The following is a 57,671-nucleotide window of genomic DNA, read 5'->3' as shown; positions in this document are numbered from 1 at the left end:
TTTCTCGCGCAAACTGTTTTTTTGGGAAATTTAGATGCGTTTGCCCTGTAAGGGTTAAATCCTTAGTTAAGAACGTTTGATATTTTTTGTACCTTTGTGAAAGATAAATGCAATTAAATAATGAAAATCGCAGATATAAATATGAACTTGGTTGACAGCTACTATACGTTGCTGAAAAGCCTAAGCCCCAACAATAAATTGGAACTTATTGCCCGACTTTCAAAGTCAATGAAAACCACGAAAGCGAAAAAAGACACTTCTTGGGAGGCATTATTTGGTTCGTGGGAACTTGACCAATCCGCCGATGAATTTGTAGAAGATTTGAAAAAAGACAGAAATTTCAGTCGTAAATCTATTGACTTGTGAAAAAGTATCTGTTAGACACAAATATTTGTGCTTGCTTCTTCAACGGTCAATTTAATCTTAGGGCAAAAATCCGTGAAATTGGATTTGAAAACTGCGTTGTATCCGAAATTACAATAGCTGAATTGAAATATGGAATAGCAAAAAGCACAAGAAAAGAAAAAAACTAACAAGCACTCGACATATTTCAAAAAAAAATAGAGATTTTTCCGATTTTTCCTGCACTTGACATCTATGCAACTGAAAAAGCACGGCTGAAAACAAAAGGCAAAATATTAGACGATTTTGATTTACTAATCGGTTCAACAGCTATTTTCAATAATCTGATTTTAGTAACAAAAAACGTAAGCGACTTTGACCGATTAGACAGAATTGTTATCGAAGATTGGACTACACTCTGACAACAACACAGCAGGTAATCGGTTTGACAATATGGCGGCTGAAGTGGTTCGATGAAACATTTGTGCAAGGTTCAATATTTGGAATTCTATTGAACTTTTGTGCTAAAAACCCGTCACATCGCCAAGCCGTAAGCCGTTACCTTCTATTAATATGCGACCAGTAAAAACTATAAAGCTCGTTTTGACCTTTTACAGAAGCTTTTTTATTGCGACAACCGCAATCACGGTTTGCTGCATTTGGATTTTTCAAAAGAATGTCATTTCGACTTACTTTCCGCTATTTTGGTTTAAACTTGCAGTAGACACTCCTGTTGCTTAATTGGACTTCGCTCTGATCTTGCCCCAAAATTTACTTCATTTCTATTGATAAACGTTTATTTGTATAATAAACATAGTATGTATGTTATGCATTGTATTGTTTATTCAATTAATAATGAACAAATTAGTAGAATATATTGATGAAGTATTGGGTGTCAAATTTTGCCTGTACCACTTACCGGCGATCGTTTGGGCAATTTACCGCTATGCCTTGGCCAACAATATCAATTTTCTTCAACTGAATTGAAAGGACGATCTGTTTTATTGGCCGAACTAAGGCAAGAAAATGAACCAGGGATTTTGCAGACAAGCAAACGCAAAGAGCTTATTGAAAACATCATCGGACTAAAAGTTATATTTGTAATTGCTCAACTGGCAACATTCAATCGCAAAAGATTAATTAAAAAGCATATCAATTTTATTGTTCCGGGAAAACAACTATATATTCCGGATATGATGATGGATTTAAGGGAATCTTTCATTCCTGGTAAAGCTCGACAGAAGAAAGAAAAGCTCCTGCCCACGGAGGCAATATTTTTAGAATATTCGTCTTTTTTGACAAAGGAAATTTAGTTGTATTGGGCAATGGCTTTCAGAAGAAGACACAAAAGACTCCGAAAATAGAAATTGAAAAAGCATTAAAAATTAAAGCAGCGTATGAAAACGAGAAAAGAAAATAACATCACCACTCTTGACGAAATCCTTGAGAATAAATATGGCAAACGAAGAGCTAAAAAGAGGGAACAATGGGAACAAGAATTTGAAACTTTCCAACTTGGTGTTTTGCTCGAAGAAGCAAGACTAAAACTTGGTTTAACCCAAGAACAACTTGCCGAAAAAGTTGGTACGAACAAATCTTACATTTCAAGAATTGAAAATAACGCAAGCGACATCAGGCTATCCACCTTAATGAAAATTATTCAGACAGGACTTGGTGGGCACTTAAAGTTTACTTTGCAACTTTGACGAATAGAATATGGATGCGTGAGACTCAACACAATGTTGGTGGTAAAGTTGTTTTTACCGGGCATCAATAAATGATTTTTCTTAAGCAGAATGCGCCAAACAGACCGATAACAACGGTAAGTTTCTACCAAACAGCCGGCCATCACTTGCCGGCTGTTTGATATTGATTGGATATTTTTAATTCTTGTGCTATTGCATGCCACCCTGCATGCCGCCACCCATATCGGCTCCCTGGTCGGCTTTCATGTTCTTGCGTTTCAGCAGGGATGCATCAAATTTCCCAAACCGGTAGGCGAAGTTGATGGAGAAAAACTGCTGGTCCCGGACCCTATACTGATGCTGGTTGAAAAAGCCGGAAGTTGTATAGACATCACTAGCGCGGGTTTTGAAGATATCCCGCGCATTCAGGGTAATGGAAGCCGCATTGTTTTTCAGGAACTCATATTTCAGGGCCATATCAACGCCATAAGAAGGCATGCTGTAGCCCTGGGCATTGCCGCTTACCTGACCACCCCAGCCACGGCGGCCACCACCGCTGCTGCCGGAACCACCCGGCGCCAGTACGGTTTTTGAATTATAATCAGCCGACAACTGCAGGCTGAAGTTCTTTGGCAGCTTAAAGGTATTGTTCACTTTGGCAAACCAGCTGTAGAGCTGATCGGCGGTAGGGATCTCGGGATCATCCACGGTGATCTTGGATGTATACAGGTTCAGGTTGCTGGTGAGTTCCCACCATTTCGTAATAGAATTTTTCCCAATAGCCTCAAAACCACCGACATAGCTGTTATTAGCATTCAGGTAGGTATTGACGATAACCGGATCACCGGTCAGCGCATTTTCTTCCTGGGCCTGGTAACGGGTGATCAGGTCACTGGTACTCTTATAATAAATCGACAGGATCAGGTTATTGGCCCGGTCGAAGTTTTTAGAGTAGGAGAGCTCAAATGAGTTCACGAATTCCGGTTTCAGCTCTGGATTACCACGGCTCAGGTCCAGGGAGTCGGAATAATCCACAAAGGGAAACAGCTGGAAGAAATTAGGTCGGTTGATCCGGCGGCTGTAATTCAGCTGCAGGGTCTGATCATTCGGTAATTGCTGGGAAAGAAAGATGCTGGGAAACAGGCTCACCGGATAGGAGATACTGAAATTACTGACCGTATCTTTGAGGCCGCCCATTCCGTCCCGGGTAGTACTATACACGGTTCCGGTATATTCCGAGCTTTCCAGCCGGAGACCGATCTGGTAGCCAAAATTTTCCCCGATCTTACTGGCAAAGTTCACATAGCCGGCATAGACCCGGTCGGTATAATCAAATTTGGACGAAAGCAGGGGCTGGGCCAGCAGACTGCCGTCTGCCTGCACGTCGGAATAATTATTTTCACTGAAGGTTTTCGATTGGTTCACCCTAACACCGGTTTCGAATTTCGAGTTTTCACTCAGGGGGTTGGTATAATCGATTTGTGCATTCAGGCGTTCATTGGTACCATTTCCTTCCTGCTGCTGGCGGTAAGTGTTGGTCGCCACTCCCGTGTTGTTTTCAAAATTCTGATTGGTGATCCGGGTAAGGCTGTTATTGGTTCCCTTGTCATACCGGGCGTCAGCTGTTAGCTGGTGGTCCTTTTTCGGGAAATTATGTACATAGCCCAGGCTGCCGCCCATCATCTTGAACTGGAATTCGGCATCTGAGAGCCGGTCGGTGCGTGACTGCAGGTCGTTGAGACCGGAAGCCAGCGAATCGATTCCGATATTACTGTTGGAGAGATTATGAAACTTGCCATTTACGCCCATCCCGGAAATCGTGATCGTATTGCGGTTGTCGGGGAAATAGTCAAATCCCGCGCGGCCAAACATAAACCGGCCATTATTGGTCGAATGATCGGTCTGCAGCATATGGATCGTGGTATCACCTAAAAATGTATTCCTTTCGGTGGTTCCGTCAGACATCGATTTACGCTGGTGGAGGGCGGCATTGGCAAATACATTGAATTTGCCCTGGCGGACATTAATATTGCCCCCCAGGTTGAATTTACCCCGCTCATCAATACCGGCTCTTACCGAACCGTTATAACCCACCGTCCGAGTTTTCTTCAGAACGATATTCAGGATGCCTGCCGTACCACCGGAAGCATCATATTTGGCTGAGGGGTTGGTGATCACCTCTACGCTGGCGATCTGGTCTGCCGGAATCTGATCCAGGGTCAGTTCGGTAGGCCGGCCATCGATAAAAAGCTGGGGGCTGGCATTACGGACGCTCACGTTGCCGTCAATATCCACATTGACGGAGGGTACGGTACGCAGCACATCGGTTGCCGTACCACCGGCCGATACCAGGTTGTTTTCTACATTATATATCTTTCTGTCGATACCCAGTTGCACTGTAGGCTTGGAGGCATTGACAGTAACCCCTTCCAGGGTTTCAGCATCGGCTTTCAGTTTGATATTGCCCAGGTCCCGGTCCAGGCCTCCCATGGGGGCGCCTGGTTTTTGCGCGGAAAAGGCAAAATTTTGGGATTCTGTTTTATGACCCAGCCCGGAAATTTCCAGGATAAACTTACCCATGGCCGGGATCCCTTCGATTTTGAAATCTCCGCTGGCAGAAGCCAGTGCACCAGATACCAGCACTTTTTGGGTCTCTTTTGTCACGGAGTCTTTACGGTTCTGAAACAATTGCACCGTGGCGGCATCAATACCTTTACCGTTGGAGGCATCCACTACCCGGCCATAAATCGTACCCGTAGGACGGCCACCATTGGTTTGAGAAAATGCGATAGTGCTAAAGGTTAGCGCAGCGAGGATCGAGAGAAAAATTTTCATGTATTATAGAGTTATCAGCTTTAGACGTAAAAAAAAATCTAAACTTGTTATGCAACCGGATATTTGTTGTTAATACATATATAAGTTTTGCGCTGCCGGGCCTCGTAATGGATTTTAACAAATCTTTGCCCTTTTTAAGCGGATAGAAGCCCGAACAGCAGCAGGCTGACCCCGCCGATGATCAATCCGGTGAGTGCAAAAAACAACTGGTGGCGCCGCAGAACAGGTGCCAACTGGCGGCGGACAACTGTTGGAAGATCCACCTCAGCCAGTTTGGTCTTAATGGCAGCAGATAATTTGTCTGAGTGGCGAAGACCGCCCAGCATATCTGTCATAACCTGGGGAAACAGGGTCTTTAGTTGATTGATAAAGACTTCTTTTACCTTATCGGTGGTTTTATTGCCGACGAACATCGCCAGCATGGGGATTTCCTGTGCCAGCTTAACATTCAGAAATTCATCTATATGGGCTTCTATGGAAGGCATGGCCTTTTCTATCAGGGCAGGGTCAGCTACTGCAGCGGACAGTTCTTCGACCGGCAGCCTGGAAGCAATGGACAAGGCCAGCTTTTCGATAAGCGGCTCCTGGCGGCGCTTCAGGTATCGGGGGATCATATAATGACCAAAGAAATAACCGGCCAGCCAGCCAATAAATGCCGAAATCAGCGGAATCAGAATGAATAGGGTTTGCATATGCTCCAAAAATAAAAAACCCTGAATATCATATTCAGGGTTACCGGGTTAGGGTGGCTAACCGGGCTCGAACCGGCGACCCTCAGAACCACAATCTGATGCTCTAACCAACTGAGCTACAGCCACCATTTAGGGCGGCAAAGTTATGGAAAATTTACAAATACAGTTAAATATTTTCCCTGAATATTTTATTTTTTTGAAGGCGGTTGCTCCCAATGGTCGGGGTAGCAGACCAGGCTGTTGGGTAGCGGTCATAATATTTTCATATCCATATAGATAACCTTCGAAACTTTTCGTAAATCTTTGTGAAATCTAAACTGAACATGCATATTTAATGTTATTTTTGATTAGATATGCGTGTTATAAAATATCTGTTCAATATGAAGCGATTACCCTTTGTGCTGTTGTTAGTTGTAATGGCGGGCGCCTTTGTTGCCTTTAAAAACACCCTGGCAAGCAATCCCCCTCCCGGTAAATATGAAGCGATTATGCGACTGGTGGCAGGTCTCCTGAGTCAGGGGCATTATGCGCCTAAGGAAATTAATGACAATTTTTCCCAAAAAGTATTTGACAAGTTCCTCGAAGACCTGGATCCGAGTAAGAATATTTTCTTACAGAAAGACGTGGATTCTCTGGGCGCACTTTATGGTAAAACGATTGATGATGAGCTCAATGGGGCGCAGGTGGCTTCGATTATGGGGATTTCCCAGGTTTTTGATCAACGGGTGGCTGAAAGCGAAGCCTGGAGTGACCAGATTCTGGCCAAACCCTTTGATTATAAGATAGATGAATCCGTACAGTTTGACGGCAAACAGCTGCAGTTCCCGACTACCCAGAAGGAAAGGGAAGACCGCTGGAGAAAGAAGTTGAAGTACTATGCCCTGGAACATTACCTGGCACTGGAAGACGATAAGGATAAAGACAAAGAAGGCAAGACCAAGGCAGAAATCGAAAAGATTGCCCGGCAGAAAACCGATACCGTCATCAGCCGCCTGTTCGACCGCTATCGCGCAAAATTTACCGAGGAAGACAAATTCAATCTTTTGGTGGATGCCGTTACCACAACCATGGATCCCCATACCGAGTTTTTTCCACCGGCAGACAAAAATTATTTTGACGAAGAATTGAGCGGGAGTTTTTTTGGTATCGGAGCAGCACTCCAGTATACCGAAGGGCTGATCAAAATTACCAGCCTGAATGCCGGTAGTCCGGCCGCTAAATCGGGGCAACTGGATCCAGGCGATATTATTACCAAGGTAGCTCAGGGAGTAGAAGGAGAGTGGGTAGATATGCTGGGTTATGACGTCCAGGATGCGGTAAAGATCATCCGGGGTAAGGAAGGCACCACTGTCCGCCTGACAGTCAAGAAAGCTGACGGGAATGTAGAAGAAGTGAGTCTGGTAAGAGCCAAGATCGAAACCGACCTGGATACCTATGCCCGTAGCGCCATTGTCAGGGATAGTGTGCGTAACGCTAAAATCGGAGTGATTCTTTTACCCGAGTTCTATGCGCCCATGCAAAATGATCCCAATGGACGGCGGAGTTCCACCGATGTAGCCCGGGAAGTACAGAAGCTTAAAGACGAGAATGTAGATGGTATTATTATAGATCTCAGAAGAAACGGGGGCGGATCCCTTTGGGATGTCGTACAAATGGTGGGTCTTTTTATCAAACAGGGGCCGATCGTACAAGTCAAGGATCGTACCTCCAAGCCCATGGTCTTAAATGATGAGGATGCTTCGGTATTGTATACGGGTCCGCTGGCAGTAATGGTGGACGAGTTCAGCGCTTCGGCCTCAGAAATCTTTGCGGCAGCTATCCAGGATTATAAGCGGGGAGTAGTCATCGGAAGCACATCTACTTATGGGAAAGGTACCGTACAGCAGAATGTAGGCATTGACCATACTGGTTTTAAAAGGGACGGAAATGGGGATCTGGGCGCAGTCAAACTGACTTTACGCAAATTCTATCGGATCAGTGGCGGTTCCACCCAATTAAAAGGTGTGACGTCAGATATTGTGCTGCCTAGTCAGATGGAACCCCTGAAATTAAGAGAGAAAGACAACGAGTATGCCCTGAAATATGATGAAATTGAAAAATCTGATTATCAGCCCTGGCAATCAGCCTATAATATTAGTAATCTGAAAGCACTCAGTGACCAGCGTTTACAGAGCGACAGCTCTTTTCAGATCATTAAAAGGAACAGCCAGTGGCTGGCAGATGAGAATGATCGCAGTTATTCCCTGAATATTGATAAATACAAGGCAGAGAGAAAGCTGGTAAGGCAGAAAGCGGATCAGATCATTGCAGCACAGAAGCTTAAAAATCATATGAATGTATCACTTCTGCCCATGGAGGTCAATAAATTTGACAACGATAAAACCAAACAGGAGCGTTTAAATCTCTGGATCAAAGGACTGAGTGGTGATATTTATCTGAACCAGGCCGTGCAGGTCGTTGACGATATGATCAATGCCCGCAAAAACCTGGCCCAGGCGGAGTAATATAATATAAGAGAGAAAATAGGGATATAGGAGGAATAGGTAACTTCGGTAAATATATTAAAATATTGATAATCAAATAATTAAAATCTGTCAGCGACGAACTGGCAGATTTTTTTACTTGGTTTTTCAGTTTAGCTGGACTCATGGCCCTAAATTTGCAAACTATTTGCCGACCGGTCAAACACGGAAAACAACTTATTCGAATGAAAATGAAAACATATCCTCTAGTATGCGGACTTTTTATTTTATACCTTTTTGGAACGCTTATATCCTGTACTCCGCAGCGTAACCTGGTGTATTTCAGTAATTTGCCTCCGGAGGGGGACTCCGTTCAGATCGTCAATAACACTTCCGCAAAAATCCAGACAGGGGATATTCTGGGTATCAGCATTGTGACCCTCAATCCTGAATACAACCAACTGTTTAACTCCGGGGCCATTCCGTCAGCCCAAACTACCACGCCGGTTACCAGTACGAATAATAATGAATTGACTCGCAATGGGTTCCAGGTAGATGGAAATGGACAGGTCAATTTGCCACTCTTAGGGAAAATTACGTTGGCAGGACTAACGCGAGAGCAGGCTCAGGAGAAAATCACTGCCGAAGTGGCCAAAACTACCAAAGATCCTATTGTAAATGTCAAGTTTCTGAATTTCAAAATCACTGTAATTGGCGAAGTCGCCCAGTCTGGTTCCTTTAATATACCTGTCGATAAAGTAAATGTATTAGAGGCGTTGGGCATGGCAGGAGATATGACACCTTATGCGGTAAGAGACAGTGTACTAGTCATACGAGAGGAAGACGGCGTGCGTACCCGTCAGCGTATTAATCTGAATGATAAGGATGTATTTAACTCCCCTTATTTCTACTTAAAGCAAAACGATATCGTGTATGTACAGCCGGAGAATAAACTGAAAGCAAGACAGGCAAATGCGAATAACTATAGGTGGGTCCCGATTGTAACAGCGGGTATATCGGCGCTTGCAATTGTATTATCCAGGGTGTTTATAAATTAAATCTAATAATTGTTTTCATGAGCGAATTCGAAAGTAAAACAACTGGGGGAGAACTCAATTTACGAGCGGAAATAACACGTTACACAAGAAACTGGTATTGGTTTGTGTTAGGTGTATTGGTATGCCTTTTGATCGCATTTTTATACTTAAGGTATACGACACCCATTTATCAAACTTCTGCTGAAATTTTGGTAAAAGACGATAAGAAAGGAGGAGCTACAGATGCAATGGCAACGGCGTTCCAAGATTTAGATATTTTTGGGAGCGCCAAAAACGTCGACAATGAAATACGTATTCTTAAGAGTAAAAGTCTTTTACAACGAGTATTTAGAAGTCTACCGGAATTACAACCTACACAATACGTTGAGGGGAATATTCGGACGTCCGAAGCTTATGGAGATCAAACTCCATTTATCGTTTTAATTGACACTCTTTTTGAAGATTCACTTTCAGGAAAAGATGTTGGGACATTTAAAATTTCAGTTAGCAAAAAGGAAAATAGTTTCAAGTTGGTTGAGAATTCTGGCAAAAGTTATGTGTTTAACTATGGTCAGAAAATTAAGATGAGATTTGGAGAGTTTAGAATCTCACCTAATCCAAAATACAAATTTTCGGGCGACGATTTTATAATACGATTTAATAGCCTAAAGGACTACGCGGCAGCTTATAGTTCAAATATTTCTATTAATGTAAGTGATCAACAAACAAGTACTATTATTATATCGGTAAAAGATCCTGTACCACAAAAAGCAGTGGATATAATAAATAAAATTATTGAAGTCTATAATCAAGATGCTATAAATGACAAGAATCAAGTATCTCGTAATACGATTGCATTTATTGATGCCAGGCTGCTTACTTTAGTTACTGAGCTTTCGGGCGTAGAAAGAAAGGTGTCAGATTTTAAAGAGAAAAACACAATCACAGACGTTACATCTGATTTGAGCCTATATTTTAATCAAACTCAAGAGCTATACCAAAAACTTGAAGAGGCGAAGTTAAAATCGTCTATTTTGACATCGTTGCAACAATATATGACTTCAGATGGTAACCAACATCGGCTGGTACCAACATCATTAGGAATTGAAGATCCTACTTTAAATGGATTAATCGAATCATTTAACGAACTGCAGTTGAAACGGCAACAAACTCTTACTACTGTTGAGCCCGGAAATATATTGGTAAAAAACTTGGATCATAGTATCGATGACATTCGAAAGAGTATAAATGAGAACATTAAGACGTTAAAAAAAGGCGTCGCTGTTACTCAAAGCCAGGTAAATGCTGACTACGCACAATTTCAGTCTAAAATAAAAACTGTACCGGCAGTTGAAAGGCAGTTGCTTGAAATCCAAAGAGAACAAGGTATTAAGCAAAGTATCTATCAGTACTTACTGCAGAAGAAAGAAGAGTCTTTAATATCGTTAGCAGCCACTGTTTCAAATTCACGTATAATCGATGAAGCGGATTCCGCAGATACTCCAGTCTCTCCAAAGAAATCTTTAATTTATTTAGGTGCTTTTGTTTTAGGATTACTCGTTCCATTTGGAGTATTGTATGTTCTGGATTTATTAAATGATAAAGTTAGATTGCAGAAAGATATTTTGTCTCGCACCAAAATACCAATTTTGGGCGAGATAATGCATGCAAGATCAGACGAAGAACTAGTGGTAAAGGAAAACACCAGAAGCCCAATTTCGGAAATGTTTAGGCTTATCAGGAGCAATTTAAAGTTTGCAGTCGCTGGTAAAGATGATAAGATAATTCTCGCAACTTCAAGTATGAGTGGCGAGGGAAAAACGTTTTTCTGTACTAATTTAGGAGCTAGCTTAGCCTTAAGTGGAAAGAAGGTCGTGATGCTTGAATTTGATCTTCGAAAACCCAAACTGCTGAAAGGCTTAAATATAAAGGTGAAAGCAGGGATTTCTAATTTTGTAGTCAATAGAGACTTGACGGTGCAGGATCTGATAAGCCCTGTTAAAGAATTAGATGGACTTTATGTGATTGGTGCAGGTCCCACACCACCAAATCCATCCGAGCTGTTATTGAGCGAAAGAATTAAATTTATGATGGAAGAATTGAAATCAAGCTTTGATCATATAATCATTGATTCCCCGCCGGTTGGACAAGTTTCAGATGCCTTTACATTGGGGATATTTGCAAACTTAAGTGCATATGTAGTGCGTTATAACTATACATTCAAAGAACAGCTTAATATTGTTCAGGATATTTATGAGCATGGGAAATTGAATAACTTGATGATTGTTCTTAACGATGCCAAACCTAAAAATTCTTATGGCTATGGGTATGGTTACGGATACGGTTATGGATATGGTTCTGACCAAATTGCTAAAAAAACGTTCTTTGACAAGGTCAAAGAAATATTCAGAAAGTGAATTAGGCATTTTAATATCATTATATAATTACAGAATAGAAGGTAGGGCGGCGCTGCCGATTAGTTTTTCGTATTTAAGTAAATTTAAGAATAGTGAAAAAACATAAGTTATTAATTACAGGAGGTGCTGGCTTTATTGGATCTAATTTGACCGAGCATTTTCTAGGGAAGGATTTTTTTGTGAATGTTCTGGATAATTTTTCCACAGGGTACCGACATAATATAGAGCCGTTTTTGTCTCATCCGAAATTTAAATTAATAGAAGGCGATATCAGAGATTTGGATGTTTGTATAAGTGCGGTTGAAGGTTGCGATTTTGTATTACATCAAGCAGCATTAGGATCTGTTCCCCGATCTATTAAGGATCCTATAACCACAAATGAAGTGAATATATCAGGATTTTTGAATATGCTTGTTGCTTCAAGAGATTCCGGTGTAAAACGTTTTGTATATGCCGCATCATCTTCGACTTACGGGGATTCTAAAGCCCTCCCTAAAGTAGAAGAAGAGATTGGTAAACCTTTATCTCCGTATGCAATTACAAAATTTGTTAACGAATTATATGCCGATATATTCAGTCGTACTTATGGGTTGGAAACAATTGGACTTCGTTATTTTAATGTTTTCGGAAGAAGGCAAAATCCGAATGGTGCATATGCTGCAGTGATTCCGTTATTTGTTAAGCAACTAATTAATCACGAAAGCCCCATTATAAATGGTACTGGTGAATATTCTCGAGATTTTACTTATATCGATAATGTTATACAGATGAATGAATTAGCTATGACAGCTAGTGATTCAAACGCCGTAAACACCGTCTATAACACAGCAACTGGTGATCGAACAACTTTAAACGAGTTGTGCGTTCTTTTAAAGGAATATTTGAGTTACTATGATTCAGCAATTGCACAAGTTCCTATTAAATATGGACCTGAAAGAACAGGTGATATACCACATTCTCATGCAAGTATAAATAAAGCAAATAAATTATTGGATTACAATCCCCAATTTACTTTTCCCAAAGGTTTAAGAATAGCTGTAGATTGGTATTGGAATAATTTGCAGAATCTGAGCTAAGTATAATAATACCATTTTATATTGAGACTTTTAGATTAATAATTGATATCATAACCCAAAATGCGATTCAATTATTTGATTATTTGAAGCCAATTTATTGTAGACTATCACGTTGCATTTTCGCCCACAATAAAGGTAAACATCAATTGAGTTTAAAAAAGCAAATAGCAAGCGGAGCAATTTGGACTATCATTGGGCAAATTGGATATATGGCAATTTCTTTAATTACTAATATTTTATTAGCAAGATTGCTTACACCTTTCGAATTTGGCGAGATGGGAATCTTAATGTTTTTCGTTTTGATTGCGAATATTTTAACTCAAAGCGGATTTGGTGGGGCTTTATTAAGGAGAGTGACTGTTTCGGAAAAGGAATACTCAACGGTTTTCGTTTTTAACCTTATCATGAGTATTATATGTTATATAATTTTAATACTTTTTTCTAATCAAATTTCACAATATTACAGAGATCCCAAACTTAAAGAATTGTTATTTGGCGTAGGACTAATTTTTGTCATAAATGCGTTAAGCATGGTACAAAATACCAAGTTGACAATAGAGATGAAGTTTAAACAAAAATCTATTATTTTATTTACTTCGAATTTCTTTGCGGCAATCATCAGTCTTTATATGGCATATACTGGATGGGGGGTATGGGCATTAGTCGCATTTCAACTATTAACCTCTGTTTTTAATTCTCTACTTTTAATCGTTTATACTCGAATGAAATTATCATTTAGGTTCAGTTTTCCGATTTTTAAGGACTTATATGGTTTTGGTATAAATACTACAATGACTTCGATATTATCAACTGCCTTTGATAACATATACCAATTGATTTTAGGGCGTTTTTTTTCTATCGGTCAGGTCGGATATTTTTATCAAGCGAAAAAGTTGCAAATTATTCCTTTTACCGTTTTGAACAGCGTAATACAAAGTGTCATGTTCTCTTCTTTGGCGAAATTGCAAAATGAAAAGGAAGCATTTCTACGTGCGTATAATAGACTAATGTTGATTTTCGCCATTGTAATGGTGGCTATTACTTGTTTTATTGTTGTATATGCAGAGGGAATTATTTTATTGCTTTTTGGAGAACAATGGCTTGGGGCAGCCTTTTTTATGCAATTATTGTCTATTGCCTCTTTTTTCTACTTTCAAGAATTGATAAATAACATAATTTTTAAAGTATTTGACAAGACTAAACAGATACTTTATTTGGAAATTTTAAAGAAAGCAATTCAAAGTATTTCGATATTAATAGGTATAGCTACTCTAAATATGTCTGTTTTGTTAGTTGGCTTCATCCTAAGCTCTGTAATTAGTTACGGGTTAAATTTTTATTATTCCCGAAAAATACTTGGAAAGGATAGTTTTTATGAAATCTTTACGATTTTAAAATTAATAAGTGTTTCAGCATTTTGTGTTCTTTTTTGTAAATATTCAATTGATATTTTAAAATTCTCTCCGTTAGGATCTTTACTTACCCTTCCTTTTGCAATTTTTATTTTTTATTTCTTTTTAAAAATCACGAAAGTGGCTGATTTGGCTAAGGAAATTAAATCAATAAGTTCATTAGCAGGAATTACAAAGTAAACTGTCAGATATGATACAGAAGATTTTTCGGCTTTTTAAAAAACAGTTCGATACTTCACTGAAGTACGCTAGATCTTTGGGAGTAAAGGTTGGCAATAATTGTTGGATTGGGGATGTCAGTTTTGGTTCTGAGCCATACTTAGTAACATTGGGGAACCATGTGCAAATTACGAGTGGTGTGAGATTTTTTACACATGGCGGTGGCTGGGTACTGCGTTTGCAGCAGCCAGATTTTGATAGTTTTGGTAAAATAATTGTTGGAAATAACGTATATATTGGAAGCTGCTCATTGATAATGCCGGGAGTTTCTATTGGTGACAATGTTATAATAGCGGCAGGGTCAGTAGTTACAAAAAGTGTACCCGATAATTGTATTATAGGAGGGAATCCCGCAGTGATAATTGGGGACTTCGACAATTATCGGGAAAAGATGCAGAAGTATAATTTAAAAACAAAAGGATTAAACCCGGCTCAGAAGAGGAAGAAAATAGTTGAAACTGATGACAGTGTGTTTATAAAGAAGGATTATTTGACGCATTAAGCGCCTTCAATTTAGTATTTCAGAGATTGAAATACATTAAATTATTTTATGGAAAATGTCATTCAAATAGGAAGAATTGCTAAAAAAATATTGGTAAAATGTCTGCTGTCCTTAGCGACTTTGCAAATTTTTGCTGCAAGTTGTTATTCAAATAATGCCTATGTTAGAAAAACTTCTAGAACATTTATATTTTCCCAGGCTCAACTAATTTATAGTTTAGGCAGGAGAGATTATCTTGATAAATGGGTTGACAGGCCTTTATATTTAAACCCAGAATTAGATAAAGGACTACGAGAAAATGATCTGATGTCTGATGCTTCATTTCAGAGAATGCGGGATGTAGTCGTTTCATATGGACTTGATGGCTTAGCATTTTTTCCTCAGACCGCTAAACGTTTTGATTTTTTTGATATATCTGATAGAAATAGTAAAAAAGGATTTTTTATGCTGCCACAATTTTATAGTGGTGGGGACCTAAAGTCGAAAGAGGATCTTTTAAAACGTGCTTTGCAAAGTCATACGGTGTTCAAAATCGATGATAAAATTGTATTAACCTCCTACAACGTTGATGTAAATTCAAATGATTTTAAACAATGGAGTAAGGATATAAGATATCTCAAAGATAAGTATGGCGAGAGTTTTTATTTTCTACCAGCGATTGCTAAACCCGCGGGAAAGGGGTGGGGCACATGGCTTCGATTATATAAAAAAAATCAAGTTTCCTCCAAGGATGAAATCCAAATAAAGAATTATCTACGAAATTGGTTAAGAATATCTGATGGCTTATATTTTGGAAACGTAGCAGTTTTAATTGATGAAGATCGAAATTTCGATGTGGATGGTTATAGGAATTTTATTTTGAAATTGTATAGTGAAGTTATGAATGAGGAAGAGTTTGGAAATAAATTGTTAGCTCTTTCTGCTACGCTAGGTCACGAAAATTGCACTAGATTCGGTTTCACGTTGAACAGTAACGGGACTTTGACCTTTAGACAATCTTTGGAAGCCTCAATTAACTTCAATCCTGATTTAATCATTATTCCGGAATGGGACGAACAAAACGAAAATACTAGTTTACGTCCAACTGTATATAATGGGCTTACGTCCTTGAGGTTAATGCGCTTTTATTCTTCGGTGTTAAAAGGGGAAGATCAGCGTCCTTTTCAAAGCGAAGAATCTGATTTACCAAATCTCAATATTTCTTATAGAAAGATATTGACCTTAGGAGAAGATTTGAAATTTGAACTTCTTAATATTCCTGATGGAACAATTAGAAGAAATTATAGTGTAATTGTCTCATTTTTAGATTCCAAAGGCAAAGTTGTGTTTAGAGGTGAAAAAATGTCATTCACCTCAACTAAATTGAGTAGTAATTTAGTCGAATTGCCAACAGAAAACTATTCGAGTTATCAAATTTTAAAGCCGATCATTACAATTTATTATGGTAATGTGATAAAGGAGGAGATAGAAAAGGGGCTTCAACCGATTTATCTTAATGCAACGACGAACTGGGATTACAAATGGGTGAAGCAAAATATTAGAGATATATTAGTATGCAAAATATCAAATTTTAAAATTGAAAAAAATTTAGAATGGAACAACGAATATGAAGTAAATGCTGAACTAGACGCCAATGAAAAATTGGCATTTGTTGAATTGTTAGAGAATAATCAAGTCGTTTATTCTTATTCCGCTGAATATGATACGACATCGCTTGTTGTGAAATTAGCTTGGAGTTCTTTAAATACATCATCATTGAGGGTTCCTTTGGCAGGATCAATTACAGTTCAAGGCATAAATAAAATTGAACCACGTATTGGGAATAATGTTTTGGGAAAAGGTAGTTTGACTTTTTTGGAGAACAAATTAAGTTTTAATCGTCAAGGAGCTTCAATCTGGCCACAATGGACTTACTTTCGAATTCCGAAAAAGCAGGCTTTAAATGCTATTTTTAAGATCAAGTTACCTGGCATTTATACAGGGGAACTATCAGTTCGTCAGCTTTTACAGAACGAAATATATGGAATAGAAGGGAAAGGCGGATTTAATCTTGTCTTTAGTTTATGCAACAGTGAAGACGTTGTTCCGGAAGAACTTATCAATAAGGATTACTCCAAGTTCCGAGTTAAGATTCGAGCTAAGGGAAAGTTTCCTATATATCAGTTACAAGCTATTGGAATCAGCGGAAAAATGTACAGATCGAATGTTATTATACCTAATTCCAATTCGTTGGAGAGGCAAAAAATAATAGTCTACTCTGAATCCAAACGTAAACCAGTAGTTCTTGATATTTGTAAAGATTGGGTGCCTGAAATTAATTATCAGTTTGAAAATAATTCGGGATCTATTTTAAAATCTAGCTACAGCAGGTCAAGTTGGGGCATTTTAGGTGGACATAGTTCTTTGGCTACGGGTTTTGGAGGGGGGAGAGCTGGGGACGATTCACCTTTTTTTAATGAAATTGGAAACATGGGTCGTCTTCGACAAAATGATTTATATCCTGAATGGGTTAAGTCGGCATCATCCTATTATTTAAGGTTTAATGGTAAGGGCGAGCATATTTCTCTGCCTCAAGGCGTAATTCCACGATTGTCAGGTTTTACCGTGGAATTTGATATTAGGCCAAAACAAAAACAGGGTAATCAGACTGTACTTGCGAATCGTTCTGGACAATTTGGTTCTCTAGATATTGGGTTACATGATGGTCAAGTTGTTTTATCCAGTTTTACGAAGAAGTCAGGCTTAAAGAGCTTCAATACCAACGTTTATATTCATCCAGATAGATGGCAACATATCAAGATTGAATATGATTTGACTTATTTTGAAATAACGATTGATGGGAAGAGCCCTGCCAAGTTTAGGGTAGATGGCCCTGGTGTATATGATGTTGCTACTTCTGTCGGCGGCTTTCCAGATGATTGGTTTAGTGGAGATCTGAAAAATTTATCAATTTATCATTTTTTAAGGTAGTCTCATAACGGTGATTAGGAAAGTTTACTATATATCTGTTATCTCAATATTAGTAGTGTTATATACAATTAATATTGATAGTGCTATGGACAGGCAACATTTAATTATATTATTATCCGTTGCTTTAACATCGCTTTTAATATATAGTACAGATAGAGAGAGAGATTTTAGGTTGAAAGGAAATTTTTTTCGGCCAACGATATTCGCTATTTTAGGTTTGTGCATAGTATCATTCCAAGTTATTATTGATTATTTGTTGGGTAATGTTTCGTATAATGATAAATTTTTATGGGCTGACAATACTGTGGTTACGAAAGGAGTTATTTTATCCGTAATTGGTCTTAACTCTTTTTTATTAGGCGCCACTATTATTAAGTCAAAGAATGTGGTGAGTTTAGAAGCGAAGAAAACCCATAATATATTGGAAACTTATAGAAATACGAATATCATGAAGATTTTGGCTTTGATTTCGTTACTAGTGTTTTTTCTAACTGTTAATCCGCTTTATCTTGCTGGTGCTTACGGTAGGGTTGAAATGGGTGCCACTGCGACATATGCTATTCTTTTTTTTACTCTGCTTCTTACTTCAGTTGTCATTCAGAACTGTATAAATATTAAGGTAGAAAATGTAGTCATAGGATCATTTTGGAAGTTCATTAAGTATCAAGGGACTTGGTTTTCTTTGATGGTTGCGATTTATTTGATAAGTGTTTTGTTGAGCGGCGACAGAGGCCCCCTCATAACTGTCATGTTGACCTTTTTGACGGGATTTTTTTATATTACTAAATCGAAGCTCCGTATAATTATGGCGCTAATAATGATCGGCGGTGCAGCTATTGCAATTACTACTTTAGGCGCAATTCGAAGCATTAAAGATCCGTCACATTCATTTTTAGAAAAGCTTGAAATTAGTTTGAATGGTTCGAACCGATATTATCGTCAGGAAAGTTTTTTGCCTCCCACTCTTGAATTGGCAAATTCAGTGCGTACCCTCAATATAGCAGTTTCATACATTCCCGATAATCATGATTATTTTTATGGGAGGTTTCAATTTACATACGTACTTGCATCGATACCGTTTATAAGTACTTTTTTCCCGATTCTTTTTAGTGACAATAGTCCTAAATATGCTGGATCGGCTTCTCTTGTTACATGGATACGACAAGGGGATTATCCGAAATCCGGAGATGGTACGTCTGTAATAGGCGATTTTTATTGTGATTTTGGAGTTCTTGGAGTCATTGTTGGAATGTTTTTGTTTGGTTTAACAATGGGAAAGCTGGATAAGCAGTTATACGCAAAAGCCTCTGGTTCCCTTTTCCTATTGATTTTTATGTTTGTGTATGTGCCAATAGCTATTTATATATCTCGATCGGCTTTTTTGTTTTCTCTTAAATCAGTCGTTTGGATTTACTTGATATTGAGATGTAATTTTTTATTGCAAAGACAAACAGTTTTAAGAGGATAGCAACTAATTTAAAGATAGATGAGTAAACTTAAGATTTGTTTTGTTGTTACCGGCTTAAATTCAGGTGGAATAGAGAATTATTTATTACGTTTTTTGGAATTTGAAAGCGATAAGTTTCAGCCTGTTGTGATATGTAAAAGCGGTAAATTTGGGGAGCTTGAATCAAAATATAGAACTATTAAGGACATTGAATTAATAGCTCTGAAAGTTGGATATTTGAACATTTTTTCGCTACTGCGATTATATAAAACTTTTAAAGTTTTCCAATTTCATACTGTTTGTGACTTTACTGGAAATTTTAGCGGAATTATATTGTTGATCGCTGCTATAGCTAAGATAAAAAGGAGAATTGCCTTTTACCGGGGAGCCGGGGTGAGGTTCAAAAATAGTCTACCTAAATTGACTTACAATAAGTTTTTGAATTTTTTGGTTAAACGATTTGCCACTAAAATTTTATCAAACTCAAAAGCGGCATTAAATTTATTTCATTCCGAATGGAGAGGAAATGGTAGAAAATTTAAGGTGATTTACAACGGGTTGAATGCTAAGCCATTTTTGGAAATTAGAAATAAAGCTGAAGTAAGGAGAGCGTTGAAACTTCCCGAAAATGGGTTTATAATTGGAAACGTAGGTAGATATGATCATTCTAAAAACCATGAATTAATAGCAAAAGTTGCATCAATTATTTGCCGTAAGAATAATAATGTAATATTTGTTCTTTGCGGAAAAAATACAGAGTCATTTAAGGATATAGTTCTACAAAAGTGGCCCTATTTAGGAGATAATTTTTTTTCGTTGGGATATAGGTCCGATGTCCCTTATGTATTGAAAGCGTTTGATTTATTTTTATTTCCCTCGAGAATCGAAGGTCAGCCGAATGCCTTAATCGAGGCTATGGTTTCGGATCTTCCTATTTTGGCATCCAATATCGATCCTATTTTGGAAACAACCCCTAATGAGATTCATGAGCATTTGCTTGATATTCGGGATGTAAAGGGGTTTGTAGCTACCATTGAAAAATGTTTGAAAAGTCCGGGATTCGTCGAGAAATTTAAATATAGAGATTGGGCGATACAAAAATTTGATAATAAAATCTTATTTGGTCAATTTGAAAGTGAACTATTTTAAACTATAATTTATAAACATGAAAAGATTTAATATTCATAACTTGATAATTGTTGAAATAGATGATGAACTAGAAGATACTAATCGAATTTACGATTTTTTAAATTCAATTAATACTACACGCTCAGTTAGTACTTCACCTTTTAAGATTTCGGTTAATAAGGTTAACTCTATCGATAAAAGCCTTCATAGGGAATATTCAAATGGAATTTACACAAATGAAAAATCAATAATCGATTCTAGATATGGTATTGAAGTAGTAATTAAGGATAAAGAGATTTTATTAAATACTAAGTTTAGATTTATTGAATGGTTAGTGTATTGCTTTCAGCTTGCATTGTTAAAGCAAGATGCGGTTTTAGTCCATGGCGCCGCAGTAAGCTATGAAGGAAAGGCTTTATTGTTCCCATCTTGGGGTGGCGTAGGCAAAACTGCAATTTTAAATGATTTTGTCAAAAAGTACAATTTTAAAGTTATTGGCGATGACTTGTTTATATTAACTAAAGAGGGCAATGTTTTATCTTTTCCCAAAACGATGGTTTTGTATCCTTATCATAAAAAATTGTTCCCAGAGGTGTTTTCCAAATCACCGAATTTGGTACCCGCTTTTTTTACAAAACAATTGTCTAGAATTGTACCTAAGATTAAAAAGTTGTTAAGCCCATTTCCTGTATTAATGAACTATTTTAGAAATCGCAATCCTCAAATTAAATGGGCGCTTCCCTATGAGGTTTTCGGCGACAAAAGCATATGTCAGGAATCGATAGCTAGTGAGGTTTATTGGCTCGAGAGAAGTAGTAATAGAAGTAATATTACTAATGAAAATAATGCGATATATTCTCAAATTCTTGGAAGTACAATTAACGAGTTCGACCAAAGAATTATTTACAGTGTTAACGCTATTATGGGCGTTGGTGTTCTCTCCTATGAAGACTATCTAGGACGATGGTACTCAGTGCTTAAGGCAGGGTTGAATAACTGCAAAAAGGGCCGTATAGAAGTAAATCATTCTGTCAGTATTGACGAGATTGGCGATTTTATGTATAATATTTTAAAAGGACAAATCAATGAGTAGAAGGATTTTGGTGGTGTCTACTGAGAAGCGATTTGACATCAATAGTGAAGGGAGAATCGTGAATATAGATAATACTCGGGCCTCAAAATTTTGGAGTCGCTATCTTGATGTGTTTGATGAAGTTGTTGTAGCTGGGCGTGTTAATACAGCTGCGATAGTCGAATCAAAAAACTATGTGGAAAGCGATAGAATTAGTGTATTTAAATTGCCTTATTATCATGGCTTATTAGAAGGTGTATTTTGCTATTTGAAATTATTAAGAAGTCTAAAGCAACTTATCGGTGATTTTTCCAGTTCGAGTTTTCTTCTTAGACTTCCTGGAGCAATCGGAAATATGTTAGCGAAGGTTTTACAAAGTGCAGAAGTTTCTTATTCAGTTGAGTTGGTGGGTGACCCATTTGAAGTTTTTAATACCCAGCAGACTTATATTTCTAAATTTCTTGCGGTCAAAACTAGGTGGGAATTACGGAAAGTAGTTAAGAATGCTCACAGCATCGCTTATGTTACAGAACGATATTTGCAACGACAATATCCCTTTGAGAATGGGTTTACTATTAATTATTCAAGCATTGAATTAAGCAGCAAATTTTTAAGGAATGAACAAAAAATATTTTGTTCACCTGTCCTTTCTTTAATTGGGGTTGGCAGCCTTGAGTTTCCTTACAAAGGGGTCTCATTTTTGTTGGAAGCTTTGTCCGTTTTGAACAAGGATCAAATAGATTTTTCACTTACTTGGATTGGCGGTGGCAAATTGCTGGAAAAGTATATTCAGGATACGCGTGAACTTGGTATTACCGACAAGATTAATTTTCTAGGAACAGTCCCAAATGAAGAAATATGTACATTTTTTGAATTGAATAATATTTTTGTCATGCCTTCATTGACCGAGGGACTTCCACGTGCAATGATCGAAGCAATGGCGAGCCGTTTAATTTGTGTAGGTTCTAATGTGGGGGGGATCCCGGAACTATTAAATGAAAATTGCTTGTTTGAAAGCGGTGACGTTAATGCAATTGTAGAAAAACTATATGAGATTATAGACAAATTTGAAGAGTTTAAGAAATATTCTGACATAAATTATATGAAATCTAAAAACTTTTTACCTGAACTTTTAAGGGAAAGGCGAAATACATTTTACAGTTCAATTATAAATTCATAGATGGAATTGCGGGTGTTACATGTTGTTACGGTCTCCTTCTCGTTGCCTTATTTCGTTGGCGATCAATTTGATTTTTTCAGAAACAAAGGTGTTAAATTTTACGTTGCTTCAAGCTTATCGACTCATCTTAACCAATATTCCCAAGAGAAAAAGTTTGAAATCATAACGATAGATATAAAAAGAAAAATTGATTTATGGGGGGACATAATTGCTATTTTAAAATTGTATAAAGCAATAAAAAAGAATCGAATAGATGTAGTTGTAGGTCATACACCTAAGGGCGGATTAATTGCGATGCTAGCAGCATTTCTTGCTAGAAATAAAAGACGTGTATATTTCCGACATGGTTTGGTCTATCAAACAGCGACTGGTTTTAATCGATCTATTTTGAAATTTATCGAGCGTGTCACTGGTTTTTTTGCGCAAAAAGTAGTTTGTGTGAGTAAATCCATTGAAGAAATATCTAAAAAGGATAAATTAAATGATAATCGAAAAAATTTGGTTTTGGGGAGGGGGACCTGTAACGGAGTTAATTTATCTAGATTTTCTAGAAATTCAGTATCTGCTGTGCATTTGAATGAGATTAGAGTTAAATTGGGGTTACATCCGGGTGATTACGTTGTCGGTTTTGTGGGGAGATTAGTTAACGATAAAGGTATTCCAGAGCTTATAAAAGCTTGGACTTTAATTCAAAAGACGCAACCCCTTAAGTTGCTTTTAATAGGGCCGTTGGAAGAAAGGGATGGCCTTTCAAATGAAATACAACATACAATTTTTAATGACAACTCAATAATTTGTACCGGATTGATTGAGGATGTGAGAGATTACTATGCTTTAATGGACATGTTTATCCTCCCATCCCATCGAGAGGGGTTTCCTACAGTTATCTTAGAAGCATCAGCAATGGAGTTGCCGGTTTTAACCACCAAAGTGACCGGCTGTATTGACTCCATTGTGGAGAATGAAACTGGAATTTTTTGTACTCATCAGCCAATTGATATTGCAAACAAAATCTCGTTTTTATTAAAAAATCGTGAAAGGGCCGAGGAAATGGGGCGGAAAGGAAAAGAGTTTATATCCAAAAATTATGACGAAAAAGTTATATGGTCTGAGATAGAAACAAAAATAATACAATTGTAATGACTATATTATTAACTGGGACTTCCGGTTTTCTAGGCTCGATATTTTTAGAATCTCTAAGGAATGATGGATTTAAAGTATTCCTATTAAATGAAATGATGGACGAACACTCGGATAGAGTGGATATTGTATCCCCATTTAGTTTTAATAATAAGGTACCTATTGACATGGTGATACATATTGCAGGAAAGGCGCATAGTATTCCGAGGACGAAGGAAGATGCCCAGTTGTTCTTCGATGTCAATTTTAATGGGACTAAAAATCTTTGTTCAGCCCTAGAAGGATTAGATCAGAAGCCAACTGCGTTCGTTTTTGTGAGTACCGTTGCGGTTTACGGGTTAGAATCTGGGGACTTGATTCACGAGGAAACTCCACTTAATGGTTCTACGCCCTATGCCAAAAGTAAAATATTAGCTGAATCATTTTTAACAAAGTGGGCTATCGAAAATCGAGTAAAGGTGAGTATTTTGCGATTGCCATTGATTGCAGGGCCAAAGCCACCAGGAAATTTAGGACAGATGATACTTGGCATTCAAAAAGGAAGATATTTAAATATAGGCGGGTCTCCTGCAAGAAAAAGTATAGTTTGGGGTGGGGACGTTGCCAAATTAGCACCAAAATTGTTATATACTAGTGGAATATTTAATTTAACAGATAGGAGACATCCGAATTTTGATGAGTTAAGCAGAAAAATTGCACTAGCCTTAGGCAAGAAGAAACCCAAGACTGTTCCAACCATTGTTGGCTATCTAATGGGAAAAATTGGTGACCTAGTCGGAGAGAGGTTTCCAATTAACAGTTTAAAAATTAGGAAACTAACATCAAGTTTGACATTCAATGATGATAAGGCGGTGAAAGAACTTGGTTGGGAACCTAGTTCGGTTCTTGATAAGGTTTACGAAATGATTTAACAATTTAAAATTTAGTACATTAATGAATAGTATATTATTTAACATCGATGAGTTTGTAGGATCCCAAATTACGAAACGTAAAGAAAGTTTATTTGCTCAGGACATTTTGTTTTATGAAGATCGCTTCAAGGAAGAAATTGGGGGAAAAACCGTTCTTGTGATTGGAGGTGCTGGTACAATCGGCTCATCATTCATAAGGTCAGTGGTCAAATATCGACCAGCTAAAATCATTGTTGTAGATATAAATGAGAATGGGTTGACGGAACTAGTCCGTGATTTGCGAAGCCGAAAAGAAGTAGATTTGAACGGAGTTTTTAAAACATACCCTGTTAACTTTAATGATTCGGTCTTCAACAAAATTTATGAACGAGAAGGGCCATTTGAGATTGTTGCAAATTTTGCTGCTCACAAACACGTAAGATCAGAAAAGGATATTTACTCAATAGAAGCGATGATTGAGAACAATGTTATTCGAGCAAAAACACTATTGGATACTCTATTAATTTCTCCCCCAAAACATTTTTTTTGCGTATCTACTGATAAAGCAGCGAATCCAGTAAATGTCATGGGCGCGAGCAAAAAGTTAATGGAAGAATTGATTTTATCTTATTCAAAAAAGATTAAAATTACTACTGCGCGGTTTGCTAATGTAGCGTTCTCTAATGGAAGCCTTTTAGCTGGGTTTGTTGAAAGAGTATTAAAGCAACAGCCTCTTTCATGTCCATCTGACGTAAAGCGTTTTTTTGTTTCTCCAGAAGAGGCGGGTCAGATTTGCTTATGTGCGTGCTTATTAGGAAAAACCGGGGAGATTTTTTTCCCTAAGTTGAAAGATGCTGATTTAGTGACATTTGCAAGCGCCGTAAGCCCATTTTTAAAAAAGATTGGTTTCGATGTTTTGGTTTGTGGTTCCGAAGATGAAGCAAAAAACAACGTTTATCAAATAAGGAATGGTAAATATCCGGTCTATTTTTTCCCAAGCAGTACAAGTGGAGAGAAACTTTATGAAGAGTTTTATACTGAAGATGAGAAAATTGACTTGGAAACGTTTGAATCTCTTGGAATTGTAACTAATGGAAAATTTAGGAGTGTAGATGAGCTTGAGGATATCATCAAAAATTTGAAGGCAGTTTTTGAGAACAAGGGATCAACTAAGAGTGACATAGTTTCAGCATTAAATGCCATGATACCGGATTTCAATCATATTGAGACGGGGACTAATCTTGACCAAAAAATGTAGAAGTCGAATTATTGCTTACTTTCTGAGTTTTCATTACTAGTTAATATTATTGATATGTACCCGCTCTTTAAACGATTTATTGATTTAATTGTATCAGTTATAGTATTCTTGATTTTATTTCCTTTTATGCTACCGATAGTTATTCTTTTATTATTAACTGGAGAGCATTATGTATTCTATCGTCAAGAACGAATTGGACACAAAAATCGAAAATTCAATATTTTTAAGTTTGCAACTATGCTAAAAGATAGTCCCAATTTAGGAACAGGATTAATTACAGTCCGAAAAGACCCGCGGTTATTACCTATCGGAGGGTTTTTACGAATGACAAAAGTAAATGAGCTGCCGCAAATTTTAAACGTGATAAATGGTGATATGAGTCTTGTCGGCCCGCGACCATTAGTTGATAAAACTTTTGATGTTTATCCCGAAGAAGTTAGGAAACATATTTATGAGTCGGTTCCAGGGATTACAGGAATTGGTTCAGTTATTTTCAGAGATGAAGAGGAATTGTTGAGCGCGACTAAAATGGAAAGGTTTGAGTATTATTCAAAGGTTATTGCACCTTATAAAGGAGAGCTAGAAATGTGGTACAATAAGAATAAAAGCCTCAATGTGGATGCATGGATTGTTTTTTTAACTGCATGGGCTATTTTCAATCCTAAAACCACATTACCGCACAGAGTATTTAAGGGACTTCCTAAGAGAGAATTAGGCGATATATAAAGCATTATTAACATTTCAGCTACTCGAACCACTGGAATTATCAATATATTTGATCGCTCCTAGAAAATATTTTGGATATAATATTTTGCACGCCTTCTATACAATTTTCATGTGCATATATTTAAAGATGGCGGTGCAATTGAGAATGTCCATCGGCAGCTTCTAGTTGAATGAAAGGTAGTTAAGTTTTTATTTAACACATTTTATATCACTTATTGAAATTACTATACTCAAAGTGCCTCTATGAAAGTAACGTTTTTGAACAGGAACGGAAAAACTATGAAGTTTTCATCTAATAAAGATTTGACCGAATGGATGATGAAGACTGACTATGCATTGTCCCGCGAAAAGGACATATTCGAGTTTTTAAGGGAATACGCAGAGCGCAAAAAGCTATTCGATAAGATTCACCTTCGTACAAACAGTATCGACGTTTTTGTCGATGATTTAGTAAAAAATAAAATAATCGAAATCTCTTAGTGATCGATCTGAATTGATCCTAATGCTTCCACAATATCTCCGGCAAGCATAGCGTTCATCCCAAGTCTTTTTGAAGCCCTATCTCCAGCCAACCCATGCAAATAAACACCGGCTATTGCCGTGTTTATAGGGGAATATCCTTGAGCTAATAATCCAGTTAATATTCCAGTCAAAACGTCGCCGCTTCCTCCGGTGGCCATTCCAGGATTCCCAGTTGTGTTAAAGTACCCTAATCCGCCTGGAGTAGCGATGAAGCTGTGATGGCCTTTTAAGATAATTACTATTTTCAACTCTTTGGCTTTCTGCAGTGCAGTTTCTATTTTTTGGAAGTCATTCAGTCCATCGCCAAATAACCGGGAAAATTCCTTAGGGTGGGGGGTGAGGATCGTATTTTCAGGTAAATCGGTTAGCCAGTCCTTGTTCTCGGCAAGAATATTCAATCCGTCTGCATCAATTACTAAAGGCCTGTGATAGCTTGAAATTAACGCCTTAAGTCCATTTGCGGTTTCCGGTAATTTATCAATGCCCGGACCGATCCCAATTGCGGAATAAGGTTGCAAATCATAATCCACACCACTGAAGTAGCGTGACTGCTTATCGACTTTACACATGGCTTCCGGAGCCGAAATCTGCATGATTTCCAGGCCACACTCAGGTACATGGGCAGTTACCAGACCAGCCCCGCTTTTGAGACAGGCTTTGGTACTAAGTATTGCGGCGCCCATTTTACCATAACTCCCGGCTATAATCAGGGCATGACCAAAATTCCCTTTATGAGCGAAAGCCTTTCGGGGGTGGTAAATCGATTGATAGAGGGCTTCAGATATGAGTTGGAGCTTGCAGTCTACTTGTTCCAGGAATTCGGGATGCAAATTAATATCCAGCAGGTGCAGCTGGCCGATAAAAGGTTCGTTTTCGGCTACCAGGAAAGCTAGTTTCATGCACTGGAAGCTGAACGTATAATCAGCCCGGATAATGGGAAATCCGATAGAACTGTGGTCGCATAGCATCCCGCTGGGTATATCGATTGAAACAACCGTTTGTTGACTTGCATTAATATTTTGCACCAACATCGCGGCCTGATCTTCCAAAGGCCTGTTGAGCCCGGTGCCAAATAGCGCATCGATGAGTACGGTACCAGTAGGAATTTCAGGAAACTCATTCTCACTATCAATTATGTTTACAGGAACGGTGGTTGCCGCCTTTAAATGTTCCAGATTGGCCTGAAAATCTTCACTTCCCGGGGCATTTCCCAATATATAGACACTGACATGGCAATGTGCCTGATGTAATTGCCGGGCAATGGCCAGCCCATCGCCACCGTTATTGCCATTACCACAGAAAATATAGTACTGTCGGGCCAGCATTTTCTCCAACAGCCATTTGCTGCAGGCAGCCGCAGCCCGTTCCATCAGGTCCAGTGAACTGACGGGTTCTGTTTTGATGGTAAAAGCATCCCATTGCTTTATTTGTGCGGCCGATAAGACTTTCATAATGAGCTACTAGCCACCTAAAGGTAAAAAACCTGCTGTTAAAAGGGCCCGAAATAAAAGGAGGGAGAATATTTCGCTCTGGTTAGCCGGGCTTTCCGATGGTGGGCTAGCCCCATTGTAATCCAGGAATGCTCAAAATAGGCCAGGTGTTGACGTTTAATGAAACATCTTTTGACTCCCGGACTTTTCTATTTATTGCGTTGAACTGGGCAGTCTTCCTGAAATCTCTACCGGCTTTTTTTTCTGTCCGGAGCTTTTTTTACCTGGCTTGACGTTTTTTTGTTGTTCTTGACTTTTGCTGGGATTTTAGTCGATGTCCTTTTGGCTGCGGGTGCCACTTTGGAACGCGATTGGGTGTTGTCGGCTTCAGCTTTCGTTCCTGCTGCAGCTTCTTCATCGTCGCCAGGGCCATCTTTCATATAATCGCCAAAAAGATTATAGGCTTGGCGGGCTGCTTTGTATATTCCGTAATTCATCCGGTTACCGACAATGATAATGACCACTTTTTCATCTGTTAAACGGGCGAAAGCCGGTGTAAAGCCATGCCATTTACCATTGTGGTAAATAACTTTTTTCCCGTTGGGCAACATCAGCAGGCGCCAGGCCAGTCCATAATTATGGATGGAGGGTCTTTCGTTACTGTAAGGCGTATATGCTGAATCCTTCCATGCTGCACTCAGGAAATTATCATTGTACATCATCGCGTCCCATTTCATCAGATCCCGGGGTGTACTGTAGATATTCTTATCCCCATAGGTGTCATCAAAGATATCCTGCTCCCAGAGCGCACCTGAGGGGCGGTAGGACAGGATCACCTGACCGGATTTTTCCGGGGTATATACAAAGGTATGGTGCATCCCCAAGGGTGTGAAAATAGAATCTTTCATGTATTGAGGATACGGTTGTTTCGTAACCTTTTCCAGTAATAGTGCCAATAAGGCAAAATTGGTATTGCAATAGCTGAACCTTGTTCCGGCACGATAGGATCTGTCTGGCTGGAAATTGATCAAAAAGTCCAAAACATCCTGATTTTGAACGGATTGATGCTCCGGCCACTTCTTTTTATCCTCCATAAAATAGAGGTAATTGGGCAGGCCACTACGGTGGGTCAGCAGGGTTTTGACTGTTACACCGGGATAAGGGAAGCCGGGAAAATAGGTGTTAAGGCTATCATTGAGCCCGATTTTTCCCTGTTGAACCAGCCGAAGTACAGCCATACCGGTGAAAGGTTTACTGGTCGATGCCAGGTGAAAGGCCGTGCTGTCGGTAATCGGAAATTCCGGCTTATTGGGGTTTTCGAAGCCTACATATTTTTCGTAAAGGATATTGCCCCCCTTGGCGACCAGGATGCCACCATTAAAGCTCCCTTTTAAAAGCATGCTGTCGAAAAGATCACTAAGCTGGGTGTTATAACTCGCAATATCAGCTTCCGACATTTTCTCCACTTCAGTAAGGCCAAAGGGATGGTCGGGATCAGATAACAGTTTGTCTTTTTTATTCTTGGAAGAGCCGGATTGGCAGGAAACAAAAGTCAAAACAATTACCAAAGGGACCAGAAATCTTCTCACTATCAATGCTTTTTAGGGGGCAAATTTATGGGTTCTGACTGAGCCAACCGGCATTATGGGGATTTTAACAATAGTTTTTATGGGTTCCATAGAAAGGTTTTGTTTCGGCAATTCGGGATTAAAAATGGTATGGTTTATTGGGACAGTGATTTTCTGATTTTCCGGGCCCTGGACCGGAACGCTGCCGTGGATTTTTCAAAATGGGTATCGATTATAAGTACCAGTTCGGGCGCGATTTCCGGGTAGATAGTGGTTAACCTATATAGAATCCCCAGGGAAAATGCTTTTACCGCGATGGGAGCGTTGGGATCTTCGATAAAATAAAAGCATTTGTCCATTAGCGTCCCATGAAACGTTTTTGGAGGCAAAGGTCCCTGGTCCAGCAAACGGAGGATATTTCTGGGAACTGCGCTGGGTTGGCCTGGAGCATTTAACCGTTTCAGTAAAGAACCGTAATGTTTTTTAATCAATTCAGGGTGCTGAATGGCGCAATAACTTAGCGGCCAAGCCGCTCTTTGCACCATCCTATTCTCCCCATTCAAAAAAAGCTCCATCAACTGGTCAAATCTTTGCTGGTGATCGCCAATCCAGCTGACGATTCTTTCAGTTGCGCTTTTGGAATGTTCCTGTTCTAACAAGACTGCAATGTTCATGCGGTGAAATTACCGTCTTCTTTCGGGAAATTTAGGCGACATGGGAGCTTATATTTTGTGTAGCTTTGAAAGGAGCAACGACAATCACAGTACATTGAATCAGCCCTGAATAAACTGTACAAAGAGGATTATTTATTTTAATACTAGATATATAATATCAAGCAATGGAAAGTTCCTGGTTAGAAATGTGTGGCGCCTTATTGGCGGAAAAGAAATTATCTATTGCTTTTGCGGAGAGTGCTACAGCAGGAGCCGCATCTGCCAGGTTTTCGCTGCTGCCGGATGCGGGAGAGATACTGAAAGGTGGATTTGTCTGCAATGATGCCGGCCTGAAATCATCCGTACTGCAAGTTTCGCCCGAACTGATACAGAAATACACCCCTGAATCCCAGAAGGTCACTGAAGCTATTGCCCGGGGCTTGAAAACACTGATTCCGGCTTCGATTCATATTGGAATCACTGGTTTAACAAAACCCGGAGGAAGTGAAACGGCTGAGAAGCGGGTTGGAACAATGTTTGTTACTGCGCTAAAGGGTGAAGATTTACTATTTTCAGAAAGGTTGGGTCTTCTCGGTTCACCTTCCGCTGTTATTACTCAAACCGTAGAAAAAGTTGCTCAGTTACTATATTGGGTTTTAAAAAATTAACGTTATCCGAATACTTCTATTTAGATAAAGTTTATTTTAACCGTTACGATTTATCCAAAATGTGCTCCAAATACGCTGGAATCCATGGATTAAGCTTGACGGAAGATTATGCTGCAGAGAAGCTGGTTCCTACTACACATAAATCTCGGGATGATATTAAAGCAACCAAGAATTTGAAGAAAAATGGATTCGACAGCGATGAATCCATTGGTATGTAAAGAAGTATATGTTATTAATAGCTTAGTTTATTTCCCGCCTTTTTAATTTTCCCTCTAATTCGGCAATTAGCTTCCGTTGCGTTTCAACGAGTTCGGTTTTAGTAAGAAGCAATGCTTCCTTTTCCTTTAAAAAATTTTCTATTGTGTCAATTTTAGAGGTCCAACCTGCAATTTCAGCCTTTTTAAATTTTGACATTCCGGATGTGTTGTACAAATCAGCAAAAAAATCATAGTCCAATTTTTCGGATAATTGCATTAATAGATCCACCTCAATAGTCGACCGTTTATAAATGCTTGCCACTGCCTGTTTAGTTCTATTGATAAGTTTCCCAACCTTAACTTGGCTCAACCCTCTGCTTTCTGCTATTTCTTTTATTTTTTTTCCGATCATTGTAATTGTGAGAAGCAAATATTTGCACAACTAAGGTCTTTTACGATACTATAAGAATGTATATATTGTACTTTTGGATGTAAATATTTGGCTGTTTAGAATTCTTTTTTTAAATTTACATCTAAGATGAACTAATACTTTAATGTAATGAATTGTTAATCAATTATTTAAATTAAATCCCAGGAGCTTCGACATCCTAAGTAAGACAGCCGAGAATTCGAAGCAGTAAGTTTTAAAGCCCATATCACCTTAATCTTGCATAGTTTGCAATCATTCAGGGGTATGGGCCCTTACTGAATATCTATATTCTCGGCTGTCAACCAGGATGGTAGGTAGGAGGTGGGGCCCATACCCCGCTTTATAATGAAGCTCGCTTGATAGAAAATTAATGAAAGCGAGGCATACTCATACCATCTTACACCTAATAATATCAATTGCTGTTTGGCATTTTTGGTCTGTTTTCTATGGGCAGAATGTTTCACAATTTGTTTTGTTTGCCTGTAAACCAAAAAAGCCGGTATAACAACAGTTAACCGATGAAGAAATATGCCTTTTCTTTCAGGGGATTTGACCAATTCCCTCGATAGCTGCTAATTCCATTTCTTAATTTATAACGATTTGCTTTATGACTAAGCTTGCGCTGGTTTGCGTATTGGCAATGATATGCCATTATATGCAGGCCCAAAATTATATAAAACCACTAACCGTTGGAGATACGGTACCGGACATTACAATAAATAACCTCGCCAATTATCCTACTCGAAGTGCTAAGCTATCGGATTTTAAGGATAAGGTAGTGATTTTGGACTTTTGGACAACTTTCTGCAGACCATGTATTGAGGCAATGCCGAAGCTGGACAGTTTTCAAAGAAAATTTTCATCACAACTGAAGGTGTTGTCAGTGACACCCCAACCATTTAAAGACTTTACAAAACATTATTTAAACCGTTTCCCCGCACTAGCCAAACTTCCCATAACTTATATATATGAGGATACCCTGCTTAAGCAATATTTTCCATATGCAACTGTGCCTCATGTTGTGTGGATTGACGAGCACAGGGTAGTGAAAGCTATTACAGACGGCGGCGCACTCAATGAAAAGAACATCATTGCGGTGATTAAAAGGCAAACGCTCCATGTTCCGGTAAAGCAGGAAGATATTACGTACAACTCACATGAGCCATTGTTAGTAAATAATAATGGTGGTGCTGCTGGAGAATTTCTCTATCGAAGTCTGTTCACCACTCATAAGCCCGGCATTATTGCATCACAAATAAATTATAGGATTCCAGATCAGCAAATCCGGAGAGTTGCCCTCGTAAATCAACCTCTTAAAGTGTTTTTGAATAGAGCATACCCCGGTATGCTGAACTTTCAAACCAACAATTTTCGGTTGGCGGGTAATGTAGATTCCCTGCAAGGTTTATTGGATAGGAACCGCAATTTACTTTTTTGCTATGAGCTGATATTGCCGGAATCGCATGCCATGGATTTTGCAAAATACCTGCGACAGGATCTGGAACGATACTGGAACATTACGGTGCGACGTGATACTTCGGTGGCTAATAAAAGCAACATTGTGATTACAATGAAATAACGGTCAATTTTTTTAACCAAATTTCTTTTGCATTATGAAACCAACTAAAATATTTAATCATGCGATACTGTTTTGGTTTGCACTATTCTCGGCTATTTGTTTGCCCGATAGTGTCGGAGCAACCGTGGGGGTCCAGATTATTCAGGATACTTTACCGCGAGGCCTCATTCATGGGAAACTAATGTCTGGCGAAATGGAGTTTATACCAGAGGCCATGTCCGTCATAAATAATACAAGCGGGGCGGGTACTTATACCAATGCAGCTTCGGAATTTTCCATAGAAGCGCGTGTCGGAGATAAAATTTCAGTGAGCGGGCTCAGTATAATCAGGACTACGGTAACGGTTCAAAGTTTGACAGATACTTTACTGATAACAGTATTCTCAAGTGATAATACTGAGGAGGAAGTGATGGTGAGCACAGGTTATCAAAAAATTAATAAAGAGCGGGCCACCGGTTCCTTTGAGTTAATTGATAATAAGACGCTCAATTTGAACACGTCCCAAAATATTCTGGAGCGATTGAAGGGGACCAGTGCGACTATACTCTTTTCGATCAAGAATGATAATCGGAACGATATTATGGTTAGGGGGGTGAGTACACTTAATGCATCAAAAAATGTCCTGATTATACTGGACGGGTTTCCTTTTGAGGGCGATCTGAATTCAATCAACCCCAATGATATTGAAAACATAACTGTATTAAAGGATGCCGCAGCTGCGTCTATTTGGGGGGCACGTGCAGGTAATGGCGTAGTGGTTATTACAACTAAAAAGGCATCTTTTAACCGAAAGATCCGTATTAGTGCGAACGCTACTGTTACTACGAGCAAACGGCCTGATTTGCATAGTCTGCCGGACATGACAATAGAAGATTATATCAGGACGGAGCAGTTTTTATTTGATAATGGCTTCTTCAACTCGAAAATAAGAAGCCGGTCGCGCCCTGCATTAACACCAGCTGTAGAAGTGTTCCTGGCACGTAGAGAAGGACTAATTTCTGCTCAGGATTCCGCATTAAAAATTAATTACTTACTGCAGAGGGACAGTAAGGATGAGTACCTGAAGTATTTTTATGATAATCCCTTACTACAACAGTATGCGCTTTCGGTTGATGGTGGAAGCGATCAGATGAACTATTTATTGGCGATCAATTTCGACAGAAACATCAGTGCTGTGGGAAGTAAAGCAGACCGCTTTAACATAAGGGTGGCAAATAACTATAAGCCATTCAAGAAAATGCAATTAGGATTCCAGGTGAACTACGGCCAGAACAGGACAAAAAGCGGCCGCCCTACTTATAATAGTATCAAAATAGACGGTAGGATGGTGCCCTATCTTAGTTTCACAGATGCATCAGGTAATCCTATTGCGGTGGATATCGGATTACGGGGTGCATATACTGATACGGCGGGGAGCGGACTATTATTAGACTGGAAATACTATCCCTTAGAAGACTATAAACATTCTCTTAATAAGACAAAAATGCAGGAGATAATAGCTATTGCAAATCTTGACTATCAAATCGCCTCATTTCTTGATCTCGCCATCAACTACCAGTATCAGCGACAGGAAAATGAAGACGTGCTTCTTCAAGATGAACTGAGCTATAGTGCGAGAAGTACAATTAATTCTTTTACGCAAATAAACTACGAGACCGGACAGGTAGTTCGGCCGGTTCCACTAGGTGGAATCTATATTTTTGACGACGCAGATATAACCTCTCAAAATCTCAGGGGACAGCTTAATGTAAACCATACCTGGGGCGTGCATGAAGTTAATGGAATTGTAGGTGGAGATATAAGAGAGGTAGTATCAAGAACCGACGGTCAAAATTTTCGTTATGGTTATTCGGAAGACCCACTTCTGTATTCGCTGATTGATCCCCTCACGCGGTATCCTAAATTGCCATCAGGCTCGAAAACTGAAATTTTATCTGGTAGCGCCATAACTAAAAAGACGAATCGATTTCTTTCCTTTTACGCGAATGCATCCTATGTATTTAAAAAGAGGTATACGATTTCAGGCAGCGCACGTAGGGATGGCTCGAATATATTCGGGCTGAACACGAATGATAAGTGGCGGCCACTATGGTCTGTAGGGGCGTTATGGGATATCGCAGGTGAGCCATTCTGGAATAAGGCCAAAATGCCGGTTTTCAAGTTCAGAACTACTTTTGGATATAGCGGCAATATCGATCCTTCGAAGACGGCCGTTCCCCTGATTCTATATTCTGATGCGGAAGATAGGGGATATCCATATGATTATGCCCGGATCAGTTCAATTAATAATCCTGATCTCAGATGGGAGAAAGTGGCCACTTTTAACGCCGCCCTGGAATTTGCCGGTCCTGCAAGTCGAATCAGCGGTAGTGTAGAATACTATCAAAAGAAAGCCACTGATTTATACGGATCTGCTCCACTGGATTATTCCACAGTAGGAATCCAAAATGTAATTGTCAAGAATATAGCTTCATTGAAGGGCTCGGGGTTTGAGTTCGTATTAAAAACACGTATCTTAAATCGCAAATTTAAGTGGTCAAACCGTCTGGCCTTCAACTACTTTCGCAATACGGTTACCGATTATTATTATACAACCGGGCAAAATTTTAGCCCCATCAGTGGAAATCAGGTTACACCTTTATTGGGCTACCCTGCCTATGGCATCCTGAGTTATCGTTGGGGCGGACTGGATACGGAAGGCAGTCCGCAGGGATACAGCGATGGCGTATTAAGTACTGATTATTCCGCGATGACCAGGATAAAAAGCCCGGATAGTCTGATATTTTCGGGTCGTGCTACACCGAAATTTTTTGGCAATTTTATTAATACTATTTCGTGGAAGGGTTTTTCGCTCGCTGCTTCGATTGTTTACAACCTGGGATATTATTTTCGACGACCAACCATAAGTTACACTAATTTATTTCAACGGGGTGATGGTCATAGTGATTTTGCACAAAGGTGGCAAAAGCCGGGCGATGAGCTGTTTACCAATATACCGGCCCTCAGATATCCAAACGATGACCGGGCCGAGGCATTTTACTCCCTGTCGGAAGCTACGGTATCCCGGGCAGATCATATCCGATTTCAGTTCATTAATCTTTCTTATAACTTTTCCAGAATCGGCAGAAGAATACAGGCTCCTGTAAATGTATACCTGAGTATTTCTAACCCGGGCATAATATGGCGCGCCGAGAAGAAAGTAAAAGATCCTGAATTTCCGGATACGTTACCACCATCCACCAAATATGCGGTAGGCCTAAAAGTCAATTTATAACTATAAACCAGTAATCATGCGAATTTATATAATTATAGTGCTTGGCGTAAGCATTTTTCTAAGCTCTTGTAAGAAATTTCTTGATTTTAAAGCAGATGCGAAGCAGGCTATTCCTTCAACCTTACAGGATGTTCAGGCCTTACTGGATAATGCAGGAATTATGAACCATCAGGGTATTTCCCTGCCTGAGGCTTCTGCAGACGATTATTATGTGAGTGATGACTCTTATAATAAGTCTACAGTACAGACAAAGGATAGAGAAGCCTATATATGGCATTTAGGTGATTACTACTTTACTAACGATTGGGCGGTGTGTTATAAACCGGTTTATATAAGTAACCTGTGTCTGGAGGTATTAGGCAATATTAATAGAGACCAAGATCCCGAACAATGGGACAGACTCAAAGCCAGCGCGCTTTTTTATCGTTCCTATTCATTTTTACAGTTAGTTACGACTTTCGCCAAGGCGTACGACCCAGCAACTGCCGAGCAGGATCCGGGGATCCCGGCAAGACTTAGTTCAGATTTTAACGTCAGGTCCGTAAGAAATTCTGTCGCGGAGGTATATAACCAAATTTTATCTGATCTTAAAATGGCTTCACGAATGTTGCCCAACCTGACGGACCACAGTTTTCGCCCGAGCAAAGCGGCCACTTATGCCTTACTGGCAAGAACCTTTCTTTTCATGAACGAGTATGATAGCGTCTATAAGTACAGTAAACTATCATATGATATATACCATGATTTGTTGGATTTTAATCTGGACATTCCGGATTATAACGCGAGTCTTCCTTTTCCACAGTTTAATAAGGAGATATTGTTCTATAGTGCTAATAATACGGCCGCCGTTTATTTTTCCCGTCCTGATATCGCCATTATAGACAGTAATTTATATAAAATGTATGCTGAAGATGATTTGAGGAAGAAAGGGTTTTTCTACGCTGATCTGGATGGTTACCTACACTACAAGGGGATGTACACTGATAACATATATAGCCCGTTTACCGGAATCACGACGGCAGAAGTATATTTAATGTTGGCGGAAAGTATGGCCCGGATTGGCATGGGGGACGATGCATTGACGTTGATTTATGCAATGCAGCAATTTAGATATTCAACGCCTTCTCCACCACTGGTTAATCCAGATACCAGTGAAATAATTTCGTTGATTTTAGCTGAAAGGAGAAAGGAACTGATTTTTAGAGCACTTCGATGGCCTGATATTAAGCGGCTAAATAAATTGACTCCATCAATTGTACTGAAAAGATTTGTTAACAATCAGTATTACGAGCTTCCGGCCAATGATCCAAGGTATGCATTGCCGTTGCCAAAGGATATTATCGACTTAACGGGTATGCCACAGAATTGATTAATACAATAAGTCCCACACCCAATTGCGTGGGACTTATTCTAATTTAAAGATCCCGGTTTATGATATCATCATAAAAAGCGGAATAGGTCGGATCGGGATCCGGGACATTGTAAGTTCCTGTTCCGGCTATTACGGGCATGTCTGGAGAATTGAAAGCGTCGTCCAGTGCCTGGGGATCAATTTGAAGTTCATTGTTTTCGTCAAGATAGGTAAATTCATCATTGACCTTTACGGCGCAGCTTCTGTCTGTTCCTAACGGACATAAAGGCAGGGTTACGACATGCACCCATTTTGAGGGATCGGACTCCTGGCCCGCTGTACCAGTAAATTGAAATGTCGAAGTGGCAAATTTGGCAGATTCTGTTTTGTGCGAACTAAATGCCAGTATAGTTACAGAGATTAATGCCAGTAAAGGCAATACGAATTTTATAGTCCGAAGACTTTTAGATGTACTCATGATAATAATATTTTAAAAAATGAAAATTGGTTTGATCTAATATTATTGCGCAATAAATAATAGTGAAGCAGTCCCCATTTACTTTTTATGTTGGCTGCATGTTAGAGGTTCTTGCCTACTATTTTCTGCAGGTATTCGGCTTCTCCTGTATTTTTAAGCGGATGCTTATTTTATTTTATCTGAAATAACAGCATTTTGAATTTATTGAGATGATTAATTGGTTCAGTTGACACTGCTGTTCGATCCTGCTATAAAGATACTGGTGTATAGTCCAGAATCAATTGACCAAAAAGTAGAAATAGGGCTCAGGAGGATTACCTGCGGTTAAGATTAAGGCTGATTACCCACGATCAGTATTTGGTGTTATTTCAAAATGTTTTTTATAGGCGCGTATAAATCCTTCGCTTGTCTGAAAGCCGGTAGTTAAAGCAACATCGAGTATTGATTTTGAAGTATTTCGCAGTAGTCTTTGTGCTTTTTTTAATCTTAGTTCGAGGCGCATTTGGTAAGGAGTAGTCCCGAATTTCTTTGGGAATCCGAATTTTAATTGCGCCAGAGATATATAGACTTTTTTAGCCAGTTGGAGTTCAGTGGAAAATTGATCTTCGCTATCGTAATTTTCGGCTTCATAAGCTATAATATCCCGCACTTCTAACAGGGCTTCTATGTTTCTATGATGCTTTCTTAATGGCGTCAGATTAGTGATTTGAGACCTGAGCAGGAATAATACCAGGAGTTCCGATCCCAATGCGTCAATAAGCATTTTTGGGCAATTAGGAAGCTGCGTATTTTTGAGGATTCTACTAACCAGAATTTGCATTTCGGGGCCTATAAAGCATTTTTGTCCGTATAAATGAATGGCTTCTGTACTCGTTTCTCTTTTTTCCAGGAATTGATCCAGGACATTAAAGTCTTCCGCCAGACTCAATAATATCGGCTCCGAGGGATGGATATCGAAAGTAGCATATTCGCCTCCTTTAGGAAATAGTGTCCGGTTCTCCATATAAGGAGCGTAAGTCATATTGAATTCTCCTTTTTCAAAAATGGTATTTTGCGAGCGTCCTAATGATTGAACCATACGGTTTTGGAGTGTAATATGCGCTTCAAGAATAGAATGAGGAACCTCGGCCATGAAGACGGTTTCATAGTTTGTTTTATAAAAACTGGGCCAAAACTCTAAGAGACGGGAGCTGATTTTGGTAAATCTCATTTCACCATATTGGCCGACACTGGCAAATTTCTCTACAAACCTGGCATTGGATTCAGGTTGTACCGGAGTTTTAATTATTTCTACCTCCTCATTTATGGAGTTTTTTATTTTAAAGGAAACACTCATGGTCCTTAAGAGCGGCTTATTTCTACTTTTTGGTCAATAAAACCAGCTTTTCGGTCAATAGGTTTGGGGCAATGTATTAATAGCTTGCACTTAATAAGCAATGATCGCTGTGCCAAATTTAATAAAAATCCTGTAATGACCCATCTACAGCCCTTTGATCAATTAAAAAGGAAAATTATTCTTTACCGAAAAAGTTTCGATGAATACAGTTTGGAGGTCAGGCCTTTATCGCTCACAAGAGATATCAAGTTTATTCATAAATGGGTGAATATGGACTACACCCAGGCTTTTTGGCAAATGGGAGGTTCTTTCGAAAAAGTCCGCCAACACTATGAATCGCTACTCGAAACAGGAGAGGGGTATTCCATCGTATTTTTTATCCAGGGTAGAAAAGTGCCGGTAGCATTGATGGATATCTACTTTCCTTATACTGATGAAATTGGTACTATGTATGATGTCGACGCAGAAGATACCGGCGTTCATTTACTAATGGGTCCTGCGGATGCCCCAATTGGAGGCCTAACAACGAATGTGATGAAAACAGGCTTGTCCTTTATATTTTCATTAGGTCCATCTCGTGTCATCGGTGAGCCTGATGCACGCAATAAGAAGGCCAATGATTTGGTTAAAAGGGTAGGGTTCAAGTTTATAAAGCCCGTTACTATGTCCTATAAAACGGCAAACCTTTATATTTTGGAAAGAGATGACTTTTTAAACCTGAGCCAATTAAGTTCTAAGTTTTAAAACCATTATCATGTTTAACGCTAATGAAAACCAGGGCCTTGCTCTTGCAAGGGGTTTTATCGTCCTGATCATGCCAGCAGTTCACACGGTATTGATTTATAGTAGCGATTCCGTCAAAGCCGGATGGTTGGGATCTCTTTTAGGATTCTTTGCGGAGCAGCCGGGTGCGCAGTTATTTATGATGCAAATGGGACTGTTCATAGGTATTGGGAGACCAAAATCTTTCACTCGTGTCTTTAGGCGATTTTTGCTGCTTTTTTTGGCCGGGTATATACTTAATTTTCTACGGCTGGTACTACCTTATTGGTGGGGCGGCTTACCGGAATCCTTTTTAATACATAATCATATTGCCGGTGATCACAAGGCCAGCTTTTCACTATTAGCTGTCGGAGATATTTTACAATTCGCTGCATTGGGATATGTTACCACGCACCTGATCCTGCGATTTTTTAAGCCTCTGATGTTGAAAATAACGCTGTTAATATTGCTTTTGATGCTTTCTCCCTATTTATGGACTTTTGAAGTACCCACTTCTATCTTTCACTATTTTTCAGGCCTGTTTGTAGGACTTCCTCCTGTAGCTTTTTTCCCCTATTTCCCTTGGATTTGCTATCCCGTTTTCGGATTGATCTTTGCCCAGGTGATAAAACAGTATCATTACAAGATTAAGTATTTGTTTTGGGGGCCGGTTGCTCTTTCATTGATTTTGCTCAGTTTGCCTTTGATGCGGATGGAACCGGCTGATTGGGGGCGTAATTTCTATCGCCTGGGGCCCGGGGGAACAATATTTCATATAGGCGTTGCATTATTATGGATATTATTGTTTCTGGTGTTTGCAGAAATAATCCGTTGGAATAGATTTTTCAATTTTATTATGCAGCTGAGCGATAAAATTACGCCGATCTATCTTGTCCAATGGATCATCATCATCTGGCTTATCCGGGTATTCGGCTTTAATGTTTTGGGAATAGGTATGACGATAGTGGCGATTGTGGTAAATACCGTATTGAGTTTTAGTGTCGCAATGTATTTGCCCACCCGGCTTTTCAATGTAAAGTATCGATTGCTCCAAAGGTGAAACCATCGAAAAGGGATATCTCAGTACCGGATTGACCGGAAATAGCTGTATGCATCTAACGGTTCAACTTTAAAAATAATGAATGGATCTCAACCCCAGCGCTTTACTGCACTAATTTTTCAAACATGAGAACAAAGAAGATTTATGATATTGCCGGTATTGGTATCGGGCCCTTCAACCTCGGGCTGGCAGCGCTCAGTAAACCAATTACCAATTTAAGCACCATCTTTATCGATCAAAAACAGAAGTTTGACTGGCATGGAGGAATGATGATTAACGGCGCTACCCTGCAGGTTCCCTTTTTGGCCGATCTGGTAACCCTGGCAGATCCATCCAGTAATTACTCTTACCTGAATTTTCTTAGAAAACAGAACCGGTTGCTGCAATTTGGAATTTATGAGGAAAGTTATATTGCCCGAAATGAGTACAACCGGTATTGTAGTTGGGTCTGTAGCCAGCTGGATAACCTGCTTTTCGGCTATTGTGTAAAAGATATCTTTTACCAAAGCCAGGAAGACCATTTTAAGCTTGTTATCCAGGAATTTAACTCCGGGTCTGTTGACACGCTTCTGGCCCGGAATATTGTGATCGGTGTTGGGGCGCAACCCTTTGTGCCTGACGGCGTTGCAAAACAAGTAGGGGCCAGGGTGATACATTCATCAGCATATATGTACAATAAAAGCTGTATTTCAAAATCTGACCAGATTACTATTGTGGGCTCCGGCCAGAGTGCGGCCGAAATTTTCTATGATCTTCTAAACAGTGTAGACCTGTCCTCGACGGAAATCAATTGGTTTACCAGGTCCGACCGTTTTTACGCAATGGAGCAAACAAAACTAAACTACGAGATGACTTCACCTGAGTATATTAATTTTTTTTATAAGTTGGATGCGGCGACCAGGTCCAGGCTGTTAAAAAGGCAGTTTTCATTGTATAAGGGGATTAATGCGGAGTTGATCAACGCTATTTATAATCAATTGTATCAATTGCATATTGATCAGATTGAGTCCCATATTACTATTCAGCCTCATTCAGAGTTAATAAGTATAAGTCCGACAAATCATTTGGGTAATTACTCCCTTTGCTTTTTGCATAATGCATTACAAGAGAAATTTGATGTGACTGCGGATTTTGTCATTTTGGCTACAGGTTACCGGTACAGCGCCCCGGATTTTATAAAATCGCTAGCGGGAATGGTGAAATTAGACGCTAATGGCAGATATTGTGTAAACCGGAATTATTCCATTAGTAATAATAACCGGGTCTTCGTGCAGAATGCCGAAATGCATACACATGGTTTTAATACGCCGGATCTGGGGCTGGGCGCCTACCGAAATGCCGTCATACTTAATACCATCACACAGAAGAAGCTTTATCCTGTAGATGAGCATACCAGTTTCCAACGATTTGGTATAAACAGGCGAATCATTAATGGTAGATCAATTTCTTGCCGTAAAGAGCCTGTGTGATCGATGAGTGTAACTGGATCCCAATCTCTAAAAATGCGTTGCGTTTTGGGTGTGAATGTTCTACAATACTTCGCTAATCACCGATGTCCTAATCTATAATTCATGAATGATGTTTTTCATTTATAATATTTAATTCGATGTTACTTTCCATTGGTAATATAAGCATTACAGCTTTAGGTTTTATTGCTATGGACATTATAGTGTTATTAAATTTCTGTACAATTAGATTTATATGGAGGAGAAACGAAAATATTAGTTTAGATATAATATTGCTTACACTGTTAATAATATTTAATACAACCGGTGGATTATTACCAGATGAGCGATTACCAGGCTCTTATTTTATTCAGATGACATTTTCTTATGCAGTCGGATTCCTTACTCCTTGTTATTTCCCCTACTATGTTTATCGCAGGTTTGGCATTGAAAGTATGCAGTTTCATGTGAAGAAAGGCGTTTTCTTCTTTTTGGTTTGCCCACTGGTTATTTTCTCGGTGGTGTTTTATTTCACTGGTAGTCTGGAGGTACCTAAAAGGTTATTGGTAATTCCGACAATTTATGCGTTCTGGGTGATAATTTCTCTTATTCAAGGAATAATGCGCAGAGTCGGTTCTCATCGTTGCCCTTCCCGAACTTTGGAGCTAATGTTGCTTTTTGGGTGTTTAATTCCGTGGGTTTCTTTGCCATTGATGGCGTATTTAAATGTTTCACATCCCATTAAAGTAGCCGTTACTAATGTTGGATTTCTATTGCTAATTTCTTTTCATTTTAAGGATAATATTTTAGAACTAAGATTGAAAAATAGTTCGTTGTACAACTCCATACGTGAAATTAAACTCTTAAAAAATGCCCTGTTACGAAAAAATAACATTGAGATTCAAGAAATACGACAAGTTTCTGAAGAGGAAAAACTTCGTTTGAAAGCAGAAGAATTTAAACTTACCAACCGGGAAAGAGAAATTGTTGTGCTAATTGCAAAAGGGTATACTTATGAGCAGGTTGCCAAAGAACTATTCATTTCTGAGCGGACCGTCGGCAAGCATATGCAAAACATTTTCACTAAAGTAGGTGTCAACAATAAAGTCGCTTTATTAAACAAATTGCGTGGTTAGCTGGCCATTTAAGGGCAAATTCCGTATAATTACGTATGAAAATAGGCATAAATGCTTATTGTCCGCTCTCGCGGAATATGGTATTTTTCCGGAAACCGTAAACGATGTTTTTTGTCCTTGATGAGAACCGCCTGTTGACAGTAAACAGACTGTTAAGAAAAAAGCCTGCCGGTGACCAGTTATTGCCCTGGCTGGAACTCTTTATCAGCGCGCTGTTGAAACCTGAAGCTAACGAGGATACCCTGCCGGATGGCTCCCAAGCGGAACGGCTTCATGACGTACTCTCAGAAGCCCTGGTTTCTTTAAGGTCTGTAACTTATCAGCATATTTTTAAACCGGGAAGGGGGAAACGCTGCAGAAGGCGTATTCTGGAGTTTCATCGCTATTATGTTGTATTGTTACATCAGATTTATCCGAACCAATCTTACTTTTCCAATAGTAACACCTGTCAGGCGCTTTTTTTTGAGGAGATCTTTGCCTACCTCCAGAGCATGGTCATCTGGATGGAAACCGATTTCCCCGAAATACGTCGTTCAGGGAACCAACCGTCTTTTTTATACCTGAATGCTGCAATTGTACAAATAAAAACATGGATTACTTCCGCCGGGAAAGTCTCCGGTCAGTATCCCCAATGCGTTGAAACCCTACAGATTGTAAAGGATATCTGTCAATCCTATTTCCGCTGCTGGAATTCGGAGTTTAACGCCAGTTATAGGGGGGTAGAATATCTGAAGCGGCTTTTGAACAGCCTGGCGGAAATCGAAAGTTTCGAATCAGTGGATGACGGGTTGCACACCGTTGACATACAGCTGATCCGATTCAATTTCAACCATCCGCTTTTTGCTGAGTACTTATTGAATAAGATTCAAAAGCAAACTGAAAAGCTGCAGCATCCGGCTGATAAAATCGCCAAACTGACTTTGCTTCAAAGCCTTCTGCGTCAGACCTGCTGTGTCAAAAACTGCAGTTTGGATGAGCAGCACGAGTCTCTGGAGGCATTACTTTCGAGGTGGGTGCAAGAAGAACTTGCCCGTTTGAAGCTAACAGCGCAATCAAACAGTACAAACCCGGCAATGGCTTCATCTGCTGGTACGGAAATGCAGCCTCGTTTGAAATGCAATCTATCCATAGATCAGCTGGCACTCATTTTCCGTGCTGCGGAAGCAGAAAGAATTATCGAATCAAAATCCCTTTCGGCTGTATTCAGATCGATAGCTCCTTTTATTTCCACGAACTTTAGAAAGCATTTATCTGCCGACAGCATGCGCAGCAAATGCTACAATGCCGAGCCCAGGGATATTAAGAATACGATTGAAACCCTGGAACAAATCATACTGAAGATAAGGGATTATTGAAATTTAATCCGTGCTGCAAAAAAAAGTTTGACTTGAGATGGACCGGCTGGTGTTGTTCATTTGTTCTGATACTTTGATAAAAATGATAGCCGGCAGCTGGAACTTCGGTGCTCCGCAGATAATCAGCGGTGCGGCTCCTGCATGCATTAATTAGGACGGTAATCAGCCCTGGGCTGTTGGAAGCAGCCACCGGCATGGCAAGGGTAGAGATTCAATAAAGAACTTACATGCCCTTTTTCCGATCAGTTTTACCCGTCGGCTGGCAGATTCGGATTTTTAGCTGCATTCAAAAAACAGCAGGGTGGGCGCCGGTGAACAGGCATCCGAACTCAGGGATCCTGTTCAGCGGTTTTTGCAGCATGGACTGCACCCGCAGCTCAGGTTGAAGCTTGCACCAGAACGGAAAGTTCAGCTTTGGAATGAACTATTGGTAAAAAGGCTCAGGTATGTAAATATTGTTTCTTCACCTATCGTAAGACAAGTCATGGTCAATAATAGTGATGGGTTGAAAACAATACAGGATCAGACCCCGTATCTAAGCAAATTGGATTTGATTTAGGACCTACTGGGATTAACGGAGAAGGGGAGGAGCCTGGTAGTTTCAGTGGATGGATCGAATGATCCCCCAAAGAATATGGGCAAATGCTGATCTCGCTGGGTGATATTCAATCAAAAATGTATCATACAGCAGTCAGTTCAGAGGATCACCTGGCCTGCACTGTTGAAAATACAGAGAACGCAGAGGTCGAGCCATAGTAAGCAGTCGGCGAACCACTCAATATTATCTGACTGATATTCTCGGTGCGCTGCTGCAACAGTTGCTGTGGTTCGGCTATTTTGGTTTGATTTATATGCTCAAACCATCGAGTGAGCCATTTTTCGGATTGGGATTAGGCAGTCTTCAGGTAGAAAACAAACTGTAACGCAGCGCAGCATCTTTGAACGCGTTCGTGGATCTTTAAATGCGCTTTCTTTTGGTAGGATTTCGTATATTATAAAAACAAGAAAGTTTCCTAACCATTTTTCCATCTTCATTGATAAAATAGTACAGGGATTGCGGAAAGTTTTTAATCTTCAGTGCCCGGACATTGGTATACTGCTTTATAAAATAGGATTGGTTTCTAAACTGCCGTATGCTTCTTTGAGTTCAAGTATTCCTTTTTACCGGAAAGCAAAATGCCAATTTCATTCCATATACCGCAGATAAATCCAATCACCATTTACTTTCGTGCTCCGGGCAATCTATCCTGAGATCTGTAGCAGTTAACTCCTGATTGAGTAGTTTGCAAAAATGTTGCGTCCCGTTTTCTAAGGGTTGGTAATGGGAGCAGGTCATACACATCCGTTGAATTGTGATGACACCCGATTCTTTCAGATCCCGTATAATGTCCAACAGACTCAACAGCAGGTTAGTTTTATCATCCGGGTGGAGCCCGCTAATTGATGTACTGATTGGCTGAGCAAAACGGGATACTTGCCCTGCAATTTCTTTTCCGCTGTCTGTAAGGTGAATGATATAGCTTCTTGTGTCTTGTGCTTCGTATTCTTTGGAAATTAGTCTTTTCTGCTCTAGTATCCTAATGGTCTCACTGATGGTGGCTTTGGTCATATTGAATTCATTTGCCAGATAGCTCACTTTTCGCTTTTCGTCGCTGTGATGCAGCAAAAAAATTAAAACCTGTATCTGAATAGGTGTTAAGCCAAACTTCTTACTTTCCTGCCATAGCAATACACGAAAGGACTGCGCAATCCGCTCCAAAGAAACGACAATCTTGCTCTCTATACGCTGGTTCTGATATTCTAGGTCAAAATCTGATTCGCCCATAAACTAGATTTGAGTACTGTCGATTTTCCATTTCGTAAATATAGGATCCTTTTTCTTCAATTGCTGCTTTCAACGGCGGGTTTACCTATTCTGTATGGCGGAACTGACATGCTGTTGAACTCATCGGCAGCTGCTGCTGATGTTCAAATTCAAATACTGATTTCCGTGGTTATATATTAGACTACTCTCCTTTAACGCTGAGGGAGCTATTAGGACAAAGGACATTTCTGATCCGGCTTTTTCGCTTATAGAGTGTCCCAAACCGCCATTTCTTTTTTATAAAATTGGATTGGTTGGTTTATTATTTTAAATGCCCCACAAAGGTAGTTAACCTAACTTTATGGGGCAAAATTTTTACCCTTTTACATCAGCTATTGATGCTCCGAAATTGATGTGCAGTACATTTCCGGTAGGGGTAACCAAGGCAGGTACCGATTTTAGGCCCGCTTTTTCGGCCTCTTCAATTCTGTTTCGGGCCTCTCCAAGGTGGACCACTTCCACATTGTCGGCACCAATAAGATCAATAACGTCATGTTCGGCACTTAGGCAAACAGGACAACCAGCGTGATAAAAGATGGACTTTTGCATAAATGATAAGTTTTATAGTGGGATGGCAATATTGCCGCTGTAAATATAGGTAGGATAACTAACTAAGCAAAAAATATTATCCAATGGTGCGTAAAATCTACCGTGACAGGCTGTCGACGAACCCCTGCAATGTTATTTGGCCGAGAAGCTGGTAACGTTGCTGCAACCGCTTATGCAGTTCGGGCATTTGGTCCGATTCCTATTTACACATAAAGGAGTGAGCTATTTTTCCGGTTTGACATTATGCGGTCGGCTGCTATTAAACGGCTGTAGCGCATCACAGTTCTTTGTGCGGGTTCATAGGTCTTAAGATTCTTTGTATTTAGGTAGGGCTTCGTTTGTTATAAAAATAATACAGCAGCCTAACCGTATTTTCGTCTTCAGTGAAAAAGTATAGGTAAGGTGAAAACTTCTTAATCTTCATTACCCGGATATTCTTTGGCTTATAAGTCGGAATAAGTACCTGATTGCCCTTTTGGCTTCAAACAGAACTCCATCAGTTCAGGCAGTAGTGTTTTAATATCAAATTCCACTTTTTAAGCATAAAGGCAAACCGCAGAAGCGGTTTGCCTTTGCAAAGAAAATTATATACTATCTAGTTGTGTAACCGCCATTCGCAAAAATGGTTTGCCCTGTGATCCACCAACCATCTGTCACTAAAAATTCTACCAATGGGGCTATATCTTTGATATCTGTAAGACCGCCCAGTGCGGAAGCTGATTTATGGTAAGCTACGGCATCTTCGCTTTCCTGACCGTAAAAGAAGGGCGTATCCATAGGGCCCGGCGCGACTGCCGTTACCGAGATGCCACGACCGCCAAATTCTTTAGATGCTGCCCTGGTAAAGTGTTCTACCGGGGCTTTCATCCCTTCGTAGGTGGAATACAATCCGGTATACGCTGCAAGTAATGAAGTTACAATCGTGCAGATTTTACCGTTGTCGTTCAGTTTTTTACCTGCTTCCTGAATGAAGAAATATGCCACTTTGGAATTGATATCGCTCATACTGTCGTACTCAGCTTCGGTGGTGTCCACGAAGGGCTTTTTCAATACTTTACCCACGGTGTTAATAGCGATATCGATACCGCCAAACTTTGCTACGCCCGCATCAAAAAGTTTTTTAACATTGGCAACATTGGTAAGGTCACCCTGCACCAGGATAGCTTCAGCACCCGCAGCCTGTACGTCTGCCAAAGTTTGCTCGGCATCTGCTTTAGAGTTCCCGCTGTTATAATGAATAACCAGTTTTGCTCCTTTTTTCGCAAAATTCCGGCTTAGCAAGCCACCTAAATTTTTTCCGCCTCCGGCAATCAATACTACTTTGCTGTTTGCATCGTTTCGTGTCATAATTTTATTTTTTGTTGCAACAAAGTTCAACAATGCAAATCGGCGTATTGTGGTGAACTTTACGGATTTTCTTCGGGGAATTATTTCGTCGTCTTTTTACTCCGTATCTGAAATTCCTATATACCCCTGGTCAATCGGATATTTTGCGTCTAAAAAATCCTGGTGTTTCTCCGGTCCATTTTTTAAAAAACTTTGAGAAATTAGAAGGGTCATAAGTCAGCGTCAATGCAATTTTGGCGATGGAGAAGTCTGTATTTGCCAGCAATTCCTTTGCTTTATCAATTATTTTGGCGTCATAAAAATGGCAGGGATGATGACCCGTTTCTTTCTGAATGGTATCAGTAAGATGGTTGTGGGATACAGCAAGTTCACGGGCTATCTGGTTGAGTTCCATAAATTTATAAACTCTGCCTTGCAAAACATCGTCAATATGATGGTCTAAAAAATCGAAATACTGTTTGCGGATCTCCGCACTACGTTTGCTGTTCTTTCCCTTTTTATCCTGCATTACTGATATGGCTAAGTTTTATTTGTGAATTTCGGAAAATATTTACAACCAAACGTGGTGAACTTTATGGATTTTGCTAAAGCGGCAGGTGAGAAATAGGGGTTGTTTAACAAATGCCCGGGGCATCATGATTAGAATCTATAAAAAACAGTTAGTTGCAGACAGCATGTACAGCAAATGCTATATTGCCGGGTCCAGGGATATTAAATCTACGATGGTAGCAGTAGGACATATTATACTGGAAATCAGGGATTTTTGAAGTTCAATCCGGGTTAAAAAAATGTTGGACTTGAAACGGGTCTGATGGTGTTGTTCATTTGTTCAGTTAAACGTACAACACAAACAATCAAAAACCGAAAATCATGGGTACTCAAATTAGTTGGCCACAGTTATTGATTCTATTATCACTGATTCTGAGCGGATATTACCTGATCGTCCTTTCGCTGCTCTATCGAAAGACTTTGAGAAAAATGTTTGTCGGCAGGTGGAACTTCGCTGCCCAGCAGCTAATCGATGGTGAGGATATTGAATCCACCGATAATGATGCTAATCAGCCCAGCGATGGTGGAAACGGCCACCGGCATGACGACGGTAGATATTTGATGGAGAAGTTACATACACTTGTTGCCGGTCAGTTTTACTCGCCGGCTGACAGTTACGAGTTTTTAACCGCATTGAAAGAAGCAATCAAGGAAGCGCCGGTGAGCGGGGATCCGAAAGTCAGGGACTCTGTTCAGCGGTTTTTACAGAATGAACTGCAAGCGCAGCTCAGATTGAAGCTTACACAGGAGCAGGAAGATGAACTTTGGAATTAACATTCATTGTGGTATTCTGGATAAAACCCGTCTGAGCTTTCTGATCCGCGTCTTCTCGATAAACGGAAGAATTACATTTACGCCGGTATTATTTTAGACAATTATATTTAACATACCTTTGCAGTAAACCTTCAGAACGGCTTGCAGAAGTCTCATCATTCCAGTCAAGATGGTTTAGTTCGTCCAAATAACCTTGCAATAATTCATTATTTTTTCTGCGCATTTAATTTATGTACCGGCACCCCCATTCCTGGCCGATGCCCTTGCTGCGTCCCTGGATTACCTGGTGGCCGATAGCGATATGAAGGTGCTGGATAAAAGACACCTCGCCGCCTGGACGATATTGAAAAACTACCCGAAGCCGACAGGAAAAATATTTTTTACACACTCGACAATCTTGTTAAAGCTGCTAAGTTTAATGCCATATAAAGTAAAAGCCCGGCAGTGCCGGTCTCTATTAGCTTTCACAAGGAATATAATTAGCAGTAACCTTTAACTTTAAAAATTCCTTCCTTAGAGATTGTGACACAAAAATATACTTTCGAGCATTTGCTCCGGTACCAAACCATTCTTTGCTTTTGAAAATTTGCATATCACCTATATTTTCTTTAAATCGAGGAAAAAAGCCTTTATTAATTAAATCGTATCGTTTTCGATTACAATTTTTGCAAAGTTGATAAGGGTAGCCCTCTATATCAAGGGGTGCTCCTGCTTCCGGGATAATAAGTTGCACTGTATCATCAATAACGGTTTCTTTCTTATAAAGCAATACTGGCTCACTTTGTATGTCGAGAGGCCTAAACAAACTTTCATAAAAGTCTTTTCTCACAAACAGTTCATCATATATCCAGTTCAAAGAAAATATCCTTTTCTTGCCACTCCAGTTTGGTGCTTTTCTTAACCGAAATGGTTCTTTTTGTATTAAGCCAACGCCGCAGCTACCGCAATAGTTAGAGTCGTTGTAAGTTGTCTTTTTATATCCAGCATCATCGTCCGGCATTGGGTAGCCATTTGCCCAAGGACTTAAAATTACTAGTCGTTTCGTATTGTTTTCTTCTTCCTCAGTAAATTTTGAAACTACAGTTTCTTTAACACTCCATCTATCAAAATAAGGTTTTAATTTCCAATAAAGTTCATTCTCTTCAATCCAAAAAGAATAATACCCTAACTCAATATTAATTCCGTGTTTTTTAAGTAGGGCAACTTGTTTTTTATCCCAATCTGAAAATATACTATGTAAATTTTTCATGTTACAATCCTAGCGCTTTTAAAATTTCAGGATACTCCTTATAGATTACTCTGGCAGCGTTTTCTACCTGTTCCCTTGTGGCATTTAAGGTAGTGGTGGCTGCTTTGGAGCCTTCATAACCAATCTTGGCTCTCCAAGCATTTGTAAATACCTGATGCTCTGTTTCCGTTACAACAATTGAGGCCATTTCACCCGCTTTTTGCTCCATTAGATCGGCAAATCGTTTTTCAATTAGATGATGAACCTGTGATCCAGCTGGGCTTAGCTTTTTAAGCTCTCTGTATGATTTTATTCCAAACTGTGCCGCGTACTTTAATGCCTTAAATCCGGTAAGACCTCGCTTTAGCTTCAATAAACGTAAGGCCCACTTTGCATATTTCGCCTTTGTCAACCATCCTACTGGAACAAAAAAAGACCCTACAAAAGTAGCTCCTTCGATAAACGCTTCATCATCCTTCCTTGTTTGTTCTGCAACTTTTTGACTAAAGTTTACGATCTTCCGGATATTTTGCATACTCTCGCGCAAAGAGTTATTTGCAATTCTATCTATATTAATATTATTGCGAAGTAACTGATAATATAGATTTCTTTTCCCCCATAAACCTCGTGCAGCAACAACCGTCACCTCTTCCAGCGTTTTTACATCATTGGGGCCTTCTTTTAAGCCCAGAGGGTCATTAAAACTAATCGGATTATTTATTGCAAAATTATACGGTGTCCATTCCCAGTTGGCCTCCGCCAACTCATCTATCTGCCAGAATCTACCAAGTTGCGGATCATACAGCCTGTTTAAAGCATCATATAACTCCAAACCAACATTGCCGGCAAACTCTCCGGCCTGTAATTCATTACCCCGATTGAATTTGAACTTGTTCCCAAGATAACTTGTATTCTCGTAAGATATTCCTTTTTGTATTAACCCGAACGGATAATAATGCGTTTCCTCCATTACGGTGCCATTTTGGTCGATCATAGCCCTGACATTCCCCAGATGGTCTTTGAGGAAGTAATCATAGACGAACGTGGTAGCCGTTGGGGTAACAGGTCTTAGCCTGCCTTCCGCAGTAGCGATATGCCTTAACGTATCATTTTCAAAGATCATCCCACCCAGGTACAGGGTTCGGGTGGTTTTTGCACCTTCGGTAACCGTTTTGCTGAGTTTGGTACCTGCCGCATCATAGCCGTAGACAATGATACCTTTGCCTGTTACCGTGATTTGCTCCGGTAAATTTAAGATATTATAGCTTATCGCGCTAATGCCTTTGTTCCCGTCTTTGACCAGGTTGCCATTGGCATCATAGTCATAGTCATTACTACTGCCACTGCTGCCATTATTAAAATCACCCAGCTGGTAATCAGTAGTTTGGGCGTCTATTACCTTTAATAACCGGTTACTACCGGTATTATAGGTATAACCGAGCTGGTCAATGGTCGTTTTGGTGCCATTATAGAGCCCCTGACGGGTCAGTGAGCGGATAATCCCATTGAGATCATAGGCGCTGCCGGGGCTGGTGCCATCACCCATCTGGCTGCTAAAATCATGGGTAGCGCTAAAAGCTTATCCGCTGTACCGGGAATAATCAGCTTTCAGGAGGCGGTTGACCGCATCATAGCTGTATTGGTATTTTCTGATCACCGCCCCGTTGGTCTGGCCCCGTGTATATTCCGCTGATGATGGTAAACCCTCTGTACCGAGACTGTAAAGCAGGGCCTTTTTGTTCCAGCAGGAAATGAAGCAAAAACTGGTAGGGTAAAGATGTAGTGTAACCCAAATTGGTTTGTTGAGTAAAAGACACAACAACCGCGGCGCGCAGAACACCTGCGAGGGCAGAAAAAAGACACTACATACCCTGGCTACAGACCTGCGTTAGAGAGTTTAGAAACTTTGAAAAAGGTGATTACAGATAATCGTATATTTTCATTTTCTTTAAGATGGTATAAAATATAACGCAACTCTTCACCTATCCACAACAACATCCTCTACTTCCTCCTTCGAAAGTGTTTCACCATATAGTTTTGGTATTAGATCATTTGCTATTTTTTGGGCAGATTCCCCTATGTCAATAAATGATGATGCAGTTTCTTCCGTAAAAGAATTCGTTGAGGGGTTTTCCTCAAAAAAATGATATTTCAGCAAATTGTTACTAATTTTATTGCGCTTCTCCGTGTAGTTCATACTCTATTTTTTAATTCGTCAATATCCATTAATAAGCAAATGAATATATTCACTTACAAACATTTTGGGTATTCTGTTTTCTTCGTTTGTGTGGCCGTTAAAATATCCCCAATAATCTACACTGTTGGAAGTATATAGGTTTGGAGGATTGAAAAGCGAACAATATAAAGATTATTTTAAGTATAATGCAAATGAATAATTGGATTAAAAACTTAGTTATTTCAAGTATCATATTTTTGACATCTACGCTTATAGAATCTATTATATATTTCCTTCAGGTATATTTTTTCCCAACATCTGAAAGCATTGAAATATATGGAAAGGGAGAAACTATTCAAGAAGTATTGGTTAGCTCTATTCTTTTTTATAGCACAACCGCTGCTAACTATTTTTTTGTATATTGTATTTCGATAAATTTACTATTCTATTTATTTTTTCGAAATATTTTTAGTTGGTTAAAAATAATTATACTCAATTCCATAACAAAATTATTGGTTGTTTTTATTTTATGGCTTTTATATGGCGCAAACGGTATTCAGCATATCATCATCGTAGGTTGTGTATTCTTAGGCTGCATTTTAATGATTTTAATCACTTCTGTCCGAGTAAAATTATAGAAAAAGGATTGTCTTAGCTCCTTACAAGAGTATTGGGGCGATTTGTCCCATATGCGGGGTGGGCATTACTTGCAAAAGATTTATGGGATTACAGAGTGGAGATTAAAGCGGGTTATTCTATGTTAATGCGAATGGCTTTACAAAGGTTAAAGATTTGAAGGCTAGCTATATTTTAAAATCATCTTACAGTAAGATAAAGGTTGAGATAAGCAGTATTAAAAAGGTAACTAAACCTGTTCCGGTATATAATATAGAAGTGGGTAGCGACCATAATTATTTTATAGCTAACAGCACTATATTGGTTCATAATAAAAATATTACTGAAATAAACGAAACTCATTCCGATGGGTGTTCACCGGTAAAAAATAAATCCCATGAGTGAAGAAATTCTTGATAAGCTGAAAGCCTTCATTATCAAAGAGGCTGCTGTCGAAGACGAAGAAGTGATAAGAGATGCACAAATAGAAGGTGATTTAGGAGTAACGGGTGGTGACGCATTAGATTTTTTGATTACTTACGGCAAAACATTTAATGTAGACCTAACAAAATTTATGGCGGCAGATTATTTTTATGGTGACGGAGACCTAATATTGCCAGCAATTAATAGAATACTTGCTGGTAAAAATAAAAAACGAAATAAAATACTGACTGTTCAGCATCTTGAAAAAGGGATATTAGCTGGTAGGTTGGACGAAGAAATTATTAATAGCTAAAAATGAAAATAAAGCTGTTCACTCCGGCTTCTGGAGAAACGTCTGGTGCAGGCTCCCTCTTAGCACGAAATTTATGTAATGATAAGCCTGCTATTTGGGGGCTTATATGTTTAGGACATTCCTGGTATATCATAGAGTTTACCCGTTATCCCTAGAATATAATTTATAAAACCCTTGAGTTCTTTAGGAAAGAGACTGTAAAATATTTTGTGTAAACGGATTTATTATCTGCATTTAGATCCGGCATCTGTTTTCAAATATAGTTAAGTACCCAGATAACTGTGTTATGTTTTGTTAATTATAACTTTGTACCAAAGCGTTCTGTAGTAAAAGCCTTTCAGTTCAATGAAGACGACTTCAAAGTTAAGTATGGCTTGCCGCATTCATGAGTTTTTTAATGAACGTCAGAGTTCGTATAGTAGATTAATATTCAAATAATGCTGCATTCAGAGCGCTTATTTTATAATTTATAAACGCGAAACATGAAAAAATTAGCCTCCTCCAAGACACTAAGCATTCCTGTCGTCCACCCAAATGCTGCAGGTATCGATATAGGCGATATGCTTATAGTGGTTGCGGTACCTGCAGATAGAGACCTATTTTGCATTAAAGAATTTGGGTCTTTCACTGAAGATCTGCAAGCCATCGCCCGATGGTTAAAAAAATGCAGTATTGATACTGTGGCGATGGAATGTACAGGTGTGTATTGGCAAAATATTTACACGGTTCTAACTCAATATGGCTTTGATGTTTGCCTTGTTAATGCACGACACACGCGTAATGTGAAAGGCAGGAAGACGGACGAGAAGGATGCCGAATGGATACAACGCCTGCATTCTTGCGGTCTGCTGAGCAGCTCTTTTTTACCTGATGATTTGACTCAAACTGTCCGAACATTGGTTCGTCAACGCAGAAGTCTGATGCAGGATAGTACTCGTTGTGTGCAACGTATGCAAAAATCCATGGAAATGATGAATATTAAACTCCATGCTGTCATTAGCAATATTGTTGGCAAAACAGGAAAAGCAATTGTCGAGGCTATTATCTCGGGTCAGAGAAATGCAGAGAAATTTCTTCAATATGTGGATAGGCGTATTAAGGCAGATGACCAAACCTTACTCAAATCTCTTCAAGCCAACTGGCGAGAGGAGCAATTGTTTTTATTAGAACAATCATACGGGATGTATCAGTTTATACAACAGCAAATCAACCTTTGTGAAAAACAGATTGAACTGTGTTTACAAAAAATTGCGGCAGTACAAAATGATGGTGTTGTTGAGGCGCCCCCGATGGCTAAACGAACAACAAAAAATAAGTTATCTTTTAATGCACAGTCGACTTTACAAATAATACATGGGGTGGATGTAACCAGTATTTACAGTATCAGCGAAATTGCGGCGCTGGAAATATTTGCTGAAACGGGAACCAATTTAAGCAAATGGCCTACCGAAAGGCACTTTATCTCCTGGCTCAACCTTTGTCCGAACAATAAGATTTCTGGTGGAAAGCTTATCAGTAGTCATATGCTTAAAAAGAAGCCAAATGCAGCAGCACAGGCATTTCGTTATGCAGCCAATGCACTGCAGCGTAGCAACCATTGGTTGGGTGACTATTTCCGGAGAATGAAAACCAAAGGAGGTAATAAGTATGCTATCGTTGCTGCAGCAAGAAAGCTCGCAATTATTTATTACAAAATGGTCAGGTATAAACAACCTTTTCAACCATTTGACAATGGAGAATACAAACAAAAATTACAAAAAGCAAAAATTGCCTATCTCGAACGTACGCTATCTCGCTTAAAAGCTCAGATACCAACTGTAGTTATATAGTAGAACTGATGGAGTATGAAGCCTCAATTTTGAATAGGCATGCTCCATTTTTTTTCGATATTGGTAATAGCCATGTAAACGGCCTTTAGGGCCGCCTGATCGTCGGGGAACTGGACTTTTGTTTTTGTGTATTTTCTGATACCCCGGTTCAGGTTTTCGATGGTATTGGTAGTATAAATAATTTTTCGGATTTCCAGTGGAAAGTCAAAATAGCTGGTAAGGCAGTCCCAGTTGTGGCGCCAGGACTCAATAGCGTGGCGGTATTTATGG

The 57,671-nt window shown here is 39.4% G+C and carries 48 protein-coding genes, 1 tRNA gene and 1 pseudogene (1 of these 50 running past the window's edge); 33 read left to right on the top strand and 17 right to left on the bottom strand.

All coding sequences use genetic code 11. From position 1 onward, the window contains the following. The 5 genes and pseudogenes from ACYVI9_RS16850 to ACYVI9_RS16830 all read left to right on the top strand — a co-directional run. Nucleotides 1–51: pseudogene (locus tag ACYVI9_RS16850) on the top strand (ISAs1 family transposase) (its annotated part extends 813 nt beyond the left edge of the window); the annotation flags it as partial. A gap of 69 nt (nucleotides 52–120) precedes the next feature. Further along, complete coding sequence (locus ACYVI9_RS16845) at nucleotides 121–366, top strand: hypothetical protein (protein ID WP_460766901.1); 246 nt, start codon at nucleotides 121–123, stop codon at nucleotides 364–366. An 878-nt stretch (nucleotides 367–1,244) separates the two neighbouring features. Further along, nucleotides 1,245–1,655 carry a hypothetical protein gene (locus ACYVI9_RS16840; protein WP_460766899.1) on the top strand — a complete coding sequence of 137 codons (411 nt, stop codon included), beginning with the start codon at nucleotides 1,245–1,247 and terminating at the stop codon, nucleotides 1,653–1,655. Nucleotides 1,656–1,660: 5 nt separating this feature from the next. After that, on the top strand, nucleotides 1,661–1,762 hold the full coding sequence (locus tag ACYVI9_RS16835) for a hypothetical protein (protein ID WP_460766896.1): 102 nt from the start codon (nucleotides 1,661–1,663) through the stop codon (nucleotides 1,760–1,762). Beyond that, entirely contained in the window at nucleotides 1,740–2,048 is a 309-nt protein-coding gene (locus ACYVI9_RS16830) for a helix-turn-helix domain-containing protein (RefSeq protein WP_460766894.1), read from the top strand. Before ACYVI9_RS16835 ends, ACYVI9_RS16830 begins: the two co-directional genes overlap by 23 nt. Nucleotides 2,049–2,237: 189 nt before the next feature. Here ACYVI9_RS16830 and ACYVI9_RS16825 read toward each other — a convergent pair whose 3' ends face one another. The 3 genes from ACYVI9_RS16825 to ACYVI9_RS16815 all read right to left on the bottom strand — a co-directional run bounded on the left by ACYVI9_RS16825 (nucleotide 2,238) and on the right by ACYVI9_RS16815 (nucleotide 5,680). After that, nucleotides 2,238–4,862 carry a TonB-dependent receptor gene (locus tag ACYVI9_RS16825; protein ID WP_460766892.1) on the bottom strand — a complete coding sequence of 875 codons (2,625 nt, stop codon included), beginning with the start codon at nucleotides 4,860–4,862 and terminating at the stop codon, nucleotides 2,238–2,240. A 134-nt stretch (nucleotides 4,863–4,996) separates the two neighbouring features. Next, nucleotides 4,997–5,554, bottom strand: a complete 558-nt coding sequence (locus ACYVI9_RS16820; protein WP_460766889.1) for a DUF445 domain-containing protein — start codon at nucleotides 5,552–5,554, stop codon at nucleotides 4,997–4,999. A 52-nt stretch (nucleotides 5,555–5,606) separates the two neighbouring features. After that, nucleotides 5,607–5,680 (bottom strand) — tRNA-His (locus ACYVI9_RS16815). Between the two features lie 254 nt (nucleotides 5,681–5,934). Between ACYVI9_RS16815 and ACYVI9_RS16810 the strand changes: the two genes are divergently transcribed. The 15 genes from ACYVI9_RS16810 (at nucleotide 5,935) to ACYVI9_RS16740 (ending at nucleotide 26,490) form a co-directional block, all read left to right on the top strand. Then, entirely contained in the window at nucleotides 5,935–8,058 is a 2,124-nt protein-coding gene (locus ACYVI9_RS16810) for a carboxy terminal-processing peptidase (protein ID WP_460766887.1), read from the top strand. Nucleotides 8,059–8,261: 203 nt separating this feature from the next. Continuing rightward, the gene (locus ACYVI9_RS16805) at nucleotides 8,262–9,074 is read left to right on the top strand and encodes a polysaccharide biosynthesis/export family protein (RefSeq protein WP_460766884.1); all 813 of its coding nucleotides are present in this window, start codon (nucleotides 8,262–8,264) and stop codon (nucleotides 9,072–9,074) included. Between the two features lie 17 nt (nucleotides 9,075–9,091). Beyond that, the gene (locus ACYVI9_RS16800; RefSeq protein ID WP_460766882.1) at nucleotides 9,092–11,470 is read left to right on the top strand and encodes a GumC family protein; all 2,379 of its coding nucleotides are present in this window, start codon (nucleotides 9,092–9,094) and stop codon (nucleotides 11,468–11,470) included. A gap of 92 nt (nucleotides 11,471–11,562) precedes the next feature. Next, on the top strand, nucleotides 11,563–12,546 hold the full coding sequence (locus tag ACYVI9_RS16795; protein ID WP_460766879.1) for an SDR family oxidoreductase: 984 nt from the start codon (nucleotides 11,563–11,565) through the stop codon (nucleotides 12,544–12,546). Between the two features lie 146 nt (nucleotides 12,547–12,692). Next, nucleotides 12,693–14,138, top strand: coding sequence for a lipopolysaccharide biosynthesis protein (locus ACYVI9_RS16790; protein ID WP_460766877.1), 1,446 nt, complete (start codon nucleotides 12,693–12,695; stop codon nucleotides 14,136–14,138). Between the two features lie 10 nt (nucleotides 14,139–14,148). Further along, on the top strand, nucleotides 14,149–14,679 hold the full coding sequence (locus ACYVI9_RS16785; protein WP_460766875.1) for an acyltransferase: 531 nt from the start codon (nucleotides 14,149–14,151) through the stop codon (nucleotides 14,677–14,679). A 48-nt stretch (nucleotides 14,680–14,727) separates the two neighbouring features. Then, nucleotides 14,728–17,649 carry a laminin G domain-containing protein gene (locus ACYVI9_RS16780; RefSeq protein WP_460766872.1) on the top strand — a complete coding sequence of 974 codons (2,922 nt, stop codon included), beginning with the start codon at nucleotides 14,728–14,730 and terminating at the stop codon, nucleotides 17,647–17,649. A 10-nt stretch (nucleotides 17,650–17,659) separates the two neighbouring features. Beyond that, nucleotides 17,660–19,117, top strand: coding sequence for an O-antigen polysaccharide polymerase Wzy (gene wzy, locus ACYVI9_RS16775; RefSeq protein ID WP_460766870.1), 1,458 nt, complete (start codon nucleotides 17,660–17,662; stop codon nucleotides 19,115–19,117). A gap of 18 nt (nucleotides 19,118–19,135) precedes the next feature. Next, the gene (locus ACYVI9_RS16770) at nucleotides 19,136–20,245 is read left to right on the top strand and encodes a glycosyltransferase (RefSeq protein ID WP_460766867.1); all 1,110 of its coding nucleotides are present in this window, start codon (nucleotides 19,136–19,138) and stop codon (nucleotides 20,243–20,245) included. Nucleotides 20,246–20,261: 16 nt separating this feature from the next. Further along, complete coding sequence (locus ACYVI9_RS16765) at nucleotides 20,262–21,317, top strand: hypothetical protein (RefSeq protein ID WP_460766865.1); 1,056 nt, start codon at nucleotides 20,262–20,264, stop codon at nucleotides 21,315–21,317. Beyond that, nucleotides 21,310–22,476 (top strand): glycosyltransferase family 4 protein, encoded by a 1,167-nt coding sequence (locus ACYVI9_RS16760; protein WP_460766864.1) that lies wholly within the window; start codon nucleotides 21,310–21,312, stop codon nucleotides 22,474–22,476. The genes ACYVI9_RS16765 and ACYVI9_RS16760 overlap by 8 nt, the downstream gene beginning before the upstream one ends. Then, the gene (locus tag ACYVI9_RS16755) at nucleotides 22,477–23,616 is read left to right on the top strand and encodes a glycosyltransferase family 4 protein (RefSeq protein ID WP_460766861.1); all 1,140 of its coding nucleotides are present in this window, start codon (nucleotides 22,477–22,479) and stop codon (nucleotides 23,614–23,616) included. It abuts the gene before it with no gap. Then, entirely contained in the window at nucleotides 23,616–24,527 is a 912-nt protein-coding gene (locus ACYVI9_RS16750; protein WP_460766859.1) for an NAD-dependent epimerase/dehydratase family protein, read from the top strand. The genes ACYVI9_RS16755 and ACYVI9_RS16750 overlap by 1 nt, the downstream gene beginning before the upstream one ends. 22 nt (nucleotides 24,528–24,549) lie before the next feature. Then, nucleotides 24,550–25,764 (top strand): polysaccharide biosynthesis protein, encoded by a 1,215-nt coding sequence (locus ACYVI9_RS16745; RefSeq protein ID WP_460766857.1) that lies wholly within the window; start codon nucleotides 24,550–24,552, stop codon nucleotides 25,762–25,764. A 54-nt stretch (nucleotides 25,765–25,818) separates the two neighbouring features. Further along, complete coding sequence (locus ACYVI9_RS16740) at nucleotides 25,819–26,490, top strand: sugar transferase (RefSeq protein WP_460766855.1); 672 nt, start codon at nucleotides 25,819–25,821, stop codon at nucleotides 26,488–26,490. 476 nt (nucleotides 26,491–26,966) lie between these two features. Here the strand turns inward: ACYVI9_RS16740 and ACYVI9_RS16735 are convergent, their stop codons facing one another. The 3 genes from ACYVI9_RS16735 to ACYVI9_RS16725 all read right to left on the bottom strand — a co-directional run bounded on the left by ACYVI9_RS16735 (nucleotide 26,967) and on the right by ACYVI9_RS16725 (nucleotide 30,684). Further along, the gene (locus ACYVI9_RS16735) at nucleotides 26,967–28,463 is read right to left on the bottom strand and encodes an NAD(P)H-hydrate dehydratase (RefSeq protein ID WP_460766854.1); all 1,497 of its coding nucleotides are present in this window, start codon (nucleotides 28,461–28,463) and stop codon (nucleotides 26,967–26,969) included. Between the two features lie 227 nt (nucleotides 28,464–28,690). Continuing rightward, a complete protein-coding gene (locus ACYVI9_RS16730) occupies nucleotides 28,691–30,031 on the bottom strand; it encodes a serine hydrolase domain-containing protein (RefSeq protein ID WP_460766853.1) in 1,341 nt (446 codons plus the stop codon). Between the two features lie 134 nt (nucleotides 30,032–30,165). Beyond that, entirely contained in the window at nucleotides 30,166–30,684 is a 519-nt protein-coding gene (locus ACYVI9_RS16725; RefSeq protein WP_460766851.1) for a hypothetical protein, read from the bottom strand. Between the two features lie 164 nt (nucleotides 30,685–30,848). Between ACYVI9_RS16725 and ACYVI9_RS16720 the strand changes: the two genes are divergently transcribed. After that, entirely contained in the window at nucleotides 30,849–31,331 is a 483-nt protein-coding gene (locus ACYVI9_RS16720; RefSeq protein ID WP_460766850.1) for a CinA family protein, read from the top strand. A 240-nt stretch (nucleotides 31,332–31,571) separates the two neighbouring features. Here ACYVI9_RS16720 and ACYVI9_RS16715 read toward each other — a convergent pair whose 3' ends face one another. After that, complete coding sequence (locus ACYVI9_RS16715) at nucleotides 31,572–31,940, bottom strand: hypothetical protein (protein WP_460766848.1); 369 nt, start codon at nucleotides 31,938–31,940, stop codon at nucleotides 31,572–31,574. Between the two features lie 625 nt (nucleotides 31,941–32,565). Here ACYVI9_RS16715 and ACYVI9_RS16710 point away from each other — a divergent pair. The 3 genes from ACYVI9_RS16710 to ACYVI9_RS16700 all read left to right on the top strand — a co-directional run bounded on the left by ACYVI9_RS16710 (nucleotide 32,566) and on the right by ACYVI9_RS16700 (nucleotide 38,180). Beyond that, nucleotides 32,566–33,537: a TlpA family protein disulfide reductase gene (locus ACYVI9_RS16710; RefSeq protein WP_460766846.1), complete on the top strand. Its 972-nt coding sequence runs from the start codon at nucleotides 32,566–32,568 to the stop codon at nucleotides 33,535–33,537. Between the two features lie 193 nt (nucleotides 33,538–33,730). Further along, a complete protein-coding gene (locus ACYVI9_RS16705) occupies nucleotides 33,731–36,811 on the top strand; it encodes a SusC/RagA family TonB-linked outer membrane protein (protein ID WP_460766844.1) in 3,081 nt (1,026 codons plus the stop codon). Nucleotides 36,812–36,827: 16 nt separating this feature from the next. Beyond that, complete coding sequence (locus ACYVI9_RS16700; protein ID WP_460766842.1) at nucleotides 36,828–38,180, top strand: RagB/SusD family nutrient uptake outer membrane protein; 1,353 nt, start codon at nucleotides 36,828–36,830, stop codon at nucleotides 38,178–38,180. A gap of 46 nt (nucleotides 38,181–38,226) precedes the next feature. Here ACYVI9_RS16700 and ACYVI9_RS16695 read toward each other — a convergent pair whose 3' ends face one another. Together ACYVI9_RS16695 and ACYVI9_RS16690 are read right to left on the bottom strand one after the other, a co-directional pair. Next, nucleotides 38,227–38,640: a hypothetical protein gene (locus ACYVI9_RS16695; protein WP_460766839.1), complete on the bottom strand. Its 414-nt coding sequence runs from the start codon at nucleotides 38,638–38,640 to the stop codon at nucleotides 38,227–38,229. A gap of 340 nt (nucleotides 38,641–38,980) precedes the next feature. Then, complete coding sequence (locus tag ACYVI9_RS16690) at nucleotides 38,981–39,976, bottom strand: helix-turn-helix transcriptional regulator (protein WP_460766836.1); 996 nt, start codon at nucleotides 39,974–39,976, stop codon at nucleotides 38,981–38,983. Nucleotides 39,977–40,111: 135 nt separating this feature from the next. Here ACYVI9_RS16690 and ACYVI9_RS16685 point away from each other — a divergent pair, with 135 nt between their 5' ends. The 5 genes from ACYVI9_RS16685 (at nucleotide 40,112) to ACYVI9_RS16665 (ending at nucleotide 45,734) form a co-directional block, all read left to right on the top strand. Next, nucleotides 40,112–40,720, top strand: a complete 609-nt coding sequence (locus ACYVI9_RS16685; protein ID WP_460766833.1) for a GNAT family N-acetyltransferase — start codon at nucleotides 40,112–40,114, stop codon at nucleotides 40,718–40,720. Nucleotides 40,721–40,730: 10 nt separating this feature from the next. Further along, nucleotides 40,731–41,798 (top strand): hypothetical protein, encoded by a 1,068-nt coding sequence (locus tag ACYVI9_RS16680; RefSeq protein WP_460766830.1) that lies wholly within the window; start codon nucleotides 40,731–40,733, stop codon nucleotides 41,796–41,798. Nucleotides 41,799–41,923: 125 nt separating this feature from the next. Further along, on the top strand, nucleotides 41,924–43,267 hold the full coding sequence (locus tag ACYVI9_RS16675) for a lysine N(6)-hydroxylase/L-ornithine N(5)-oxygenase family protein (protein ID WP_460766828.1): 1,344 nt from the start codon (nucleotides 41,924–41,926) through the stop codon (nucleotides 43,265–43,267). A 137-nt stretch (nucleotides 43,268–43,404) separates the two neighbouring features. Continuing rightward, nucleotides 43,405–44,379 carry a LuxR C-terminal-related transcriptional regulator gene (locus tag ACYVI9_RS16670; RefSeq protein WP_460766826.1) on the top strand — a complete coding sequence of 325 codons (975 nt, stop codon included), beginning with the start codon at nucleotides 43,405–43,407 and terminating at the stop codon, nucleotides 44,377–44,379. A 104-nt stretch (nucleotides 44,380–44,483) separates the two neighbouring features. Further along, nucleotides 44,484–45,734, top strand: coding sequence for a hypothetical protein (locus tag ACYVI9_RS16665; RefSeq protein WP_460766823.1), 1,251 nt, complete (start codon nucleotides 44,484–44,486; stop codon nucleotides 45,732–45,734). 1,213 nt (nucleotides 45,735–46,947) lie between these two features. Here ACYVI9_RS16665 and ACYVI9_RS16660 read toward each other — a convergent pair. From ACYVI9_RS16660 to ACYVI9_RS16645, 4 genes are all read right to left on the bottom strand, one after another. Further along, the gene (locus tag ACYVI9_RS16660; protein ID WP_460766820.1) at nucleotides 46,948–47,559 is read right to left on the bottom strand and encodes a MarR family winged helix-turn-helix transcriptional regulator; all 612 of its coding nucleotides are present in this window, start codon (nucleotides 47,557–47,559) and stop codon (nucleotides 46,948–46,950) included. Nucleotides 47,560–47,913: 354 nt separating this feature from the next. Next, nucleotides 47,914–48,147 (bottom strand): thioredoxin family protein, encoded by a 234-nt coding sequence (locus tag ACYVI9_RS16655; protein ID WP_460766817.1) that lies wholly within the window; start codon nucleotides 48,145–48,147, stop codon nucleotides 47,914–47,916. A gap of 591 nt (nucleotides 48,148–48,738) precedes the next feature. Next, nucleotides 48,739–49,524: an SDR family oxidoreductase gene (locus ACYVI9_RS16650; protein ID WP_460766815.1), complete on the bottom strand. Its 786-nt coding sequence runs from the start codon at nucleotides 49,522–49,524 to the stop codon at nucleotides 48,739–48,741. 100 nt (nucleotides 49,525–49,624) lie between these two features. Then, a complete protein-coding gene (locus ACYVI9_RS16645) occupies nucleotides 49,625–50,002 on the bottom strand; it encodes a helix-turn-helix domain-containing protein (protein WP_460766812.1) in 378 nt (125 codons plus the stop codon). 362 nt (nucleotides 50,003–50,364) lie between these two features. On the opposite strand from ACYVI9_RS16645, the gene ACYVI9_RS16640 reads away from it, so the two are divergent. Beyond that, a complete protein-coding gene (locus ACYVI9_RS16640) occupies nucleotides 50,365–50,817 on the top strand; it encodes a hypothetical protein (RefSeq protein WP_460766809.1) in 453 nt (150 codons plus the stop codon). A gap of 457 nt (nucleotides 50,818–51,274) precedes the next feature. Here ACYVI9_RS16640 and ACYVI9_RS16635 read toward each other — a convergent pair whose 3' ends face one another. From ACYVI9_RS16635 to ACYVI9_RS16625, 3 genes are all read right to left on the bottom strand, one after another. Beyond that, a complete protein-coding gene (locus tag ACYVI9_RS16635; protein WP_460766806.1) occupies nucleotides 51,275–52,066 on the bottom strand; it encodes a hypothetical protein in 792 nt (263 codons plus the stop codon). A 1-nt stretch (nucleotide 52,067) separates the two neighbouring features. Then, nucleotides 52,068–53,591, bottom strand: a complete 1,524-nt coding sequence (locus ACYVI9_RS16630; RefSeq protein ID WP_460766804.1) for an RHS repeat domain-containing protein — start codon at nucleotides 53,589–53,591, stop codon at nucleotides 52,068–52,070. 432 nt (nucleotides 53,592–54,023) lie between these two features. Next, nucleotides 54,024–54,242 (bottom strand): hypothetical protein, encoded by a 219-nt coding sequence (locus ACYVI9_RS16625; protein WP_460766801.1) that lies wholly within the window; start codon nucleotides 54,240–54,242, stop codon nucleotides 54,024–54,026. A 771-nt stretch (nucleotides 54,243–55,013) separates the two neighbouring features. Between ACYVI9_RS16625 and ACYVI9_RS16620 the strand changes: the two genes are divergently transcribed. The 3 genes from ACYVI9_RS16620 to ACYVI9_RS16610 all read left to right on the top strand — a co-directional run bounded on the left by ACYVI9_RS16620 (nucleotide 55,014) and on the right by ACYVI9_RS16610 (nucleotide 57,401). Continuing rightward, the gene (locus tag ACYVI9_RS16620) at nucleotides 55,014–55,241 is read left to right on the top strand and encodes a hypothetical protein (protein WP_460766799.1); all 228 of its coding nucleotides are present in this window, start codon (nucleotides 55,014–55,016) and stop codon (nucleotides 55,239–55,241) included. Beyond that, nucleotides 55,234–55,572, top strand: coding sequence for a DUF1493 family protein (locus ACYVI9_RS16615; protein ID WP_460766797.1), 339 nt, complete (start codon nucleotides 55,234–55,236; stop codon nucleotides 55,570–55,572). Before ACYVI9_RS16620 ends, ACYVI9_RS16615 begins: the two co-directional genes overlap by 8 nt. A gap of 482 nt (nucleotides 55,573–56,054) precedes the next feature. Further along, nucleotides 56,055–57,401, top strand: coding sequence for an IS110 family RNA-guided transposase (locus ACYVI9_RS16610; RefSeq protein WP_460766794.1), 1,347 nt, complete (start codon nucleotides 56,055–56,057; stop codon nucleotides 57,399–57,401). A 23-nt stretch (nucleotides 57,402–57,424) separates the two neighbouring features. On the opposite strand, the gene ACYVI9_RS16605 is transcribed toward ACYVI9_RS16610, so the two are convergent. Further along, a partial coding sequence (locus ACYVI9_RS16605; RefSeq protein ID WP_460766791.1) for a transposase occupies nucleotides 57,425–57,671 on the bottom strand: 247 nt, incomplete at its 5' end.

The organism is Niabella terrae, assembly GCF_054783135.1.
Note: the sequence above shows the minus strand (reverse complement) of the source record. Positions and strands in the feature narration are given on the sequence as shown.

Bases quoted from the DNA above. Each gene is read 5' to 3' on its own strand.
- ACYVI9_RS16845 (WP_460766901.1), top strand. From the start codon at position 121: ATGAAAATCGCAGATATAAATATGAACTTGGTTGACAGCTACTATACG.
- ACYVI9_RS16830 (WP_460766894.1), top strand. From the start codon at position 1,740: ATGAAAACGAGAAAAGAAAATAACATCACCACTCTTGACGAAATCCTT.
- ACYVI9_RS16825 (WP_460766892.1), bottom strand. From the start codon at position 4,862: ATGAAAATTTTTCTCTCGATCCTCGCTGCGCTAACCTTTAGCACTATC.
- ACYVI9_RS16820 (WP_460766889.1), bottom strand. From the start codon at position 5,554: ATGCAAACCCTATTCATTCTGATTCCGCTGATTTCGGCATTTATTGGC.
- ACYVI9_RS16810 (WP_460766887.1), top strand. From the start codon at position 5,935: ATGAAGCGATTACCCTTTGTGCTGTTGTTAGTTGTAATGGCGGGCGCC.
- ACYVI9_RS16805 (WP_460766884.1), top strand. From the start codon at position 8,262: ATGAAAATGAAAACATATCCTCTAGTATGCGGACTTTTTATTTTATAC.
- ACYVI9_RS16800 (WP_460766882.1), top strand. From the start codon at position 9,092: ATGAGCGAATTCGAAAGTAAAACAACTGGGGGAGAACTCAATTTACGA.
- ACYVI9_RS16785 (WP_460766875.1), top strand. From the start codon at position 14,149: ATGATACAGAAGATTTTTCGGCTTTTTAAAAAACAGTTCGATACTTCA.
- ACYVI9_RS16780 (WP_460766872.1), top strand. From the start codon at position 14,728: ATGGAAAATGTCATTCAAATAGGAAGAATTGCTAAAAAAATATTGGTA.
- ACYVI9_RS16770 (WP_460766867.1), top strand. From the start codon at position 19,136: ATGAGTAAACTTAAGATTTGTTTTGTTGTTACCGGCTTAAATTCAGGT.
- ACYVI9_RS16765 (WP_460766865.1), top strand. From the start codon at position 20,262: ATGAAAAGATTTAATATTCATAACTTGATAATTGTTGAAATAGATGAT.
- ACYVI9_RS16760 (WP_460766864.1), top strand. From the start codon at position 21,310: ATGAGTAGAAGGATTTTGGTGGTGTCTACTGAGAAGCGATTTGACATC.
- ACYVI9_RS16755 (WP_460766861.1), top strand. From the start codon at position 22,477: ATGGAATTGCGGGTGTTACATGTTGTTACGGTCTCCTTCTCGTTGCCT.
- ACYVI9_RS16750 (WP_460766859.1), top strand. From the start codon at position 23,616: ATGACTATATTATTAACTGGGACTTCCGGTTTTCTAGGCTCGATATTT.
- ACYVI9_RS16745 (WP_460766857.1), top strand. From the start codon at position 24,550: ATGAATAGTATATTATTTAACATCGATGAGTTTGTAGGATCCCAAATT.
- ACYVI9_RS16740 (WP_460766855.1), top strand. From the start codon at position 25,819: ATGTACCCGCTCTTTAAACGATTTATTGATTTAATTGTATCAGTTATA.
- ACYVI9_RS16735 (WP_460766854.1), bottom strand. From the start codon at position 28,463: ATGAAAGTCTTATCGGCCGCACAAATAAAGCAATGGGATGCTTTTACC.
- ACYVI9_RS16725 (WP_460766851.1), bottom strand. From the start codon at position 30,684: ATGAACATTGCAGTCTTGTTAGAACAGGAACATTCCAAAAGCGCAACT.
- ACYVI9_RS16720 (WP_460766850.1), top strand. From the start codon at position 30,849: ATGGAAAGTTCCTGGTTAGAAATGTGTGGCGCCTTATTGGCGGAAAAG.
- ACYVI9_RS16715 (WP_460766848.1), bottom strand. From the start codon at position 31,940: ATGATCGGAAAAAAAATAAAAGAAATAGCAGAAAGCAGAGGGTTGAGC.
- ACYVI9_RS16710 (WP_460766846.1), top strand. From the start codon at position 32,566: ATGACTAAGCTTGCGCTGGTTTGCGTATTGGCAATGATATGCCATTAT.
- ACYVI9_RS16705 (WP_460766844.1), top strand. From the start codon at position 33,731: ATGGAGTTTATACCAGAGGCCATGTCCGTCATAAATAATACAAGCGGG.
- ACYVI9_RS16700 (WP_460766842.1), top strand. From the start codon at position 36,828: ATGCGAATTTATATAATTATAGTGCTTGGCGTAAGCATTTTTCTAAGC.
- ACYVI9_RS16695 (WP_460766839.1), bottom strand. From the start codon at position 38,640: ATGAGTACATCTAAAAGTCTTCGGACTATAAAATTCGTATTGCCTTTA.
- ACYVI9_RS16690 (WP_460766836.1), bottom strand. From the start codon at position 39,976: ATGAGTGTTTCCTTTAAAATAAAAAACTCCATAAATGAGGAGGTAGAA.
- ACYVI9_RS16685 (WP_460766833.1), top strand. From the start codon at position 40,112: ATGACCCATCTACAGCCCTTTGATCAATTAAAAAGGAAAATTATTCTT.
- ACYVI9_RS16680 (WP_460766830.1), top strand. From the start codon at position 40,731: ATGTTTAACGCTAATGAAAACCAGGGCCTTGCTCTTGCAAGGGGTTTT.
- ACYVI9_RS16675 (WP_460766828.1), top strand. From the start codon at position 41,924: ATGAGAACAAAGAAGATTTATGATATTGCCGGTATTGGTATCGGGCCC.
- ACYVI9_RS16670 (WP_460766826.1), top strand. From the start codon at position 43,405: ATGTTACTTTCCATTGGTAATATAAGCATTACAGCTTTAGGTTTTATT.
- ACYVI9_RS16665 (WP_460766823.1), top strand. From the start codon at position 44,484: ATGTTTTTTGTCCTTGATGAGAACCGCCTGTTGACAGTAAACAGACTG.
- ACYVI9_RS16660 (WP_460766820.1), bottom strand. From the start codon at position 47,559: ATGGGCGAATCAGATTTTGACCTAGAATATCAGAACCAGCGTATAGAG.
- ACYVI9_RS16655 (WP_460766817.1), bottom strand. From the start codon at position 48,147: ATGCAAAAGTCCATCTTTTATCACGCTGGTTGTCCTGTTTGCCTAAGT.
- ACYVI9_RS16645 (WP_460766812.1), bottom strand. From the start codon at position 50,002: ATGCAGGATAAAAAGGGAAAGAACAGCAAACGTAGTGCGGAGATCCGC.
- ACYVI9_RS16640 (WP_460766809.1), top strand. From the start codon at position 50,365: ATGGGTACTCAAATTAGTTGGCCACAGTTATTGATTCTATTATCACTG.
- ACYVI9_RS16635 (WP_460766806.1), bottom strand. From the start codon at position 52,066: ATGAAAAATTTACATAGTATATTTTCAGATTGGGATAAAAAACAAGTT.
- ACYVI9_RS16630 (WP_460766804.1), bottom strand. From the start codon at position 53,591: ATGGGTGATGGCACCAGCCCCGGCAGCGCCTATGATCTCAATGGGATT.
- ACYVI9_RS16625 (WP_460766801.1), bottom strand. From the start codon at position 54,242: ATGAACTACACGGAGAAGCGCAATAAAATTAGTAACAATTTGCTGAAA.
- ACYVI9_RS16615 (WP_460766797.1), top strand. From the start codon at position 55,234: ATGAGTGAAGAAATTCTTGATAAGCTGAAAGCCTTCATTATCAAAGAG.
- ACYVI9_RS16610 (WP_460766794.1), top strand. From the start codon at position 56,055: ATGAAAAAATTAGCCTCCTCCAAGACACTAAGCATTCCTGTCGTCCAC.